Here is a 57,671-nt window from a genome sequence, read left to right as displayed (position 1 = left end):
TCGGGTAGCAGCATTTTGCGTCGAGCTATCGATGCCGTATTTTTTATGCTGTGGGTGGCGGCCGTGTTGCTCATTAAACGCCCCAAAAAAGTCTATGTGTCCACCGACCCCCCTGTGTTAGTGCCTTTTATTGTCATGCTCTACTGCAAGTTGTTTCGGGCGAGTTATGTGTATCATTTACAAGATATTCACCCTGAAGCGGCCAATGTGGTTATCCCTGTGCGGCCAATACTCTATCGCCTCTTATTGTCGATGGATGCGTTAACCATGCGTCATGCACAGTTACTGATCACCATCACGCATGAGATGGCCGACGAAATAAAACGTCGTTCGGGCACGACTGCCCCTATTCAGGTGCTATCCAACCCGTCTGTTTCGTTTGATCAAGTTGTCGTCCCACCAAACAAAGAGTTGGGCTTTACCTTTTGTGGCAATGCGGGTCGTTTACAGCGTATCCCTCTACTGATTCGTGCCATTGATCAATACGCATCAGCAGGCGGAACCTTGCCGTTCGTGTTTGCGGGGGCAGGAGTCTTTGCGGGTGAGTTACAGCAATTGGCGGATAAACATGACAATGTCACGTATAAGGGATTGGTGTCTGCCTCTGATGCGGCGCAGTTGAATGCAGAATACAGCTGGGCACTTTTACCGATTGAAGACGAAGTGACACGGTTTGCCTTTCCTAGTAAATCCTCCTCCTATGTCTTTGCGGGAGCCAATATCGTGGCGATATGTGGTGCCCATACCAGTGTTGCGTCTTGGGTGTTGGATAACCGGCTGGGTGTGGTGATTGAGCCAGATGTTGAAAAGCTCTGTTCCTTCTTCTTTGACGTTGAGCGGCATGCTGTGGATGTGTCGGTGTTTGATACTGAACGCAAGGGGCTCAAAGAAAGTCTGGGATTTGATGTGTTTGTGAAGCAACTAACCGATTTAGTCATTAACGAAGGAGAGGGCTAGGATGGCGCGGATATTACTCACAGGGTCAACGGGTTTTGTGGGCACAGCCTTGTTAGCTGCATTCAAAAACGTTACTGGAGTGCAGGTTGTGCCTGTTGTTCGTCATGCAAGCGCATCGACCCCGGAAGGCTCGATTGCAGTAGGCAATATGGATGGCACAACGGACTATTCTGCCGCGATTCAGGGTATCGATGTAGTGGTGCACGCAGCTGCTCGGGCACATATTATGCGTGATGAAGTGGCCGATCCTTTGGCTGAATATCGTAAGGTCAATGTAGAAGGCACCCTAAAACTGGCCCAAGACGCTGCAGCCGCAGGCGTTAAGCGTTTTATTTATATCAGCTCGATCAAGGTGAATGGTGAGTCGACCACAGGACACGATCCATTTTCGGCGACTCACCCGCCAGCACCGCAAGACCCGTATGGACTCTCTAAGCAAGAAGCGGAGGACGGACTGCGTCAACTGGCCGTCGATACAGGGATGGAGGTTGTGATTATTCGTCCCCCCCTAGTCTATGGACCGGGCGTTAAAGCCAATTTTTTGAGCTTGTTAAAGGTGTCAGATACGGGGTTGCCACTGCCGTTTGCGCGGATTAAAAACGTGCGCAGCCTTGTGTACGTGGGCAATCTAGTCGATTGTATCATCCGCTGCACCCAGCATCCTGCGGCTGCGAATCAAACGTTTTTGGTATCCGATGGTGAGGATGTCTCGTTACCCGAACTGGTTAAGCATATTCGCACAGCGTTGGGGCGCCCGGCTCGTTTGCTGCCTGTGCCTGTTGGTTTGTTTAAGCTAGCGGGTGCTCTGACGGGTAAGCAAAGTGTGGTAGATCGTCTAGTTGGGGATTTGCAGGTGGATACCACCAATACGCGTGAGTTGCTGGGTTGGACGCCTCCTTTTACGCTGGAGCAGGGGCTTCAAGCGACAGTGGCGGAGTATAAACAGTCGATTTTGACGAAGTGATCAAGCCGGTAAAGGAAACCTACCGTCAATCAATAAATCGGTTAGCTGAAATTGAAATATCCGTTGTGAGCGTATGGCTTTAAACGTCACTTGCGCTTGAGTGATCTCGCAAAACCAATGTTCTTGTGACTTAGGTTGCGGATCGACGAAGGCGTTTGGTGTGAATAGGGCGCAGCAGAGCTCATCCTGATTCGATCTTGCCGATCGATATTCAAATGCCTCGACCCCTGCTTGGCGCATATCGGATCCAAGTGCTTGCGTAGATGCGTAATCAGTAGGATGACAGAGAGCCTGTTTGAACTGATCAAACGGGTCGACCTGTAACTGAATTCCCTTGACGGTTTGATAGGCGACACTAAACAAACAGTGTTCGGTTCTGAGCTTTTCAGATGGCGGTTTGCCTAGCATGGATCGTAAAAAAACAAAGCGATAATAGGCGGATTCGCTAAGCGTGCTTTCAATCGATAGACCGCCGTAAAAAAGACTGGGCTCATGTGTGCGCCCAAACCGAGAACCCCATTTTAAAGGCGGATAACGAAAAGGTGTTTTCAAAAGATAGTGTAAGCGATCAAAAGCACCGTTAGGATAACTCGGCTTTGATGTTTCCAGTAGATCTTCTAGTAATGATTGCTCCTCAAGGGTATCAACCAAACTGAGAGTGGCGGCTTGCTCTTGATTCTCGACAAGCCGAAATAGAACACCTTCAATAGGCTTAATTTGACCCTCGCCCTCACACTCAGACCAGATCATTTTATACTTTACCTCGTAATGCATCCAAGCAGGTCAGAACTCGAATAAGCCCTTGTATGGTTTGGACTTGTTCCGCCGGAACCCCTCCCGTGAGCGTGTTCTGTGAGCGCATGAAATGTTTAATCCACGCAGCATCCCCTCCCGTTAAAGCAAAAAGCGCGCGTGCGACTCTGATCAGCAGGAGTGCGAGTTCACCCTGCTTTGAGTCAGGCTGTATATCTAGGTTGTGTTTTAAGCGCGTAATGCCTGTTCTGTGAAGACCAATCACGTTTCCAAGCTCTTCTTGTCTGAGCGTCAGTTGTTTAGACGCGTTAAGCAGGGCCTTAGAGAGGACGACTGATGGATTGGGTGTATCCTTTGTTTGTGCACTCATCTCTAACTCCACGTTAATCTATTTGGGATTAAGTATAGTTTAGATGTTTTTGCAACAAAAAAGTAGAAAATACTGTATTTGAATCATTTATGATTGTTTCTGCAGGGTCTTGTTCAATTGCATTGATAAAGCCTTGCGACCTGAAACCGGTTGACACCCTGCAAGAGCAAAGATATGTTGGCCAACAACACTAAAGAATAGGGAAGAGCATGACGGAGCAACTCGATTTAAGTACTTTAGAGAATGCGATTAATTCACTAAAAGAGGCGATAGCCGTCGTCAGCGATGATGTTTGGTTTAAACAGCAATCCTCAGCCGTGCAACATACCCTGATTGCAGGCGTTATTCAGAATTTTGAGTTTGTCTATGAAATCAGCGTGAAGATGTTGCGCCGTCAATTGGAACAAGACGCAGCGAGTCTCGATGAAGTCGATTCGTATAGCTTCAGAGATATGATGCGTACTGCGGGAGAGAAGGGTTTAGTTAGAAATGTTGAAGCTTGGTTTTCGTATCGGACTTTACGCAACATTACTTCACATACATACGATCATCAGAAAGCTAAAACCGTTTACCAAGCCTCCTATGCATTTGTTTTAGATGCGCAAGATTTACTGGAAAGGATAAATGAACGAAACCAATGATTCTAATATCAGTATATCCCCTAAGGAGCATGCAATCGTTCGAGACATTTTAAAGAAATATATTGCGCAATATGATGTCTGGGCGTTTGGCTCACGTGTTAAAGGTCCACACAAACCTTATTCAGATCTTGATCTTGTCGTCATGTCGAATCAGCCACTAGACATTGGTGTTTATTCGGATTTAGTAGACTCTTTTACGGAGTCTGACTTACCTTGGAAGGTTGATATTGTGGATTGGTCAACGACCAGCGATACCTTTCGTGACATTATTTTGCAAAGACGTTGTTTGATTCAAAAAGGCGATGAACCTATCTAGTAGATGACAGAGATATGCTAGAGCACACATCTCTGCAAAAACCTGACGTAGTAAGACTCAAGACTGAATGCCTGCAGTTCTTTCAAAAGCTTTCTGCTCTTGAATCTCTCCTCTTCATCATTCTGATGGCCATAATAGTATAGATGCCTGAACCTGCCATAAACAAGCTCAACTCAACAACTTGAGAGAGCAGGTCGTATACTAAATAGGTTGGAGGAGAAAGCGAGTCTTGCCGTGCTTATAAACAGTAATACTCTTCGAGGTATTCTCGTTGGCCGCCTGCTTGGCAAGATGGCATAGCTTAGATAAAGACTTTATGCTGTGAGGTTCAATGATGTGTTGGCAGCGCCGAAGCTCATTGATTGAGCACACTCTTTCGGCGCGAGACAGTAAACCATTTCTTAGGAGCAATCGCCCTTTCTCTGGAAAAACCAGAGTTATGAGCTGTTTGATTTTATCTAATTTTTCGTGAAGATGTGCTATAGCATCTTCTTCAGTCTGAACATCGTAGCGCTTCCATACAGGCTCGTGATGAGAAACTCTGTTTCGGAACTCTCTGACTACTTTTACTAAGTCTTTTGTAAGACTGAGCATAGTAGAAGCTTTTGATGTAGGCCAATCACCTCTAAACACAGATCCCAAGTGTTTTGGCCAGATCAGTTGTGGACCCATAAATTCAGGATCTAAGATGAATTCCCATTTAGAAAACTCGGTCTTAGCGATTATCTCATGATGAGTCGGTTTTGCATTCTTTATGTTATAGCGATTTTTCTTGTCTTTAATGACTTGTTTTGCCGCGTTAGAAAAGTTCGTTTCAATAGCACACACGGCGAACGGCTTTGGTTGGGCTGGAGCGAATGATTTGTAGTGTAGTCGGTTACGGGCCCACCAAAAATGTCCTATGCTTCTAACCAGTGTGGTGTCCAGGGAGAGTTCCTTAAGGTGACTTCAGCAGCCGTAAGAAGTGGATACAGAGCAGAGCAACAAAGGTAAGCTCCAATTAATTCTACATCATCAGAGTGCTGGAAGATTGGCACGTAACTGTTCAGTCGCTTATTAGTGATGAGTTCATCTACTAGGACTGGACGATAGTTTATCTTTCTTGGCATCCACTACGCCTTCCTTAAGGGTTCTTAGGTTGACTGGGCCTGTTATAAAGCATAGACTTTAGCATAAGGTTGGCGTAAGGCCCCAATGAGCGGTAGCTTAGTCTACGAGTAAGCTGCAATTTACGACCTTTCGCAAAGACCTAAAAATTTCGCCCCGGCCTAGAGCTGGGGTTTTCATTTGAAAGTGGGAGCAAATCGAAAGCTTTCAATAATCAGAATCAGACGATTGGGCTCAAGGGCGGCAGAAAGGCTTTTTGTCACCCTTTAAACCCGTTATCGGGTTTAACTCGACTTGTTACGCAACGCTTGGAGCGCCTCGTTCATTTTGAACAGGACAATTAATAACTCACACCAGACTCTGGCGGCAATGGCGCCACCAACCATGTAAAGTAGGCCCATAAAAAATTTCCCAATCGTAAAGCCCCCCCATCCCCCAAATATATACTGCAAGCTGCCGAATATAACGCCTAGCAGTAATAGCCAATATATGAGTGTGATGATCTTCGGTGTCAGCATGTTGTCGAAAAATAAGACGTTCTTCATTTGCGTTGCCTTGCATAGTGTTGGTTGATTGTTGTTGCAAACGACCACGCTTGCCTGGAAGGAGTTCCTGCTCGATCTGAGTCGTGGTCATGCCCCCCGACTTCGATACTTACGAAAATAAGTTATTGATTTGATTAGGAAGCGTCTTAACACGCTTCACTGCATCCATGCTAACTCATTGAATTTGCGTATTAAGGCGTATTAGGAGGTGAAGAATCAAATCTATCAAAACTCATTCTGATTGTAAAATTATTTAGAGTTATCCATAGGCGTGCCACGACAGAAAAATCTGAGAGTACAGCACAGAAAGCCCATGAAATGGGGGGGAGGGTCAAAATAGTGGATTAATAAGTGGGGCAAGTGTCGAAGTCGGGAAGCCTGGACGAATATCAACGATGGTGATCGAGCCTTCAGGATCAAGGGTATAGTTATCGTTTGGCTCACCTTCGTTGGCGCTAAAAATACAGTTGCCATTGGGTGAAAAGGTGACCATATCGGGTAAAGCACCGGCTCGATAGGCTGTGATAAATTTGACCGATGCATAGAGCAAGAGCGGCTTTTTTGAAAGTAGTCATCGTGTTCATCCGTTAGAGGCAAGATAGGAATAAAAAAGGCTCATTACATGAGCCTTTTATCAAATCGTTCTCGATTAAAAATCTACGCGGTAGCCGACCAAAAACTTGTCGCCACGGCTGGCATACAAAGCCTTGGTGTAATCATGGTATTCAGCATACACACGACCACGGCCCATGCGTTGTTGAACGCCCAGCGCATAGTGTCTGCCTTTCAGATCCACGGCGTTATCTGGTTTACGCTCAGTTTGACCAAACTCAGCCATTAGAGTCGTATTATCAATCACATAGCTAGCACCGATAACATACTCATTCGCTTCACCCTGAGTTCTAACAAATGAGCTACCGCCAGTTTTATCATCAAGGTGAACGTATTTGGCTTTCAAGGTAAGGCCCGAGACTTTAAAGCCAGCGGCTAAGCCCCAAGTGTTCTGATCGATACCGTAGTTTCCAACGGCATTTTTACCAGACTTAGCGTTGCCAAAGGCACCCGCGAAGTAGAGGTTGTTGGCATCATAGGCAAGGCCCAAGCTGTAACCATCAACCATGCGGTCTTTATTGCCTGATGACAGGTCATCACCTGCAAACACAGCCGAAGCAGAGGCTTGTAAGCCGTTCATTTTTGGAGACGCGTACACAAGGGTATTGCCTTGACGACGGTTAAACTGACGTGCCACCTGTGAGTGACCGCCCTGAGCACCTGAGTTGAAGTCATCCGCATACGATGTGACTAAGGCTTGGATTGGAGCGTCTTGCTTACCACCGGTCACGGTACCCCATGAACCAGTAGCACCTAACCATGCATAACGGCCAGAATCTAGAGCGCCTTTATTAACATCCAACGCTTGTTCCCAGCGGAAGACCCCTTTGGTGTCTTCAAGGCCTAGGTCGACCGTTCCACGTACACCAATACGCGTGGCATCATCATCCAAAGACATGGATTTGTTGTCTTCTTTGACCATCGCCATTCTAAATGATCCGTAAAGAGTCGCATCGGCCATGGCCACGGCTGGCACGATAAGACTGCTGGCAATTGCCATACACAGAAGTGACTTTTTCATTAAATTCCCCTATGACGCTTGTTTAAAAATAAAGTGAGTACACAAAAATCGAATCAAACTAGTATGTTGTGAAGTAAGACGTCCTGTCTGGGCTGCGATCATAGGGTGTGTTTATTGCATCTGGATGTCAGTTAAATGACATTTTCGTTCAAGTTGAAACGTAATTAACAGTTCATCAAAGTGTCATGCATTTGTCATATGTAGCTTTTAGTATCTGGTCTATACCAATACAAGAGGGCTTCACTCATGTCATTCTCAACGTTTAAAAAAACCACTCTCGCTTTAGCGACGGCTCTATGCCTGTCTTCTGTTGCCTCGGCAACTGAGTTGACAGTTTACACAGCAGTTGAATCAGACGATCTGCAAAAATACGCAGAACGTTTCAATCAAGCGCATCCAGACATCTCCATTCGTTGGGTTCGGGATTCCACTGGCGTCATGACAGCACGTCTGTTGGCTGAAAAAGATAACCCAAGAGCGGATGTGATTTGGGGATTAGCAGCTACCAGTTTGCTGTTGTTAGATGAAGAAGACTTGCTAGAGCCTTATGCACCTAAGGGTGTTGAGCAGCTTGATCCTAAGTTTGTTGATGCGAACACGCCGCCGGCTTGGGTGGGAATGGACGCATGGGTGGCCGCGATTTGCTACAACACGATCGAAGGCGAAAAGCATGGCGTGCCGATGCCAACGAGCTGGGAAGATTTGACCAAGCCTGAATACAAAGGCCATGTGGTGATGCCAAACCCAAGCTCTTCTGGCACAGGGTATTTGGATGTGTCGAGCTGGATTCAGTTGTGGGGCGAAGAAAAGGCATGGGAATTCATGGATGGTCTGCATGAAAACATCAGCCGCTACACGCATTCGGGTTCAGCGCCTTGTAATTTGGCAGGATCCGGTGAGGCAATTGTCGGTGTTTCCTTCGCATTCCGTGCAGCACGTTTGAAATCGCAAGGTGCACCCGTTGAAGTGGTCTTCCCATCTGAGGGCTTAGGCTGGGATATGGAAGCGGCTGCAATTGTGAAAGGCACGAAGAACATGGAAGCGGCAAAAACCTTGATGGATTGGGCTGTCAGCCGTGATGCAAATGAGCTTTACAACGAAGGCTATGCGGTGGTGGCAATGCCAGGTGTGGCTCAACCGATTGAGAACTACCCAGCTGATATTGTTGACCGTTTGATTGATAACGACTTTGCCTTTTCGGCCGTGAATCGTGATCGCATCCTTCAAGAGTGGCAGCGTCGTTACGATGCTAAGTCGGATGCTAAATAAGTTTAGCTAAGCAAGTAGATCCCCGTCTTCGCGGGGATAACAGCCCTCGCAAGAGGCTGAAGTTTGTTCCTAAAGGTATGTTTAGGTGCAAAACAGCAGCCCTTGTGGGGCTGTTTTTTTGTCGAGGATAGGCCTAGGTGTTAACCGCATGGTCTTGGGGATTCAATGGGTGATGTTATGAGAACAATTCAACAGCCGTCGTTGGCGGCATTGGTCGGACAGACGGCGTTTATGCCCGATTCAGATATATCTGAGTCCATTTGTTTAGAAATCGAAGGATTGAGTAAGTCGTTTGGCACATTTGTGGCTTTAAACTCTATCGACCTCACCATTAATGAAGGTGAGTTTGTCTGCTTTTTAGGGCCATCCGGCTGTGGAAAAACCACGTTATTACGTGCGATTGCTGGATTAGAGCCTCAATCGAGCGGGCGTATTGTGCAAATGGGTAAAGAAATCTCTCATTTGCCTCCGCAGCATCGTGATTTCGGCATCGTTTTTCAGTCGTATGCACTTTTCCCCAATCTCACCCTTGCTGACAATATCGCCTATGGTTTGCGCAATCAACGCCACACACGCAAGGCTATTCAGGCACGGGTGCAAGAGCTGATGTCCTTAATTGGTTTGGAGGGATCTGAGAAAAAGTATCCCGCACAATTGTCGGGTGGTCAGCAGCAGCGTGTTGCCTTGGCGAGAGCCTTGGCGACAGAGCCAGGCTTGTTATTGCTAGATGAGCCTTTGTCGGCATTGGATGCACAGGTGCGTGTGCACTTGCGTCAACAGATTAAAGCACTGCAAAAAACCTTGGGTGTAACCACGGTGATGGTGACCCATGATCAAGAAGAAGCCTTAACCATGGCCGATCGAATTGTGGTGATGAATCATGGTGTGATTGAGCAGGTTGGGACGCCAGAAGAGGTGTATCGTCATCCAAAAAGTGCATTCGTTGCACAATTTGTGGGCAATATGAATTTCTTGAGCGCAGAGGTTTGCTCACCGACGGCGGTGATGATCGGTGCTCAGCGTTATACCACTCAGCCGCATGCTCTTGAGAACAAACGCCCTGTACATCTGGCTATCCGACCCGAAGAAGTGGTGTTGACATCGTCAGGGCAGGCCGAGTCGCAACTTGAAGCACGCGTTATCCATATTGAATATTTAGGTGCTTTTTTACGTTTAACCTGTGATGTGACGAGTGCTGATATTCAGTTGCGCGTGGATATTCAGCATGCAGATGCGGTGCAGCATCAGATTCAGCTGGGCAAAGACGTACATTTGGCCTTGCCGGCAGCGAGTTGTCGTGTGTTTAGGCAGGATGGTAACTAGCATGACAACGCTAACGACTGCCCGTATGACGGGTCTTTTTGGCTTTAATCAAGAGGCCTGGATTAAACTCGGCTTGATGCTCTTAGCCTTGGCACTCATGCTGATTGGTTTAGTCTTTCCTTTGTATACCCTGTTGTTGAAAAGTGTGCAGAACTCTGCGGGTGAGTTTATTGGCTTGGCCAATTATCGACATTACTTCTCAACCCCCTCATTGGTTAATTCAATCGCGAACTCGTTTTTTATCGCCATCATGACCATGTGTTTGGTGGTGGTTTTAGCCTTCTTTTGTGCCTATGGCATCACGCGCACCTGTATGCCGGGTAAGAAGGTGTTTAAAGTTCTGACTCTATTGCCAATTTTAGCGCCGTCTTTATTACCAGCAATTAGCTTGGTGTATATCTTTGGCAATCAAGGCTATTTAAAAGGTCTGCTGGGTGGTGAGTCTGTTTACGGCCCGATAGGGATTGTGATTGGCATGTGTTTTTGGATTTTCCCACATGCCTTAATGATCTTGGTGACGGCCTTGTCCAACAGCGATGCACGTTTGTATGAAGCGGCGCGCTCCTTGAAGACCCCAGCTTGGCGCACCTTTCTGACCGTGACCTTGCCGGGTATTCGCTATGGTTTGATGTCTTGTGCGTTTGTTGTGTTTACTCTGGCCATTACGGACTTTGGGGTACCCAAAATCATAGGTGGGCAATACAACCTATTGGCGACCGACATCTATAAGCAAGTGGTTGGGCAGCAGAATTTCCAGATGGGTGCCGTGGTCAGTATGATATTGCTCTTGCCTGCGGTCTTGACCTTTATTGCAGATCGCTGGGTGCAACGTAAGCAAACCTCACAATTGTCGGCACGCGCTGTGCCGTATCAGCCAAGTCCATCTCCTGTTCGTGATTGGGTTTTTGCTGTGTTGTGTTTTTCAGTTGCGGGCATCATTTTGTTGATGATCGGAACCGCTGTCTATGCGTCTCTTATCCAGTTCTGGCCTTACAATTTGACCTATACCTTGCGTCATTATCAGTTTGATGGCTTAGGGGGCAGTGGTTGGGAGTCCTGGTTTAATTCGTTAAAAATGGCATCAGGTGTGGCGGTGATCGGTACGCTGGTTATTTTTACCGTGGCTTGGATGGTTGAAAAAACAAAAGAATTCAGTTTACTGCGTCAATGGGTGCACTTGTTTGCGATCTTGCCGATGGCGGTACCGGGAATGGTGCTCGGCTTGGCGTATATTTTCTTCTTCAACCATCCGAATAACCCCTTAAATATACTCTATGGCACTTTGGCGATTCTGATTTTGAATACGCTGGTGCACTTTTATACCGTGTGTCATTTGACCTCGATGACGGCCTTAAAACAGCTTGATCCCGAGTTTGAAGCGGTGGGAGCTTCGTTGAAGGTTCCGTTTTGGCGCACCTATCTGCGTGTCACCCTGCCCACCTCTTTACCGGCTGTGTTGGATATTTCCGTGTACTTGTTTGTGAATGCAATGACGACCGTATCGGCGGTGATTTTCCTCTACGGGCCAGACACGCGCTTGGCATCTGTCGCAGTGTTGCATTTGGATGAGGCGGGTTATTTTGCCAGTGCGGCAGCGATGTCGGTGCTGATTTTGTTGACTTCGATAGTCGTCAAAATTCTGCATGCCATGTGCACACATCTAATACTTAAACGTTCGCAGATTTGGCGTCAGCGTTGATTTTAATCTCGACTCTATCCGTAGATTGGATGAAATAATGAAACAAGAACCTTACTTATTAACGCCAGGTCCACTCACGACATCGGCCAGTGTCAAAGAAGCCATGCTGCGTGACTGGGGCTCATGGGACAGTGATTTTAACGAAATCACGAAAGAGGTGTGTCAACGCCTGCTGATGATTGCGAATGCAAAGGCATCTCATGTGTGCGTTCCGATTCAGGGCAGTGGTACGTTTGCGGTAGAGGCCGTGTTTGCTACATTGCTTGAGAGCACCAGTAAAACCCTAGTGTTGATGAATGGCGCCTATGGACAACGTGCCGCGAAGATTTTACAGCGCATGGGCCATGCCTACGTTACTTTGGATAAGGGCGATTATTTACCGCCGCTGCCTCATGAGGTTGAGGGGCTGTTAATCGATGATCCTGCCATAACACATGTGGTATTGATTCATTGTGAAACCAGTTCAGGCATTCTCAATCCATTGGAGGGTATCGCTCAGGTCGTTGCAGAGCAGGGGCGACAGTTCATTGTGGATTCGATGAGTGCCTTTGGTGCCTTGCCTGTGGATGCAACTCAACTACCTTTCACGGCCTTGGTGTCTTCCGCCAATAAGTGCCTTGAAGGGGTGCCTGGATTTGGTTTTGCGCTGATCGATAAACAGGCTTTGTCCGGCTGTGAAGCTCGATCACCGTCTGTGTCTTTGGACTTGTATGACCAGTGGCAGTACATGGAAAAAACAGGCCAATGGCGCTTTACACCTCCGACACACGTAGTGGCAGCCTTTCATCAGGCGCTTAACGAATATTCAGAAGAGGGTGGGCAGGCCGCACGCTTGGCGCGTTATACCCGCAACCGTGATCGATTGGTGTCGGGTATGCGTGCGCTGGGCTTTGCCACACTTTTAGACGATGAGTGGTTGTCACCCATTATTACCACCTTTATTGCTCCCACCGATCCTGCATTTCGCTTTGTCGATTTCTATCAACTGATTAAAGCGCAAGGATTTTTGATTTATCCCGGTAAATTGACCGAGGTCGATAGCTTTCGCATTGGCTGCATCGGTCAGTTATTTGAAGCTGAAATGGATCAAGTGCTCCTGGCCGTTGCCAGTGCGTGCCAAACCATGGGTGTGAAACTCGATACGCCGCATCCATCACCGAAAACTGAATAAAGGAGAGGTTCGATGTACCGATATAAACGACGTTATACGGGTCCTGTGCAGGCAGTGATTATGGATTTGGCGGGCACTTGCGTGGATTTTGGTTCTTTAGCACCGATTCAAGCCTTTCAGGCCTTGTTTGCTGAAGAAGGTGTGCCGATTTCAGTCGCAGAAGCGCGGGCTCCAATGGGGAAAGAAAAGCGTGAGCATATAGAAGCCCTATTGGCCATGCCGCGTATTGCGCAAGAATGGCTGGCAGTAAAAGGGTCTAAGGCCTCCGATGCTGATGTTGATCGACTTTACTATGCCTTCGTTGTGCATCAAATCGCCGCCATTGCCGACAATCATCAGCTTATATCCGGCATTGATTTGGTGATGGAGTACTGCGATGAAATGGGCATTTTGATTGGCGTTAATACAGGCTATAGCCGCGAGATGATTCAAGGTTTGTTACCTGCGATGGCTGAACAAGGCTTTACACCGGACTCGGTCGTCTGTGCCAGTGATGTTCCGGCTGGGCGTCCATATCCTTGGATGTGCTTAACCAATGCGCAAGCGTTGGAAGTCAGTTGCGTTCAAGCCTGTGTCAAGGTTGACGATACGGCTGTGGGGATTGAAGAGGGTCTAAATGCAGGGATGTGGACCGTTGCAGTGGCCGTATCCGGCAATCAAACAGGGTATTCCGAGGCACAGTGGCTGGCGCTGAGTGAAGAGGAACGGGATGTGCAAGCGATTGTTGCCCATCAAGCGCTGGCATCCTCAGGAGCACACTATGTCATTGATTCGATTGCTGAACTACCTGAGGTGTTAGACGATATCACCCTGCGTTTAGCGAATGAAGAGCGTCCTTGAATAGTCTTGCACTGACATTGGTATTGGTTTCAGCCTGTTTGCATGCAGGCTGGAATTTGTTGGGGAAAAAGCAACAACCGTCACTGGCGCTGTTTACCTTGATGATGTTGGCTGGGGGCATTGTCTTTAGCCCTTGGTTGCTGATCTATAGGGATTGGCTTGCCTTACCACTAGAGTTTTGGGGAATATGGTTGCTGTCGGGTGCCTTTCAGGGCATCTACATGGCTGGGTTAGCTTGGGCTTATGCGCGGGGAGACGTGAGTGTACTTTACCCCTTAGTGCGTGGCTTGCCTGTAATTATAGTGCCTTGGGTGGGACTTTGGTTAGGAGGCTATCTCTACTTATCGGCTCAGGATGGGTTGGGGATGTTTCTTATTTTCGCGGCCTGTGTCTTGCTGCCTTTACGTCGGCTCAATGATTTTCATTGGCGCTTTTATATGACGCCCGCGCTGGGTTTTATGTTGTTGGCCGTATTGGGTACGGTAGGGTATTCCTGGGTTGATAAGCAGGCCATCGATCTGATGCGGCAAGAAGGGATGACGGCCTTTTCAGCGGGAATGGTGTTTATGGTCTTACAGGCTTGGTCTGCTTTTTTTTGGATGCTGCCGAGTTGCTTTATGTTAACGAGTGAACGTAAAGCCTTGCGCCAACAGTGGACAAGCAATAAGCGTGTTTGCATGATGGCAGGCGCTATGGTGCTGGCCACGTATGGTTTGGTGCTAGTAGCGATGGGGCATACGCAAGATGTGAGTTATGTTGTGGCCCTGCGTCAAGCATCGATTCCTATTGGTGCCTTGTTGGCAGTGGTTTGGTTAAAAGAGGTTTTGCCCCCCCTTAAATGGATAGCATTAAGCGTGATGATGCTGGGCTTGGTTTTAGTCGCGTTACCTTAATATCGAGAAGCAATAATGATCGAAAAAATAGCCGTATTTGATTTAGACCACACGTTAATTAAAGGCGACTCGTCTGCGCTTTGGGCAGAGTATTTGCACGAGTTGGGTTGGATCACAAGCCCTGATTTCAAACATCAACATCAGCAAATGATGGAAACTTATGCGAATGGCAATCTGGATATGTGTGCCTATTTAGCACTAAATTTGTCACCCTTAATGGGTCGTGAGTATGAAAGGGTGTATACCGAAGCAGAACGTTTCGTATCCGAGCGTATTCTCCCCCTGATTTACCCTGATGCTGTGCATTTGATTCACCAACTGCGACAGCAAGGAGAGCATTTGCTAATGATCTCGGCGAGTGAAGTATTTTTGGTCGAACCTGTAGCAAACGCCTTAGGGTTTGACGGTGTGATTGGCATAGACGTTGAGCATCATGAGGGCAAAATCACGGGTAACCCTTTATTACCTTTGAGTTATCAGGAGGGCAAGATCCATCATTATCATGCCTACTTAGAGCGCTTCAATACCTCTGAGTCACAGGTGATAAGCCGTTTTTATTCCGACTCTCATAATGATATTCCGTTATTAGAAAAGGTTCAGTTTCCGGTGGCGGTTAATCCTAATGATGCACTATTGCAGGTGGCGCAAGAGCAGCAGTGGCCGATTTTGAATTGGAGTTGATCTAGGTTTTAACGTTTTTGTCATAAAAAAGTACCAAAACTGAAACACTTGTTTATTAGTCTTTCGCCACTGTCAATGAACTCAGCGGAGAAACGCGATGAAGGATACAAAAAGCACGATCTTGAGCATCGATAATCACGAGGGTGACGAGCCATTAAGCAATCACTCCGATAATGCATCTTTTCAGAGCATTATCGAAAAGCGCATGTCACGTCGTACCCTGATGAAAGGTAGCTTAGGCACGGCGCTGATGGGCTTTTTTGCAACGACGGCGTACTCACCGTTAGCAGCCGCAGGAAGCAATAAACACTCTCCTTTAATTGGTTTTGAAGCCATTAATGTCAGCGCCGCCGATACGGTCACCCTGCCGAAAGGATACAAGCACCAGGTCATTTTGCCTTGGGGGCACCCGATTTCAGGTCATCAGCCTGCGTTCGATCCCTTAACCAACTCGGGTGAAGATCAAGCTCATCAAATGGGCAGCCACCACGATGGTATGCATTTCTTCCCAATCGAGGGCAAAGACCCGTACCAAGGCAGTTCTGAAGACGGCCTATTGGTGATGAACCATGAGTACGTTGAGCCGCGCTTTATGCATGCTTCGGCTCAAGGGCAAGAGTTGTCTCGCTCTGCTGTTCCAGTGCAAGCCGATGGCAAACGTTCTGCTGATGAAGTGCTCAAAGAGATACACGGCCATGGCGTCAGTATCGTCCGCATTAAAAAGCAGAGCAATGGTGAGTGGGCAATTGAAGCGGATGCGCGCAACCGCCGTGTTCATGGTTTAACTGAAATGGAAATCAGCGGCCCTGTGCGTGGCACGGATTTCGTGAAAACAAAATTCAGCCCTGAAGGAACGAAAACACGCGGCACATTGAACAACTGTGCACACGGTGTCACACCTTGGAATACCTATTTAGCAGCAGAAGAAAACTGGGCCGGTTATTTTATTAACCATAGTGAGCAGCCTCGCGAACAAACGCGTTATGGTGTCACGAAAGAAGGCTCGGGTCGTTACGGTTGGGAGCTGGCGGATTCAGGTGCCGATGAATTTGTTCGTTATGATGTGACTCCGAAGGGCGCGTCTGCAACAGAAGACTATCGTAATGAAGCCAATGCCTTTGGCTGGATGGTTGAGATTGATCCATTTAACCCAGAGGTTGCGCCGATTAAACGCACGCATCTTGGTCGTTTTGCACATGAAGGGGTTGTGTTTCAGCCAGCGGTTGAAGGTGAGCCAATTGTTTGCTACTCCGGTGACGATGCGCGTTTTGAGTACATTTACAAATACGTCAGCGCTCAGCCTTACAACAAAGAAACAGCGGGCGGTCATTTGTTAGACAATGGCACCTTGTACGTTGCACGCTTCAATGAAGATGGCTCAGGTGACTGGTTGCCCTTGGTGTTTGGTATGGGGCCCTTGACGCCAGCCAATGGCTTTAATAGCCAAGCCGATGTTCTTGTCAACACGCGCTTAGCAGCCGATACAGTGGGCGCGACTAAAATGGATCGCCCTGAATGGGGTGCAGTGGACCCGAAGACCAAAGACGTCTACTTTACACTGACAAATAACAGCCGCCGTACTGAAACGGATGCGGCGAATCCGCGAGCGGAAAACGATTGGGGACAAATTATTCGTTGGGCTGAAGCCGATGGTCAGGTGAGTGCTAAGTCGTTTGCTTGGGATTTGTTTGTCTTGGCCGGGCCTGAATCCGACTCTGATTTTGCGGGTGCTGGTTTGGATGGTGGCAGCATTTTCAATAGCCCGGATGGCTTGTGGTTTGATGCTGACTCACGTTTGTGGATTCAAACCGACATGAGCGAAAGCATTGTGAATACTGGAAAATGGGAGCAGTTCGGCAATAATATGATGTTAGCCGCCGATCCGGTGAATAAGGTCATCCGTCGTTTCTTGGCAGGTCCTATCGGACAAGAAATCACGGGTGTTGTAACGACACCAGATCAAAAAACCATGTTCGTAAATGTACAGCATCCAGGCGCAACAACGTCTCCAGAAGACTTTGCCAAGGGCTCGTTGGTCAGTCATTGGCCGCATGATGGTGCATTGTATCCACGCTCAGCGACCCTTGTGATTACTCGTGAGGACGATGGCATCATTGGTGCTTAAGTCTCTACATTAATAGCCTACAGGCTTTTTTAAAAAGCCCTGCTCTTAGTTATTTGGACTAATGCAGGGCTTTTTATTTTTAAAAGATAAATCTAACATTGGAATAAAGCTTATTCTCTGTATATTATCTAATTTAAGTTAACTACACGCTTGAAGGTTTTGTTTTGTCTTTAACTCCTCACCTGCTAGATCGGTTGGCATCGCTGACATCAATTCGTGATCTTGAGTTGCTTGAATTCAGCATGCTGAAAACGGTTCACGAGCTTTTCCGTCCCGAGCAAGTCATGATGCTCAAGTACGATTCGGATGGTGAGGTTCGCTTTACACTGCGTTATGGCCATAACGGTAATTACGATAGCCAAACACTGCGTAAAAAGTTGATTGACGAGCCTGAGGTTCTCAGTGCTTTGCATATCTCACGACGCTTAAAAACCACCTATCACTCTAAAAAAGCCAATGGCAATCATATTTCCATTTATCCAGTATTGGATCTACAACTCTTAAGTGTGGCGTTGGTGGTTGAGTCGCGGCGTGTGAGTTCTCAGAATGATTCGCGTGTGATTCATGCCTTATTGCAGATATATCGCAACTTTTGTCAATTAATTGAAGATTCGCAGCGTGACCAGTTGACGGGCTTGCTTAACCGCAAAACCTTCGATGATAGCATTCAGCGAGTCATTGGTATGTCGAGTGATCGATTTCCATCCTATGGGGACGATGATCGCCGTGCCAGTGTAGAGGGTGAGCCTGTTTATTCACTGGGTCTGATCGATATTGATAACTTTAAACAAATCAATGATACGCTTGGTCATATTTATGGTGATGAAGTGCTGTTGTTGATGTCGCAAATTATGCGACATACCTTTCGTGAGAGCGATTTGATTTTCCGTTTTGGTGGTGAAGAGTTTGTGGTCATTACCGAAACGGATTCAACAGAAACCGCTATGGTGGCATTTGAGCGTTTTAGGGTCGCGATTGACGAATATGCATTCCCGCAGGTAAACCGTGTGACGGTGAGTATCGGCGTCGTTGAAGTTAACTCTATGGATGTGGTGCATACCTTGCTTGATCGCGCAGATAAAGCCTTGTACTACGCGAAAAATCACGGGAAAAATCGAGTTTGCTCCTATAAAGCCTTGCTTGACCTTGGCGCTGTAAAAGAACCGATGTATTCCAGTGGTGATATAGAGCTTTTTTGACAAATTAGCTTTGGTAATCTAAAAGCCTTGTGTTGGTTTTGAATAATTTCTTGATGCGTCTCAACATGATCCTGCTTTTTGCATGATATAAATTTGTAGTATGAGCATCTATCTTTTTTCAATCGTAAATAAGTGTTTGAGGTTGTATATGGGTAAGTCAATACTGACGGTTGATGACTCAGCCTCCATTCGACAAATGGTGAGTTTTACACTGAAGGCTGCTGGATATTCAGTCACCGAAGCGTCGGATGGATTGCAAGGGTTAGATAAAGCAAAAACGGGTCATTATGATTTGATTTTGACTGACCAAAACATGCCCAATATGGATGGCTTAACGCTGATCCGTCAATTACGAACCCTGCCAGCTTACCGTACAGTGCCTATTTTAGTGTTGACTACAGAAGCCGGTGACACGATGAAAATGCAGGGCAAAGCGGCAGGTGCGACAGGCTGGTTGGTTAAACCCTTCGATCCGCAAAAATTGATTGATGTTGTTAAACGAGTGATCGGCTAACGATTTGTTTTCCTTGCAGGGTGATGTCTCACATGCAGTATTAGGGAGTCTAGGATGAGCATCGATCTGAGTCAGTTCCATCAAGTGTTTATTGATGAAGCCTATGAGCATCTCGACGCTATGGAGCAGTTGCTTTTAGCCATCGATATTGAACAACCCAATCTTGATGACTTAAATGCAATCTTTCGTGCCGCACACTCTATTAAAGGGGGCAGTGGTACGTTTGGTTTCTCAAACATTGCGGATCTAACCCATGCCTTGGAGAGTCTATTAGACAAGCTTCGTAAAGAAACCCTGTCTATTACGCATGAGATGGTCAGCGCCTTCTTATCCTGTGGTGATCTTCTAAAGCTGATGCTTGAAGCGCATCAAGAGGGTGTCGACCTAGACGAGCAACGTATTACAGATATGAAGAGACTGTTGCTCAGTTTAGGGGAGGAGTCTTCTGCCCCAGAATCTCCCGTTATTCATACCAACACTCAATCGCCAGTTATCACCTATCGGATACGCCTTCATCCTGATTCGGATATTTTCTCAGGGCCCGCCTCTTTCGAAGCGCTGGTGGCTGATTTATCACGTTTAGGCACATTGACCTTGATCGCGGAGCAAGGGGCTGGGTGTTATGAATGGACTTTAACTGGATCTGTTGTTTTGCAAGATCTGCAGGATACCTTTGCGTATATCTGTCAAGATAATGAAGTCACCATCACCGAGGAGGTCGCCTCTGCAGTGGAGGAGGATGAAGGGTTTGGTTTCTTTACGGATCTTCCTGAGCCATCGGTCGCGCCGGATTCTGATTTTGGTTTTTTTGTTGATGAAAGCGAATTGCCAGCATCGCAAGCTTTGGACGATTCCGGTTTTGGATTTTTTGTCGAGGAGGCAGATCTGCCAGCTGTTAAATTGGCCCAGCAAGAAGCCGAACAGGGGTTTGGGTTCTTTGTGTCTGAATCTGATCTGCCGCATCCTGTGACGCCCTCGAATGAAACACGCACAAAAGAGTCGACGACTCCAGCTCAAACTCCCGTTTCGGCCCCTAAAAAAATGACAAAAGCGGATGCGAACAAAGCGCATGCCGAGACCTCCATTCGAGTGGGGGTGGAAAAGGTGGATCAGCTCATTAATCTGGTGGGCGAACTGGTAATTACGCGCTCAATGTTGGCTCAATCGGTGAGTGAACTCGACCCCGTGCACTTCGAAACGATTCATAAGGGCTTGGTCAATTTAGAGCGTAATTCGCGTGATCTTCAAGAAGCGGTGATGTCGATTCGCATGCTGCCGATCAACTTTGTGTTTGGACGCTTTCCTCGCGTGGTGCGAGATTTGACACAAAAAATGAGCAAAAAAGTGCGCTTAAAACTCGTCGGTGAAGAGACCGAGTTGGATAAGGGCCTAATTGAAAAATTAGCGGACCCCTTAACGCACCTCTTGCGCAACAGCATTGATCATGGCATCGAAATCCCCGAAGTTCGTAGAGCCGCAGGTAAGCCAGAAGAAGGGACTATTACGCTAAGTGCGAGTCATCAGGGTGGCAGTATACTGGTGCAAATTACCGACGATGGTGCAGGCTTAGACCGCGAAAAACTCATCGCTAAAGCCCGTGAGAAGGGACTGCCTTTGTCCGACAATCCTACCGATAAAGAGGTTTGGCAGTTAATTTTTGCCCCTGGTTTCTCTACGGCAAAAGAAGTGACGGATGTATCGGGTCGTGGTGTGGGTATGGATGTTGTCCAACGAAACATTGCTGAAATGAAAGGGCAGGTTGAGATTGAATCCGCCCAAGGGGTGGGAACCACCATAGGGTTACGTTTACCACTGACCCTGGCCATTCTCGATGGGATGATCTTACGTGTAGGTGATGAAGTTTTTGTCTTGCCCCTGACTCGCATACTAGAGTCCTTTCAACCGGATTCATCACAAATGAAATCGGTTGCCGGGCAAGGACGCGTTGTACAGATGCGCGGTGAATACCTCCCGCTGGTTGAGTTGCATAAACTGTTGGGTATTCAGCCACAATACACACGTCCTGAAGAGGGCATATTGGTTCTGGTAGAAACCACGCAAGACAAGGTCGCTCTGTTTGTCGATGAATTGATCGCTCAACAGCAAGTTGTAATTAAAAGTTTAGAAACCCATTTTCGCAAGGTCGATGGGTTATCAGGAGCAACAATTATGGGGGATGGACGTGTGGCGTTGATTCTGGATATTGATCGGCTCGCACGTATGCACAGCACCACCCCAGTAACAATGAATTGAGGCCTATCCATATGATAGATGCAGCACTTGCACAACATAATCAAGCTAAACGAGAGTTTTTGACCTTTACGCTTGGCGAAGAAGAGTACGCCATTGATATTCTGACAGTGCAGGAAATTCGTGGCTACAATGCCGTGACACGTATCGCCAATACACCCGATTACATTAAAGGTGTGATTAATATGCGTGGCGTGATTGTCCCTGTTGTCGACATGCGCCTGAAATTTCACCTAGGCAATGCCACCTATGATGAATTTACCGTCATGATTATTCTTAACCTTGGCCAACGAGTGGTGGGGATGGTGGTGGATGCTGTGTCTGACGTGGTGGCGTTAAGTGCCGACGATATTCGACCCGCACCGGATTTTGGTGCCACCTTTGATACACAGTACTTGCTGGGCCTAGCATCTGTTGCAGAGCGTATGGCGATTGTTGTTGATATTGAAAAGCTGATGTCGAGTCAGGACATGGGTCTTGTTGATCAATTGAGTTCTGAGGCCGTCTAATCAGGCGTGAGGGAGAGCGATACATGAAAGCGTTTAACAACCTGAAAACGAGCCTGAAAATAGGCTTGATGACCTTAGTTATGTTGATTGCCCTAGGCTTTGCCAGTTATGAAGCCTATCAGGGATTTACCGGGTGGTCTAAATATGCGCAATTGATGCGAGACAACCGTATTCCATCCATGGTGTCATTGATGACCATGAACGCCGAGCGTATGACCATACGTGCACAAACCATTGAAGTGCTAACACAAACAGATGGATGGCGTGAGAAGTCGTTGTTACAGAGCATTGCAAATCAACGCCAAGCCTCTTGGTCTGTTATTGACCAGCACTGGGAGCGTCTTGCCAGCATTCCACGTGTCACGGAACGCGGGCAAGCCATTTATGACCAATTGGCTGCAGAGTACCAAAGCTGGCGAGAAATTTACGTTGAACTGGATGCGTTGATCGCAAGCATGATTGAAACGAACGAGGAGTTTCGTTTTCAACGCTTGATGGCCGATTACCGTCGAACTGTGTCAACCATGGTACCTAAATCGGATGCGATGGGACAAAGCTTTGAGCTTTTGGTGACGAACAATACCACTCGTGCCACAGCTGATGCTGAGCATGCTGTCGAAACAGCTGAGCATGAGTTACAGTCACTAGCTATTAGTAGTGCTGTTGCCTTGGCTGTGATATTGCTTCTCGCACTTTTAATACTGGCCAGCATTGTAAAACCACTACGTGCCTTGGTTGCGCACTTTCGTGCGATTGGCGAGGGCAACTTAAGTCAGGTAATTGAAGAGACTCGTCAGGACGAAGTTGGTTCAGCTTTGCAAGCACTGGCGGTGATGCAACGAAAATTGAATGCTGATATTCAAGAAACCCGCCGCGTCAGTAACATCAACCTGCGTATTAAAAATGCCCTTGATAGTGTATCGGCCAATGTGATGGTCGCGGATGCTGATTTTAATATTATCTATATGAATCCTGCAGTTCTGGACATGTTCAAAACCGCTGAAAAACAGATTCGTATCGATTTGCCAAATTTTGATTCCAATAATTTGTTGGGCAATAGCATTGACCTTTTCCATAAGAATCCTGCTCACCAACGCCACTTACTGACTGCGCTTCAAACGAAACATGATGCCACTGTCCGCATCGGTGGTCGTACATTCGACCTAACAGCAAATCCAATCGTGAATCAAGAAGGCGAGCGTTTGGGCTCAGTGGTTGAGTGGAAAGATAGAACCCTCGAAGTGGCGGTGGAAGAAAAAATATCGCGCTTAGTTGAAAAAGCGGTTGAGGGGGATTTTAGTACACGAATCGATACAGCTGATTTATCTGGATTCTTTAGCCGACTGGGTGACGGTGTCAACCGGCTGATGTCGGTCACTGATCGAGGTTTGCGAGAAGTCATGAGGGTGCTAGAACATCTGTCGAAAGGTGAGCTAACTGAACGTGTGACAGGTGACTATCAAGGGAGCTTTGGTGATTTACAATCGAGCACCAATGCAACCGTTGAGCAATTGACCAACCTGGTGATTGAGATTAAACAGTCGGTCGAGGCCATTAATACAGCTGCCCAAGAAATATCTGCTGGCAATACAGATTTATCGCAACGTACAGAAGAACAAGCATCCAGCTTAGAAGAAACAGCATCAAGTTTAGAGGAGCTGACGTCAACCGTTCGCCAGAATGCGGATAATGCGCGCCAAGCCAATCAATTGGCACAAAGTGCATCCCAAGTCGCAGAGAGCGGTGGTGAAAAAGCTCGCCGCGTGGTGAAAACCATGGAGGCCATTAGTGAAAGTTCCAATAAGATAGCTGATATCACGACCTTAATTGACGGCATTGCTTTTCAAACGAATATTCTTGCACTGAATGCAGCGGTTGAAGCCGCGCGAGCCGGTGAGCAAGGTCGAGGCTTTGCCGTTGTCGCCGGTGAGGTACGCTCTCTAGCCCAACGCTCGGCAGCAGCGGCAAAAGAAATTAAAGAATTGATTAATCGCTCAGTTGATATCGTGCACGAAGGCAGTGATTTAGTCAGCGAAACAGGCAAAACGATTGAAGAAATAGTGGTGTCGGTTAAACGCGTGACCGATTTGATGGGCGAAATATCAGCAGCATCGGAAGAGCAAAGCCAAGGGATTGAGCAGGTTAATCAAGCGGTTACTCAAATGGATGATGTAACACAGCAAAATGCGGCACTGGTAGAGCAAGCCGCTGCATCAGCCGAGTCATTAGAAGAGCAAGCATCGGCTCTCGCCATGTCTGTCTCCACTTTCAAACTCAATGAAGAACTGGTTGCACCAGGTTCAGTTAATCGCCAGAGTACGCAGCCTGCGTTAAGTGCTCGACAACCTTCAATGCCTAAACGAGTAAAACAGCCGACTAAACAGCCGACTTACCCACCCATTAAACGTCAGGCAGAGGATGAGTGGGAAGAGTTTTAAACGAGGTCTAAGCCCGTCAGCCGATCAAAAGGTTGGCTGACGGAATATGCTGGCAGAGTGAGGTTGAAATTGATTGATCGAGAGTTTGTGTTCAATCCAGAGGATTTTGAGCGGATTCGTCTACTCATTCGTTCGCGTGTCGGTATCGCCTTATCCGATAAAAAACGAGACCTTGTCTACAGCCGAATAGCTCGCCGTTTAAGAAGTCTAGGCCTTCGTACCTTTTCTGATTATTTGGACTATTTGGCTCAAGAACAAGATGAAATGCAGGACTTTATTAATGCGCTTACAACCAATCTAACCTCTTTTTTTCGAGAAGCGCATCATTTCGATTTCTTGGCAGATCAGATGCGGCAAGTTAACGCTCTAGGGCAAATGCGTCGTTTCACCATTTGGTCCAGTGCTTGCTCAACGGGTGAAGAGGCCTACTCGATTGCCATGACGGCGATCGAGACCTTTGGTAGTTGGACTCCACCCGTCAAAATTCTAGCAACAGATGTCGATACCCATGTATTGGCACAAGCGCGACAGGGCGTCTATGGTCTAGAGCGTATTGAAAAAATGGATGTGCAGCGTTTGAAAGCCTTTTTCTTGAAGGGCAAAGGCGATCGCCAAGGATCCGTCAAAATTCGGCCTGAGGTTCAAGCTTTGGTCAGCTTTCAGCAGCTGAATTTGTTGGCCCCTAGTTGGCACTTGCGGGGGCCTTTTGATGCTATCTTTTGCCGTAATGTCATGATTTACTTTGATAAGCCCACTCAATATAGTGTCTTAGAAAAATTCCATCCGTTGCTAAATGAGTCGGGACTGTTGTATGCCGGGCATTCAGAAAGCTTTCAACATGCGGCGAACTTATTTAAGTCTAAGGGTAAAACGATTTATCAACCTGTCCGATTAGCGTCGAATAATAAGGTAAGGCGATGACCGCGCAAGATGACAACGCCAAGTCTGGCATCAGCCCAGAGGTTTATTACGACCCTTATTTTGAACAGCAAGCCGTGAAGGTTCTGCCAGGGGAGTTTTTTGTCACTGGCAAGGACATGATAATTGTTTCTGTTGTTGGGTCTTGTGTTTGTGTATGTATTCGGGATCGTCTTAAAGAAACGGGTGGCATGTGTCATTTTATTGTGCCTGACCGCTTTTTAGACACAGCAGAATCTTCAGTCGATGCCATACATTGCGCAGGTCATGCGATGGAGATGCTGACAAATCAGTTGATTAAAATGGGCAGTCAACGAAGAGATTTGGTTGCAAAGGTGTTTGGAGCATCGAGTTGGATGAAAACAGCAGACACTAAGCCGCTATGTGAAATGAATGCCAAATTCGTGATGCACTATTTACAGCAGGAACAAATTGAAGTCGCAAGCCAAGATCTTTTGCAGCCCTATCCCAGTAAACTCTATTTTTTTCCCCGAACGGGTAAGGTGTTAGTGAAGCGGCTTCACAAGCTAAACAACACAACCCTTTTGGACCGAGAGTCAGATTACCTTGATCGTTTAGTGGATATGGATTTATCAGGCCCGATGGAGCTATTTAGCTAATGGCGATATTAGAAACTAAAATAAAAGTATTGGTCGTTGATGATTCTGCACTGATTCGACAATTGCTAACAGAAATTATTAACAGCTATGCGGATCTGACGGTTGTGGCAACCGCCCCAGATCCGTTAGTGGCGAGAGAGTTGATTAAGCTACACAATCCGGATGTCCTCACGTTGGATGTTGAAATGCCAAAGATGGATGGTTTGGATTTTCTGGAGCGCTTAATGCGACTGCGACCCATGCCCGTCTTGATGGTGTCATCCTTAACTGAGCAAGGGTCCGATGTAACTTTAAGGGCCTTAGAATTAGGTGCAGTTGATTTTATCGCTAAACCAAAATTAGATATTGTCTCAGGCTTAAAAAGCTATGCAGATCTTATTGCTGACAAGCTACGCATGTGTGCAAAAGCCAATATCCGAGGCTTTGCTCAAACAGCGAGCTTACCGCTACAACGCTTATCCTTACCCCTAAACTCCACTGAAAAAATCATTTTTGTTGGCGCGTCTACCGGTGGTACCGAGGCAATTAAGGCACTGCTAACGCCTCTGCCCCCAGATATGCCTGCTATTATGATTACACAACACATGCCAGAACATTTCACGCGTACCTTTGCTGAACGTTTAAATACACTGTGTCAGTTGCGTGTTATGGAGGCTGAACACCGTCAGAGAGTGCTGCCGGGTCATGTATACATCGCACCGGGTAATGCACATTTAGAAGTCGTCAGAAGTGGTGCCAATTATTTAACATCACTCAGTGACGCTCCTTTAGTCAATCGTCATCGGCCTTCGGTCGATGTGCTCTTCTCATCTGCGGCTAAAGTAGTTGGTGGCAATGCCATTGGCGTCATACTGACAGGCATGGGAAAAGATGGTGCCATCGGCATGAAAGCGATGAAAGACAGCGGAGCGGTGACGTTTGCGCAAGATGAAAAAAGCTGTGTGGTCTTTGGTATGCCGAAAGAAGCCATCGCCGCAGGCGCGGTAAATCAGGTATTACCGTTAAATGCGCTTCCAGAAAAGCTCATTGAGTCTGTTGGCCAACGTATTAATCGAGTTTAAAAGGAAGATGTTATGAGTGTACGGTTTTTTATAGTATGGCTAACCGCATTGGGTATGGGGGCATTCGTGTCGATGTGGGTCTACCCCGTGCTTGGCGTGCTAATAGCGCTTGTGGTTGTCTCGCTCAATGTTTTTTTTCCTCAGAAGCAAGTCAACCTTGCAGTCGTTAACCCTGCTAGTCTCGATGATGACCAGGAGGTAGTCGATAGCCTTCAGGAAATGGGTGAATGCATTGAGCAAGTGGTAACGGAGAGTGTAAACGATCTTGATGCGCTGCATAAAATGGAAAAAGATGCACTGGATACACTGGCCCAATCATTTGTGAGTTTGAAAGGGCAGATCGAAAAGCAGCAGTCATTGGTATCTGGGTTGTTGATTAGTGGCAGTGGCTCGTCAAAACACTCTGGGCAATCACACATGAGTGATTTTGCTAAAAGTACTCTCGATACGATGAACCATTTCGTCGAAATTACTGTAAAAATGAGTGAAGATTCGATGGAAATGCTTAACCGTGTTTCAGCGCTTTCCGATGGGATGCCTGCTCTGTTGCAGACGCTTAATGACATTGACACCATTGCCAAACAAACCAATTTGTTAGCATTGAATGCGGCCATTGAGGCGGCACGTGCGGGTGATAGTGGTCGAGGCTTTTCGGTCGTCGCAGATGAGGTTCGAGCATTATCAAATCGGTCGGCGACCTTTAGTAAGAGTATTCAAGATCATTTGAATCAGATGAATGCCGATATCATCACTCTTGTTGAGGATGTTCGCAAAATAGCGTCTAAGGATATGACATTCATTATGGAGTCGAAACAAGAGGTGCAGCAGGCTATTGATCGATTGTTGGATAAGGCCCATGAGGATGAGAGGGTTACGCAAGATATGGATGTGATCGCTCAAGACCTAATGGCTGCAGTCTTTAATGCTATGCGTGCTATGCAGTTTCAAGACATGAGTAGCCAGACTATCCAGCATACGATCGAAGAGCAGAGGCATTTGCTCTTTTTGACAGCGGCACTTAAGAATGACAAAAAGAATCTTGATGATACTGCATTGGATAAGAGCCTTCGCGCCTTCAAAGATGAACGACGTCGACGTAAGTCGAACCCCGTCTCTGCAAGCTCAATGAAAAGTGGCGACATTGATTTGTTTTAAAAGCAAACCTGTCCTCTAAAAGGTATTTAAATGGCTTTAACGGGTTTTGAGCATTGTGCAACTAATGAGTATTTTGATCGTCAGTTTGGATTGTCTGCGGTTAAAGTGTTACCTGGTGAATATTATGTTACCAATGGCTCAACGTTAATCGTGACGGTACTTGGCTCCTGTGTATCAGTCTGTTTGCGTGATAAAGACTTGGGAATAGGAGGCCTCAATCATTTTTTGCTCCCACAAGACAATACGGCCTATGACAATAGGCTGATTGCTCCCTCAGGACGCTACGGTGTGTATGCGATGGAGCTATTGATCAATCACTTACTAAAGCTCGGTGCTCGTAAGAATCGTTTAGAAGCCAAGGTATTTGGCGGTGGACGTGTGCTCAAGCATATGACGCTTATGAATGTTGGTGATCGAAATGTTCGATTTGTTCTGGAGCATTTAGCCAGTGAGTCCATTCCCGTGGTTGCTCAGGATGTGTTGGATACCTACCCCAGGAAGGTGTATTTTTTTCCAAAAACAGGGAAAGTTATGCTAAAGAAAATTCGTTCCTTGCATAACACAACGATTCTGGAACGAGAAAAAGCCTACCTGCAGGCCATTGCAACTCAACCCATCTCTGGTGCTGTTGATCTGTTTTAATCAATCAACCAATTGAACAGGCGGGTGAGTTAAATACAAACCACTTTGTTCCTGCCAGTGTTTTTGGCTTGATAGAGTGCTTGATCGACTCTCTCTAACATCCGCTCCGGTACATCAAACGCCTGTTGTATAGTGATACCAAAGGATGCCGTGATTGAGCTGATAATACTATTTGAGGCTTTGTGTTTAACACGTATGGCCTGAATTTTGTGACGAATGCGTTCAGCCAGTGCAAGTGCATTTTCTTGGCTATGCTCGTAGACCAGAATAACGAATTCCTCACCTCCAAACCTCACACCATCTGCACTTTCTTGGCATTCCTCTTTGATGATTTGGCCTAAACATTGTAGAACCTTATCACCTAGCATATGCCCATAGGTGTCATTGAGCTTTTTGAAATGGTCAATATCCAACATGATCAATGCTAAAAGTGGCTTGGGAGTCGAATTGCAAACACGTATCAGCGTTTCATCAAAAAAGCGACGGTTATAAAGATGTGTTAATGCATCGGTATAAGCATCATGACGCGTTGCATTTAACTCTTCTTGCAAGCGTTTAATTTCTTTTTGAGCATCGCTAATACGCTGTTGAAAATGACTGGTAGCCTCCGATACTTTTACAGTATGGTTGTAGAGTGATTGGGCAATGGTTTCGAGAACGGGGGCTTCATCGGCTTCATGTAAGGCTTGTAAGCTTTCTTGCAAAAGCTGTGTGAAATCATTGGTGGATTCGACGGCCAGTTCTGCCGAATGATTGAGCCCTGTTGCAACTGAAATCAGTGCGGCTTGTAGCTTCTCTGTTTCCCCTAACTCTTGGCTGATCAAGTGGCTGCGAAACAGTTTTGTTTCAAGCCCCGCTGGGCAGGTACCGTATTTCTTGATCGTTTGATCTAAATCTTGGTTGAGTCGGGGAAGTTTATGTGTAACATAGGTATACCAAAGTGCATAGTTGAGTGGATGCGGCGGTATTTTGTATTTAACCATTAGGGGGACGGCCTGCCTTAGATATTCGGCGGCTTGTTGTGAATTGTCAGAATACTGCATAGCCCTTCTCAACATCGAGGTTTAAATACATTAATAATCAGATAATAGCATTAATCGACGAGCACGCTACAATAAGTTTTTAGGGATGTTAAATTGCTTCAATCAAAGTTTGGAAGAGACCAGTGAGCGAGTTGTTGATAGAAGCATCGTTTTGCTTTGATCCTAGAGAGCTGGAAACACCCATTTGGGTTTTTGATCAGCAGAGAGCACACATCGTTTGGGCGAACACTGCAGCTCTTAATCTTTGGAATGAAAAAAGTCTAGGCGCGTTACGGCGGTTCACCTACAAGGACCACTCGCGCGCTTTGCTGTCTACGTATGGCGAAAAGCACCCGCGTTATGAGTCCTGGGTGTTCTATGCTAACAATGAACCTGTTAATGTGAATTGTCATTGCAAGCACATCACGTTAAAAAATGGCCAATTGGCTGAGTTGGTTGAAGTCTACGCATTAAATGAAGTGCCTAGCGATCAAATGCTAACGGTTTTCGATGATCAAGGCGTTGTACTGTCTCGGAACAAGCAAGCTGAGCGTGCGCATGCGGGAAAAAATCGTCTCTCAGACTACTTTCTGAGCAGTGCGCAGGGTGAGAGCTTATACACCCAGTTAAAGGCGTCAGGAGCGGATATCAAAGCGCTAGATCTTCAGGTATCTAATCAAGTATGGCATCAAGTTGGGTTTAAACTCTCTTTCGATACGAAAACGCGACAAACCGTTTTTTTGATGCATGAAAGGGACATTACTCGCCAAAAAAGCCATCAAATACAGTTAGAGCATGCTGTCTATTATGATGCAATAACGGGCTTACCCAATCGCTATCTTCTAACGGGGCAACTGGAACTTGCCTTGCAGTCTCGCCAAAAAGATAAGCTTTTGGCGATTGTGTATCTTGATTTAGATCGCTTTAAAACGATTAACGATGAATATGGGATAGACGATGGCAATCAGTTGCTGATTGAAACCTCGCTACGTCTGAAAAAGTCCTTAAGAACCGGCGATATTTTAGCGCGTTTAGGTGGAGATGAGTTTGTTATTGTTTTAACGAATGTCGGCAGTATGGAAGAATGTCGCATGGTGTTAGAGCGTTTGTTGTCTGCTATCCGTAAACCGATTAACCTGTCCGGACATGAGCTCAATATCACCGCAAGCTTGGGTGTCACCGTTTACCCAGATGATTCAGCCGATGCGGATCGTTTAATACGTCATGCGGATCAGGCGATGTACCGGGCTAAAGCGATGGGCAAGGATTGCTATTATATTTTTGATACGCTAGAAAGCCAGCAGAATGATTCGCAAATGGAGTATTTGGCGCGCATCGAGCAGGCCATTGATCAGGACGAAATGGAGCTGTACTACCAGCCTAAAATTAATATGCGCACCGGAAAAGTCTTAGGTGCAGAAGCCCTCATCCGCTGGAACCATCCTGAACATGGCGTGTTGGCTCCTGGCGCCTTCTTGCCAGTGATTGAAAACACCCCTGTGATCCTGAAATTGGATCATTGGGTGCTAGAAGCTGCATTCAAACAACTGTCTTTTTGGAAATCAAAAAACGTTGCGCTGACGTTGAGTGTTAATATTGCAGCGCTTGACTTGCAGCAGGATGATTTCTTCGAGCGTTTTCAAACTTTGTTGACTCATTATTCCGATGTTGATGTTCGTCTATTGGAATTAGAGGTTCTCGAAACAGCGGCGTTGGAGGACATAGAAAAGGTTTCTCAGGTGATGGAAAAGATTACCCGATTGGGTGTTCAATTTTCGTTAGATGACTTCGGAACAGGCTATTCATCCTTAAGTTACTTACGTCGCTTACCTGCAGCAGCACTTAAAATTGACCAAAGCTTTGTCCGCGATATGTTATGGGATGTGGGCGATACAACACTGGTGCAAGGTGTGATCAGTTTAGCCACAGCCTTCCAGCGCAGTGTGATTGCCGAGGGGGTTGAGTCGGAGGAGCATGGTGAACTACTGCTCCGTTTGGGCTGTGACATAGGGCAGGGCTATGGAATTTCACGTCCAATACCCGCGTCAGTCTTTGAAGAATGGCGGTGCTCTTGGAGTTCATTCCCGAGTTGGAATGCCTGTCAAAATTTTCCAGTTAACCGTGATAACTTAGCATTAATCTATGCCGAAGTGGAGTTCAGAGGTTGGCTACGTGAGGTGCACAAATATGTCAGGGGCACGGTGTCGGAGCCACCTGCATTTTATTTTGCAGAGCATCCCGATCACTGGGTAAGGAAAGGTCATTTGCAGCAGGTGTGTCAACAACCTGAGTTTATGAATATAGAACCTTTGTACGCTCGCATTGAGCAGGTCAGTCACGAACTTTTCTATGGTGCTGTCTCAACAGAGGAAGAAGCGCGTACTCGTGTGCTTCAGCACCTTGAGTTACTGAGCCAAGAGTTAATTGATCAATTACGTACGCTGTACGTGATTACGAATTGCCAGTGGTAACCTGTGTGTTTAGCGCGGAGGCAAGCGTATTCAAGCTGCTGAGATCAAAGTGTTTACATGCAGGGTAGTCGGAGCTGATGCCCAGAACATAGCCTTCGGGATGAATGACCGTGACTCCCGCGCCTTGCCCATTAAGAGACTCAGCGGCTCTTGAGTGACAATTCATCGTGGTGTCGCATTCAAAATGCAGTGCGTTGCTACGCAGGCTGATGCGTTGTCCATGGTGCAGGTTTCGATGCCCATGCACAAGTGCGGTGATGCCTGCCTGATCCAGCGCCTGAGCCCCAGACGGGGTGAGCGCTGGGTCTAACGAACGGTATTTTGTTCGTATCATATTGCCCAATGCACCAAAGTATAGGTGTAAAGGATCCCCATCCAGTGCCGTCTGATAGACTTGATTCAGTTGTTTGCACGAGTGCTGCGCTAAAAAATTGGCCATCTCATCATCACAGCCTGCATGTAAAAATAAAAAACTACCCACTTGGTAGGCTAATTGTTGCTGTTTGAAAAACCAAAAGAACTCACCCTCTGGCAATAAAAATGCGTCCTTCCAGAGATGAATGGCCGTATAAATATCGCGAAAGCTCAATTGAGCGTCTTTGGCATAGCGCTTGAACGCATCCGCTCGATACGAAAGTCGCTCCAGTTCCCGAGCAATTTGTTGTTCGGTCATAAAGTGTCCAGTCGCTTTTTTGAACAGCTCGGAAGTTGTTGCGTTCGGCAGCAAGCGTTCTAGACAGCTGGCTTCATCGGGTATGGACTGCCACAAGTCTGCAGATGGTCTGTATTCGTTGAGTAATTCCTGAAAAAAGGGAATGACTTTACGCCCTAAACGGATTAGCAAGTAACGGCTTGCGGGGTGTGAGTCTAGCAGACTGCGCATTGCGAGCAGCATACGCAGGTCATGATTGCCAGCTAAAAGCGTCAGTTTTAGGTTTTGATCGAGTAGGCTTTTAAGCAGGCGAAGCACGCCTAAATTGGACGGCCCTTTGTCAAAGCAGTCACCACCTATGACAATTTCAAACGAATCTGATGGCAGGGTTAGTCGTGGGTCGCTGCCTGCATTGTCTGGGTGAGTCATCAGGCCGCTTGTGATTAAAGAGGCGGTAAAGGCGGTGGGGTCAGCATGTAAATCGGTAAAAAAGAAGACGGGATTTTTTGGCCAGCTCCAGCGCGCAGGATCTGATAATTGTTGCAGACGACTTTGTGTTGCAGACGCATTAATGATTTGCCAGTGAAGACCCTGTGCTTTTGGATCTAACCAAGGTTCGATATGCGTTGGTAGGTTCCAATCAAGATTATGGCGTGCGTACCGGATCTGATCTGCAGATGAAAGCCACGGTAGCATATCACACTCTCAATTCTTGAATTGCGTACTCGGCATAGATCGCAGCAACATCTATTCCACATCCCATTTTAGCCCCCTTGAAACCACCCAATGTTGACACCTCAAATACGACAGGGCCCTCAGGCGTCATGGCAATATCAACGGTTGCAAAGTCTAGATTAAATGCAGATTGAGCGCGTTCAGCAATACTTAGTGTCTGGGAGTCCGGCGTATAAGGTGCATAATGTCCACCGCTGTGAATGGTCGTATTCCAAGTGTGTTTGGCGGCAATCCGAGCATAGGAACCGATGAACTGACCTTTAAGAAAAATCAGGGCCATGTCTTGCCCACCTAACTCGACTTTTTTCTGCACATACAAAATCGGGTGGCGGGCCTTGTAGCGGTTCAGCTCAAGGAGGAGCTCCTCTTTCGACTGTTGCGCAGATAGAATTTGCATGCCTCTCGCTTTCGTCGAAAATAAAGGCTTGATGACTGCGCTTCCCCACTCGAGTGTTTTCGACAGCGCACTATCAACAGACTCTGTAATTAAGGTTTGAGGCATGGGGATTTGATGGTTACGCAGGGTTACCGAGCAGGTTAATCTATCTAATAGACGAATTAAGCTGTTTGCACTACTAAATACCCGAACACCACAGGCTTCGGCAACCCGCAGCAGTTCCAAGCGCTCAATGCTAACATGGCCAAAATCAGAGCCTATCTTCTTAATGATAATGCCATCTAATTTACATAAGTTATGGCCAGAGTAGGTGACGCAGCCTTGGATCAGGTCAAGTTCTAGCTTTGCCAGCTCAATCACTAACCTAAAACCTGTTCGTTTTTCAACTTCATCTGCTAGGACTTCGGTCGACCATTTACCAGGGATGCCGACTACTCCGATTTTAAGACTACCCATGGAGCACATCCTTGAAAGGTAAACGGTACTGATTGAGTGGTGCACTATCGTGTTGAACGATATGGTTTAGCAGGATAATGCCTTTATCAAACAAGTAGTTTGCGTGGGCCTCATCAAGAATAAAACGAGTTGACGTGATTAGACTACGAGCAAGGCCTAGCGCCATTCGAATTTCAAACGTCGGATCTTTTTGCTCCTGAGCAAACTGCTGTGCAATTGTAAACATAGCCGACGCGGTCTCATTCACACGAGATTTTGAAGCCTCATCAAATAAGGGCAAACGTAAGGCGGAGACAATAAAAACGGTGACATCTTGAACATAATCCATGTGTCTCGATCGATGCAGGTCGATAAATCGAATTTGTTTATTTTCATCTTCGTACAAAATATTATCCAGATTAAAATCTCCATGAATATAGACGGAGAAGGGGCAAGACACTTGGTTGTCTATCTGTTCCGCTTTTGAGAGGAGAGTTTTAAGGCTAAAAGGCGTCTGCGCCTTGATCTGCTCGTTAAATCTTGGATGGATGTTCAAAATGGCAGGTAAGCGTTTTTTTAATTGCTGAACAAACAGAGGAAAGGCTTTGTCCTTTCGACGTGTGGATACCCAGATGCGTGGTAACATCTGATGCATTTTTTGCAATCCGCGCTTAAGCTCTTCTGCACTGTCCTGCAGGAGCATTTGCTCTAAGGTTTTGCCGGGTAAGTGCTCAATGATCAGTGCACCTGAGCTGCCTTGATGGTGGTGAGACAAAATTTGGGGGGCAATGCCCGGAAAAATCGTATTCCAGCGCTGTAATCCCTTGCGTTCTTCTTGAACTTTGCGTAACTCACCTTCTTTGAGTACACCAATAAAATGATCATCTTCTTCGTTGGTGATGGCCGAAATGGCGCTGCCAGAACGTGTTTCTGCGATGGTTTCAAGAGATAAACTGTCCCAGGCTTGATGCCCAAGCGTGGAAACCATGGCTTGTAAGGATAGAAATTGCTTCATGTTCATGGGTTGCCCCAAGAGCACAGCGATCAGAGACTCGCTAATATTCACTAAGGATTCACCCATATCTAAAAGATAACGAGCGAGAAATAAACTGCTAATTAAAGACTCAGTCTGTTTCTTTCTTTTTAACGCCTTAAGATGGGCATCCAGTGTCTTTTTGTAGAAGCGAGAGAGCTTCTGTCGGACTTGTCCGATACGTAAGGCATCTTGAGTATCATTGGAGCCTAAAATACCTTCGACTTGCTTAAGGGCAGCCTCAATCCGCTCCAGTTGTTTAGGGTATTTGTGTTTAGTTAGCATTTTATTGGTATTGAGCTGTTGTAGCTCGCGGGCTGCATCTCGACAGAGGCTGGCGATGCGCTCTAATTCATCGGCGATGTCGCCTGCTGCCTTCAAGGATTGTGCATCCAGTGACTGCTTTTCTTGGAAGGCCTTCAGGCAGCGTGCATGAACACGCTGCTTTAAGTTGTAACTATGCCCGCTGCGTTCTGTAATCGACCTAACCAGAGCCGTCGATGGGTTGTCGACGAGGCTCATCAGGTTTTGCAATTGAGTACGAACCTCGGCCAGTAAAAAAACAAGCTGAGTTTTTACTTCGCTCGGCAGCGCCAGATTCATAACTTTATCTCAAGATTGAACATAGCGTTAATCATAACGATAGAGGCAACAGATCGCTAGCCATGGCAAAGAAGTGTTGATTATTTATAGTGCAATCGCCAGACGTGTTCCTTGATCGATTGCACGCTTTGCATCCAGCTCATTGGCTTTATCTGCACCTCCAATTAAATGGATGGGTTTGGCTAGTTGTTCAGCCAAAGAACGATTGGGGTCTTGGCCAGCACAAATGACAATGTGATCGACCTCAAGACATGTGGGCTCGCCTTTGACGGTAAGATGCAGTCCCTGATCATCAATGCGTTGATATTCACAGGCATTAAGCATTTTGACGCCTCGCTTACTGAGACCTGCTCTGTGTGCCCATCCCGTTGTTTTGCCCAGTTGGGCACCGACCTTAGAGGCTTTTCGCTGCAGTAAAAAGACATCACGAGCGGCTGGATGAAAAACGGGTGTCACCTTTTCCACAGAGCCTCTTGCTTCCATGGACATGTCGACGCCCCATTCTTTCATGTATTGGGGGATATTAAGGCTGCTGGACTCGCCCTGGTGTATGAGGTACTCCGCTAGATCAAAGCCTATGCCGCCTGCACCAATAATGGCGACCCTTTGGCCAACCTTCGCACCTTGCATGACATCGAGATAGCTGAGGACGTTTGGATGATCAATGCCTTCAATATCAGGTGTACGCGGCTGTATCCCTGTTGCTAGAATGACCTCATCAAAGTCAGATTCGTTGAGCATGCTTGCACTAACGGGGGTGTTGAGTCGAAGCTCTACAGAGGTGAGCTCAATTTGGCGTTTAAAGTAACGCAGTGTTTCATAAAACTCTTCTTTGCCGGGTATACGTTTTGCGATATTGAATTGGCCACCTATCTCGGGAGCTGCATCAAATAGCGTTACAGAGTGACCACGTTTGGCCGCAGTGATAGAAAACGCTAAGCCTGCAGGTCCTGCACCAATCACCGCTAACTTTTTAGGTGTGAGCGTAGGTGTAATAATGATTTCAGTCTCATGGCAGGCTCTGGGATTGACTAAGCAGCTTGTCAGTTTGCCTGCAAAGATATGATCGAGACAGGCCTGGTTGCAACCTATGCACGTATTGATCTCATCGGCTCTGCCTTCAGCGGCTTTGTTGATAAACTCAGGGTCTGCAAGAAAGGGGCGGGCCATGGAGACCATATCAGCATCACCTCTTGCCAGGACTGCTTCGGCCACATCGGGCATATTAATTCGATTAGAAGTAATGACCGGAATAGATAAAGATTTGCGAATCTGTGCAGTTGCCCAAGTAAAGGCGGCACGCGGAACCTTTGTTGCAATGGTTGGAATGCGTGCTTCGTGCCACCCAATGCCTGTGTTAATCAACGTTGCACCTGCTTTTTCTACAGCTTGTCCTAGCTCAACGATTTCATCGTGACTGCTACCGCCTTCAACGAGATCCAACATGGATAGACGATAGATGATAATAAATTGATTGCCCACGGCTTGACGAACACGCCGAACAATTTCGATCGGGAAACGAATGCGCTGGTGATAGCTGCCACCCCAGTCATCGTCACGTTGATTGGTGCGTTGGGCAATGAACTGGTTGATCAGATAGCCTTCTGAACCCATAATTTCCACACCATCGTAACCAGCGGCTTGTGCCAGTAACGCACACTGTTCAAAATCTTCTATTTGCTTTTCTACCTCTTCGGGGGTTAAGGCTTTGGGTGTGAATGGATTAATGGGTGCTTGAAGGGCAGAAGGTGCGACCAGTTTTGGGCTATACGCATAGCGTCCTGTGTGCAGTATCTGCATGCATATTTTGCCCCCTTCTTGGTGAACGGCTTGCGTAATGATGCGGTGCTTCTCAACATCATCCGGATTTGAAAGCTGTGCTGACCCACTGTGGACGACGCCTTCACTATTTGGCGCAATGCCGCCGGTGACAATCAGGCCAACGCCACCACGGACTCGTTCGGCATAAAAGGCAGCCATGCGCTCAAATCCTTGTGGGGCCTCTTCTAGACCTAGATGCATTGAGCCCATTAATACACGGTTTTTTAGTTGAGTGAAACCAAGATCAAGCGGACTGAATAAATGCGGATAGAGAGCGTGAGTCATGACGAGTTTCCTGTTATTGATATTATCTGGACAGTGTCAAGATAGAGGTGTATTTTGACAGTGTCAAGATTAAGGATGCATTTTCGATGACGAGTAATCAAAAACAGCACTATCATCATGGTGATTTGTATAAATCTTTATTGGATGCTGCAACAGAGTTGCTTCGTGAAGGCGGTGTAGAGGCTTTATCAATGCGTAAGCTAGCCGATCGAGTTGGTGTGTCGCGTATGGCTCCTTATCATCATTTTAAAGACAAGAATGATTTGCTTTGCGCGATAGCCGAACAAGGGTTTCGCTTACAAGAAGGCTGTTTATCTGAATGCGAAGTGTTGCCAACGGCAACAGCACTGGAGGCTTATGTTTTGACCTATATTCGCTTTTCTCAAGAACATGTCGAGACCTATGACTTGATGTTTGGGCGAGATATCTGGAAAACAGGAGCACCAACGGAATCTTTAAAGCAGGTCTCAAAAGTCACGTTCAAGCGTTGGGTTGACTGGATTGAGCGGCTGCAAAGAGAGCGGGTGTTAAGCACTGACGATTCTGCTCTTAGGGTGGCTCAGTCAAGTTGGGCGGGTTTGCACGGTTTGTGTCGTCTTTTTAATGATGGTATTTATTTGAATCCAGAGGATTTAGAGTCAATTGCTCGTACCCTGGTAAACTCTTGGTTGGAGACCACAAGCATAAAGCGTTAGTTCATCTAAGGTTCAGTGAAGAACTCTTAATATGCTTATAATTCTTTAGGTATCAATTTCTTAAATCAAAAACCGTCTCAAAAGCGCTTTGAAACGGATTAATGACGCTTACGTTGTATTAAACAGTCGAGGGTTTTATACTGCTTAGGAACTTGGTCGGTAGTGCTGAGAGGTGTTGTGAAGCTGGACTCCAACGCGAAGCAAGTGTTACGCAACAAATGTAACACTTTGTTTTTATCATTCATTGATGATGTCGTCGATCATTTTTTTGCGAGTGTACCTGCACATCTAAAAGAAGCCGGTCTTGAAGCGGATTCTCTTCGTGAATCGTCTTATTTTATTAAGCTTGCCAATGACTTTGATATTCTCAAACCTAATATCTCCAAAAAATTCAAAACACTTTTGCATGAACGCATTCAATCTGATTCAACACATACCCCCTCATTTTTAGGCAGCTCAGATACTGCGGTATTAGAGCTTGTTGATGAAACGGAGTTTGATGACTGGCTCAAGATCGCAACCGTCAGTGAAGCGCTAGAAGCCAAATACTCTCAGTCTATGTTGGATTTTGAGGCCAGATATGGCGTTGTTTTAAATCTAACACTTGATCGTAACAACAATCCGTTTGGTCCTCGTTTGGTGTGTCGTTCCTTCCAAGATGCGATTAAGGATGAAGACTTTAATAATCCGATACGCGCTATTTTGTACACGGCCTTAGGGCACTCCTTAGAACAAGACTACCCGGTTTTTTTACAGCACTTAGCCACTGTATTAGAGGATGTCACACCACGTGTAGAGATTAAAAAGCCAACAGAGCGGCCTGCCGAATTGGATTTGCCGAAGCCGACTGTTCAGCCAAGATCTGAGTCAAGAGTTGCCGAGCCAAATGCGCCTTATTCGACAAAACGAAATGAAGCCAGTCGATCCAATGCCGAGTCCAGTTTTGCGCAAATTTTAGAGTTATTGGATCAAGAGTCATCCCCTTTACCGGCTTCAGCCGTGGGTCGATCAAGTCAAGCGTCAGCAATTGATAATTCCATCAGGGTGTTGTCGCGCTTGACGGCGGTCTTGAATAACACACGTCAGACGCTGGTCAGTCGGGAAGGACAAGCTGCAAACAAGCGAGCCAAGCCAATTGCTCACGCAGCGGGTCAGGCGGCGCCAATGGAAGAAATCTTGGCGGGCATAGAAAGCATGTCGGCAGGCCACCTGACTCGAAGTCAGTCTGTCGCGCAATCGCCAGCAGAGCAGTTGCAGACCTATTTGTCGGTGAACGCTGGTCAGGCTCGATCTATCCCTGCGCATCAAGCCGAAGTGCTCAATGGCGCTGCTCGTTTATTTACGCGTGCACGATCCGAGCATGATGAGGCATCCGATATTGACAGTCTGCTTAAACGTTTAGAGCGTCCGTTGTTAAAGCTCATGTTGAAAGATCTCGATTTTTTGATGAGTGATGTGCATCCTGCGCGCGATGTCGTAAACCTCATTGACCAGTTTGCGATGGCTGCAGATTCAAAAGGGCACTTTTTTGATGCAAAACTACGCCGTTTCCTAGCGATTCAAGTGGATTTAGTTGACCGAGAGTTTTCTAAAGACCCCGAAGTCTTCAGTAGAGTTAGAGACAAGCTTCAAAAAATTATTCAACCGATTCGTAAGGCTCGCCGCAATCGTGTGTTTCGTACACAGCAGCGTTACGAATCGCAGAACGTATTACGCAATGCCAGAGAGCGTGTCGATGCGTTTTTAGAGACACGCTTAGGAGGTGAGCGAGTCCCTGTTCTCATTATTCGTTTATTAGAATTGGGATGGCGGCAATATCTCGTACTTTTGCAACTGCATATGGATGCAGATAAGCGAAAACAAGCCATTAGCGTGTTTGACTTGATGTTAAGACGTTTGATGCAGGAGTCCGTCTCAGAGACGTTTTCGGCCATGGAGCTCGCCGAAGATATCACACAAGGATTGATAAGTGTTGGTGCTGATGCTCATGAAATAAAACCCTTACGTTTATCTTTGTTAGCGGCCTTAACTCAACCCGAAGGCGTTGTTGATTATGTGGAGGTTCCACGCCGAGCGGTACCAGACCTGAGTGAAAGCAAACTTGGTATTACAAAACACTTAGATGTTGGCCATTGGTGGTTGTTTTTAAAGGATGGACGTTGGGTACCGATGCAGTTGATTTGGCAGGCGCGCTCAGGTGGTCTACTCGGGTTTGTTGATCGCTCTGCATCTGAACAGCAGTCATTAACGCTAGAGGAGTTGTCTGAACGTGTTGCGCAAGAAACGGCAAAGGAAAATGAAAAGCAGTCATTGCCACTGCTTGAACGTTCTGAATATGCTTTATTTGATGAGTCTTATCGAGATTTAATTCATCAAGCATTGCATGATCCAGCAACGGGCTTGGCGAACCGCAAGGCATTATTCAGAAAAATGAATGCAGCAGCCGCAGATGCCAGTGCATTAGGTCATTCGTGTTTGTGTCAAATTGAGTTTGATCAAACGAGAGTTGTATACAGTAATTGTGGAATGGATGCTGGAGATCGTTTATTAAAAGATTTAGCCAGTAAAATTGAAGAAGTGCTTTTGTCCTCTCAACAGGTTTCTGTAGTGAACAGTGATACGTTCATCCTGCTGCTTCCTGATGTGGTCGAAGCACAGGGAAGAGAGATTGCTGCGCAGATAGTGACACGCTTGTCCGACTATAGATTCGAACATGATCGAGAAATATACAGTATTGGCTTAAATATTGGGTTGGTTGAATATACCCCATCCCTAATGAGTGTCGATGCCATTCTGCGTCAAGCCGACTCCGCCTGTTTGGCGGCAAAGTCAGAAGGCCGCAATCGCTTCCGAGTGTATGAATCTTACGATGCTCAATTACAAGCACAAGAGGCGCTTAAAGAGTGGGCTGGACGAATCGATCGTATTATTGAAAGTAACGGCTTGTACTTGCGTTGTCAGAAAGTGGCTCCTGTCGATGAGGCATCTGAACTCTTACCTTATTATGAGGTTCTACTGGGAATCCGGGATAATGGCGCCCATGTGGTGTCATTTAGTGAAGAAGCAAAAGTTGAAAATATTCAACCCGCTGACTTCTTCCCAGCCGTTGAACGCTGGAAACGGTCACATGAAATTGATCTATGGGTCTTGGCTCAAGTGTTTGATTGGATACGTCAGAATAGACATTACTTTGATCAAATAGGTGGGTTTGCAATTAATCTATCTGCACAGTCGCTTAGCAATGCCGCTGTGTTAGAGTATTTGCGTCAGCAGTTGAGTAATCATGATCTACCCATGAATAAGATTACCTTTGAGATTACCGAAACCGCTGCCATTGACAGCTATGCGAAAGCACGCGAGTTTATGGCACAAGTCGGTAGCTTTGGTTGTCAATTTTCGTTGGATGATTTTGGTACAGGTTTTGCGTCTTATTCACACCTTAAGAATCTTAAGGCTCACTCTTTGAAAATCGATGGTAGCTTTGTGAAGGATATCGCAGATAATCCAGCGGATTACGCTATGGTTAAATCAATGAATGAGATAGGCCATTTTCTGGGCATGAAAACAGTCGCTGAATTTGTTGAGTCGCCAGCTATTCTTGAGAAATTGAAAGAAATTGGTGTGGATTATGCTCAGGGATATGCTGTTCATAAGCCGATCCCTGTCACTGAGCTATTGAAGGAAGAGTTTAACGTATCTATCCCTAATCTTCAGGTGGTTAAGGCGTTTAGTTAGCGACTGCCTGCCAAATTAGCCGGAAAGCTAAAACGGTTAGAATTAGGTTGAAAATCAATCCAAATCGTTTGTTTGATAGTGTTTTGAGCACTTTAAGTCCGAACCATGTGCCAATTGCCCCGCTGATAATCATTAATAACATCAGACCTAACCATTCGTTGAAAACGAACCCGGCTGCGCCAAATACTAAGGCTTTCGGCAGGTGTTGAACGCTCATGCAGGCTGCAAAATTCGCAACGGTTAAAAAGCGATCTCCATTTTGCTGTTGCTTTACAAATGCGGCAACAAGAGGGCCGGTGGCTCCAGCAAACATGCTAATAAATGTGGTGATCACCCCTGCGATAAATGTCCCTACACGGCCTAAGCCAACGGGTGGGATTTTGGGTCCCCAACATAAAAATAGGATAAAACCAGCAATACTCAACTGCAGCGCCGACAGCGGAAGTTGGACAAGAAATTGGCTAGCGAGCAACGCTCCTAGCATCGCACCGGGTGTAAATGTGGCAAGCAGCTTCCAATCAATATGTTGCAGGGTCATCACCGCGCGATTGAAGTTTGATCCCAGTTGAACCATACCGTGCACAGGAATCACGGCGGCGGGTGGCATTGCAATAGCCATAATGGCGAGCAGTAAAACACCGCCCCCGACACCGATACTGGCCGTGATCGCCGATGTGAATCCGGCGGCAATCACTAAAAAGACGCCCATCCAAGGGGCGATTTCAGCAGGGAGCAGCCATTCCATTTACAAAGCTTCCAAGCGAGCAAAACCGGCGACCAACCATTTACTCCCTTCGTCGTCAAAATTCACTTGAATTCGGGCTTTTGGCCCAGATCCTTCGTAGTTAACGATGAGTCCCTCACCAAACTTAGGGTGTAAAACGCGTTGTCCTAAGCTGAAGCTTAATCCTGAAACACTGGTTTGTGCTAAACTAGGTGACTGAAAAAGTGAGCTTTTATTTGAATTCTGACTGCTGCTGAAGGGGCGTCGAACATTCGCGTTCAAGCGAACCTCTTCAAGTAATTCGTCTGGAATTTCTTTGATAAAGCGAGACGGTCGATTGTATTTTTCTTGTCCATGCAGGCGGCGTGATTCTGCAAGAGTGAGGTAGAGCTTTTGCATGGCTCGGGTAATGCCGACATAGCACAGTCGGCGTTCTTCTTCTAAGCGCCCAGGCTCTTCCGCTGACATGCTGTGAGGAAACAAACCCTCTTCCATGCCCGTTAAAAAAACAAGAGGAAATTCCAGTCCTTTTGCAGAGTGGAGTGTCATTAGTTGAACGCCATCGGCATGAGTATCGGCTTGTGCTTCGCCCGCATCCAGCGCGGCTTGATCAAGAAATGCAGACAGCACATTCGCGTTCTCATCGCTGTTTTCACGCTCCCACTGCCCCGAAAACTGCCGGGCAGCGGTGACCAGCTCATCTAAGTTTTCAATGCGAGATTGGCCTTTTTCGCCTTTTTCCTTCTCATGATGCTCAATTAGGCCAGATGTTTTAATGACATGGTCGGTTTGCTCGTGCAGTTCCAGTCCTTCAGTTTCTGTACCCATTTGGTTCACTAGGTTAAGAAATACCTGTAATGCGTTACTGGCCCTTGCTGGCAGAACCTTAAGCTCAACGATTTCATTGGCCGCGCGCCACATGGCAATGTTTTCTTGGCGAGCCCGTTCACGAATGAGTTCAATTGTCCGTGTGCCAATTCCGCGAGTGGGCACGTTGATGACTCGCTCCATCGCGGTGTCATCTTCGCGGTTGGCGATCAAGCGTAGGTAGGCCAGTGCATTTTTTATCTCCAGGCGATCATAAAAACGTTGTCCGCCATAGATACGATAGGGCACCGCGCTACGAATGAGAGCCTCTTCTAAAACTCGGGATTGAGCATTGGAGCGATAGAGAATGGCGCTTTCATCACGTCGGTTTCCTTGCTCGATCCATTTTTCAATTTGGTCGACAATGAAGCGTGCTTCATCTTGCTCGTTGAAGGCACTGTAGACCGATACAGCTTCACCTTCGCGCCCTTCAGTCCAGAGCTTTTTCCCTAAGCGCCCGGTGTTGTTCTGAATGACGGCATTTGCTGTTTGTAGAATTCGATTGGTAGAGCGGTAGTTCTGTTCAAGGCGGACGGTTTCCGTCTCAGGAAAGTGATCTGAGAGTGTTTGAATGTTTTCAATCCGCGCCCCACGCCAGCCATAAATAGACTGGTCGTCATCGCCCACTGCCATGAGTTTTTGTTCGCCTTGGCAAAGCAGTCTTAACCAGCCATATTGAATGGCATTGGTGTCTTGAAACTCATCGACCAAAACATAGCGAAATCTCTCTCGATAATGCGCAAGGAGAGAAGGGGATTTGTCTCTTAGTAGCTCGAGTGAGCGCAGCAATAGCTCGCCAAAATCGATCATGCCTCCGCGCTCGCAAGCGACCTCGTAGGCGCTATATAGGTCGATCATGGTTTGTTGGAAAGGATCGGCTGTTCGATCAAGATGTTGACTGCGCAGTCCCTCATCCTTTTGTGCGTTAATAAACCATTGCACTTGGCGCGGTGGCCAACGTGTGTCGTCTAGGTTCATTTCTTTGCACAGGCGCTTAACAAGTCGAAGTTGGTCGTCACTGTCCATGATTTGAAAGTTGTCTTTCAAGCCAGCTTCTTTCCAATGAGCCCGCAGCATGCGATGCGCAAGCCCGTGGAAGGTGCCAACCCACATGCCATGTGAGTTGATCTTAAGTAACTCTTCAATACGGCCACGCATTTCTCGTGCCGCCTTGTTGGTAAAGGTAACCGCCATAATTGAAAATGGCGATAGACCTTCTGTTTCAACAAGCCATGCAATACGGTGAACCAGAACTCGAGTCTTGCCTGAGCCTGCTCCAGCAAGGACCAAAAGGTTTTTGACAGGGGCAGTTACCGCTTGACGCTGAGCATCGTTCAGCGAATCAATAATATGAGTGACGTCCATTAGCCTTCAACATTGAGTAAATTGATAAGTTATCGCAACACGGCCGGGGTTTTAATCCTCGACAGTAGAATCTGCTTATATTGATTGGGGTCTTTTAGTTTCATGGCACCACCTTGACGAGACGCCTGGGCTATCCCTAACCAAGGAATCAGTCTAGAAAGCCAAAAACGCATGGCGGCTGTTCGTGTCAGCACTGGCCAAGCCGCCGCTTCATCATCCGTAAAGGCACGAATGCTGGCGTAGCCTTGCAATAAAGCTTTCTCTCGAATAGGGTCTAGCGTGCTGTCTGCATTGCAACACCAATCATTTGCGACAATTGCTAAATCATAGAGTTGATAGGCGGTTGCGGCATTGTACATATCCAGAATAGCCACGAGCGCATCGTCTTTGAAAAGAGCGTTGTCATGAAACAAATCCCCATGAATAACTCCCATAGGAAGATTCAGATTTGCCTCTCTGAGTCGATCAAAGGCGCGGACTTCTTGTTTCAAAAGCGCACTGTCTTCGGCATCCAGAAGGGGTGCAATTGCTTCGCTTTCACGACGCCACCAAAAAACACCACGATGTGCTTGGCGCGTTAAATAGAAATCTGCGCCAGCTTCATGAAATTTGGCTAGGGCTTCTCCAATTTGAAAGCAGTGATCTGCTTTCAGTTGTGCTGCGGGTACATCCGCACCAAAGAAACGCGGTTGGAGTAATGCAGGCTTTCCTTTGAGTTGCTTGAGTGCAATGCCATTTTGATCTTTGATCGCATAGGGCACTGCGATATTCTTTGCCGCCAACCATTGGCCTAGTTCGACAAAGAAGGGCATTTCCTCAAGCGAAAGCTCCTCAAAAATAGTGAGTACGTATTCATTTGTGATATCGCCTTTGTTGAGCGTCACAAAGTAATTGGTGTTTTCAATCCCACCCTCAATGCCTTGATAGCTTGCGAGTGTGCCAAGATTGAAATCAGTGAGAAGAAGGCTAAGTTCTTCGGTCGTAATTGAAGTATAAACAGCCACTGTGTATTTCCTACCAGGTGAAAATAACCCATTTGGGGATTAATACAGTGGATTCTCCAACACGAATCAAATCACCCCCTTCTCCTTTAGGGACGAGGTAGTAAGTCGGCCCGACAGCTGGTATCACTTTGATCTCTTTCAAAACACCGTTTACGCGATATTCGAAGAAAGTCGCTTCGCCATCGTTACGAATGACGATTTGTTCCTCTTCCTCGAAGCTGTTTTGGGCTTGGAGAGACCCGAGTGTTAAGCAGCTTAATAAGGCAAGGAGTAAGAGTTTTTTGCCCATTTTGTATTTCCCATCAGTTTCAGCGTGTAATTTGATATGATTGTGAACCTTGATACGATTCACGGCAACCAGCAAAGCGGAATTACCCATGAGTGAACAGCACCCACCTATTATTCTAGTCGACGGCTCGTCGTATTTATACCGCGCATTTTTTGCATCTCAGCAGGCCGATTTGCGCACGCGAGATGGTTTTCCGACCGGTGCTGTGCGGGTAGTTACGTCGATGTTACGGAGCTTGTTAAAACTCTACCCGAACAGTCCGATCACGGTTGTATTCGATGCCAAGGGTAAAACATTCCGCGACGATATTTATACAGAGTATAAAGCGAATCGACCTTCAATGCCTGATGATTTGCGACTGCAAGTGGAGCCTATTTATCAAATTATACGTGCGATGGGCATTGAAGTATTGGTTGAGGATGGGGTCGAAGCCGATGATGTCATTGGAACCTTGGCATGCGAAGCCTCACGGCAAAAGCGTCCAGTATTAATCTCGACGGGTGATAAAGACATGGCTCAGTTAGTAAATGAGTATGTCACCCTAATTAATACGATGAATGACACTGTATTGGATGTTGAGGGCGTTAAACAAAAGTTTGGTGTGGATCCTGAATTAATTATTGATTTGTTGGCACTGCAGGGCGATAAGGTTGATAACATTCCAGGTGTTCCAGGCGTCGGAGAAAAAACAGCGTTGGCACTGTTGCAAGGTGTTGGTGGTATCAATGCATTGTATGAAAATCTAGATAAAATAGCCGATTTGGGTTTTCGGGGCTCAAAAACCATGGCTGCCAAGCTCGCGGAGCATAAAGACGCGGCCGAGTTATCTTACCTACTGGCCACGATAAAAACAGACGTGCCACTGCATATCAAACTTGAAGATATTCCATGTCCGGCACCTGATGTGTCGACTTTATTAGATCTATTCAAGCAGTTTGAATTTAAAAACTGGATCTCGGAACTCGAGACAGCCGCTCAAGGTGAGGGCCCGCATTCGGTGGCATCTGATCAAAGTGCCTTCCCTGCAGCGATAGAAACTCAATATGAGACGCTGTTGACCTGGGAGCAGTTTGAAAGCTGGCTATTACGCCTACAAGGTGCGGATGTCTTCGCTTTGGACACCGAAACCACCAGCTTGAACTATATGGAAGCCGAGTTAGTCGGCCTATCCTTCGCTGTCAAAGCCGGTGAGGCAGTCTACTTGCCCTTAGCGCATGATTATGTTGGTGCGCCTGCGCAGTTAGATCGTGCTAAGGTCTTAGAAGCACTTAAGCCCTTGTTCGAAGATTCTACAAAGGCAAAAATAGGTCAGCATATTAAGTACGATATGAATGTCCTGGCGCGTTATGGTATTGAGTTACGTGGTGTTGTATCCGATACCATGCTTGAATCCTATATCCTTAACTCCATCGCAGGTCGTCATGATATGGACAGTCTTGCTGACCGGTATTTAGGCGTAAAAACCACCTCATTTGAGGATATCGCTGGGAAAGGTAAGCATCAGTTGACGTTCAATCAAATCGATATGGACATAGCGACCCCTTATGCTGCAGAAGATGCCGATATCACCCTGCGTTTGCATCAGTCGTTAGAGCAGCAGCTAATAAATACTGAATCTCGTTTACTGGATGTGTTGCGGGATATAGAGGTTCCTTTGATTCCTGTCCTTGCCCAGATTGAGCGTCAAGGCGCAAAGGTGGATGCGACACTTTTAGCAAAGCAGAGCCAAGAGCTTGAAATTAGGTTGCATGAATTAGAGCAGCAGGCCTATGCTTTGGCGGGGGAAACCTTCAATTTAGGCTCGCCTAAACAGTTGCAGGTCATTCTCTATGAGAAGCAGGGTATTCCTGTGACAAAGAAAACGCCAAAAGGGGCACCCTCAACAGCTGAAGAGGTGTTGCAGGAATTGGCGTTAGATTATCCCTTGCCGAAGGTGATTATTGAACATAGAGGCTTGAGTAAGCTCAAGTCAACCTATACGGATAAATTGCCCGTGATGATAAATCCACGCACAGGAAGGATACACACTTCGTATCATCAGGCTGTAACCGCAACGGGGCGTTTATCCTCCTCAGACCCCAACTTACAAAACATTCCCGTGAGAACGCAGGAAGGGCGGCGGATTCGTCAAGCCTTTGTAGCCCCTGAGGGCTATAAAATTCTAGCAGCTGATTATTCTCAAATCGAACTCAGAATTATGGCGCACTTGTCAGATGATGAAGGTTTGCTTAGTGCTTTTGCTAAGGGAGAGGACATACACAAGGCTACGGCGGCTGAGGTGTTTTCTGTTCCTCTGGACCAAGTATCAGCGGATCAGAGGCGCAGTGCGAAAGCGATTAACTTCGGATTAATTTATGGTATGTCGGCGTTTGGTCTTGCCAAGCAATTGGGCGTTGGACGAAATGAAGCGCAGCGTTACATCGATCACTACTTTGCGATGTATCCAGGTGTGCAGCGTTATATGCAGAATACCCGTACTCAAGCGAGTGAAAAAGGGTATGTCGAAACCTTGTTTGGCCGCCGACTGTATTTACCTGAAATCAATGCCAAAAACGCAATGCGTCGCCAAGCGGCTGAGCGAACTGCGATTAATGCGCCCATGCAGGGAACCGCAGCGGATATTATCAAACGAGCGATGATCGAGGTTCATGCCTGGTTAGCAAGTACGGGCCTGGATGCGAAAATGATTATGCAGGTTCACGATGAATTGGTATTCGAAGTGAAGACGGATGCAGTGCCTGAACTGACTTCGCAGATTCAACGTCTGATGGAAGGTGCGGCTCAACTCAATGTGCCGTTATTAGTTGAAGTCGGAGTAGGGGATAATTGGGAAGAGGCTCACTAAAAGATGACCGTCACATACACATAGATGGAACTTTGTCATAATGGATGGTTCTAAAATATGGGCCTTCTATCAAATGAAAAGTGCCAAATAGAGAAAGATGGCCCCTTAACGTAGTCTACGCATGCCCTCAGATCTGTTTTTCCCTTCGGATCTGAGGGCTTCTTTAAAATCTGGTCAAGACGGATCGTTTGAGAGGTCTTGATCATCTGCAGACAAGAGTAATTCTGTGAGTCTTGCTCTGAGTTCATCAACACCTTGGTGTTTCAATGCCGAAAATGTTTGTAATGAGACCTTATCGCCTAAGCGTTTTTGTAATTGAGACTTAAGTTTAAGCAGAGTGCTCTGAGCAGGCCCTCTCGTTAACTTATCAGACTTGGTTAACAAAACATGCAAGGGCATACCTGTCCTTTCGCACCAACCCACCATCATTTCATCAAACTCTTTCATGGGATGACGTATGTCCATCACCAGCACAACACCTTTTAATGCCTCTCTATGTTGAAGATATGCATCGAGGTGTTTTTGCCAATGTGTCTTCATGGCGATTGGTACTTTAGCATAACCATAACCGGGTAGGTCGACGATTCGATACCCTGGGATGTTAAGGTTGAAGAAGTTGATCAGCTGTGTTCTTCCAGGGGTTTTTGACGTGCGCGCTAATTTCCCATTTTGTGTTAATGAATTGATTGCACTGGACTTTCCGGCGTTTGAACGACCTGCAAAGGCAACTTCAGCGAGGCTGTCATCAGGGCATTGATTGAGTTTATCAGCGCTGACACAGAAGGTTGCGCTGTTAAAATGTAGTATTTGATGAGCATCGGACATTCGTTTATCACTATGGTAGGATCGTCACACAGAACAAAGGCGTTCCAGTTTGTGAGGATATTAGTTTATAATACGACCAATTTTACCTGCGAACTGAGTTAAGCTCTAGTCAGAGTAGGCAAACATTTATAAGGTTAGTGGCGATAAATCCAATCAAAGCTAGCTTAACGATAATTTACTAGCAAGAGTCCGGGTCAAGTCAATGAACAAATTACTGATCAGCTTACTGATAAGCGTTGGAATCACCGGTGTTGCGCATGCCGCTGGTGGTAATGCAACTGCAGGTGCATCTAAAGTAGCCGTGTGTGCGGCTTGCCATGGTGCTGATGGCAACAGCCCAATGGGTGCATTCCCAAGTCTCGCTGGGCAAAACTCGCGTTATCTGCTTAAGCAAATGCAAGATCAGTTGAGTGGAGCTCGAGTGATTCCGGAAATGACAGGTTTATTAAATAACCTGTCAGATCAAGACTTGCGTGATATCGCTGCTTTTTATGCTAACCAACGCACGACAATTGGCCAGGCAGATGCCGAGCTTGTTGAGGAAGGTCGTAGAATTTATGAGGGTGGTATCGCTGACAAAGGCGTGTCTGCATGTATCGCATGTCATATGCCAAACGGACAGGGTAACAATCCAGCTCGTTTCCCTGCGTTGAGTGGTCAACATCCTGAATATACTTTATTGCAATTGCAAAAGTTTGCGTCGGAAGATCGTGCAAATGATCCAAATCGCATGATGAGAGATATTGCAGTCAAAATGACTGAATCTGAGATGCGTGCTGTATCACAATACATTCGTGGTTTGTATTAATTAGTATTCATTCGAGATTCATGAAGGGTAGCTTAGGCTACCCTTTTTATTGCCTTTAGCGTTATGCGTTTGTCTTTAAGAGATAAACGAACTTTTATGAGGCGCCTGTGTCGAACTGACAAATCATGTTTTAACTTGGAAGAGAGATTAGAATGTTTAAAAAGTTACTGTTAGGTGCAACCTTTGCATTGATGTCTGTTATGGCCACTGCTCAAGAGTCTCAGTTTCGTGCGGGGGAGCATTACATAGAGTTGCCTTTTGCAGTGTCTACACGCAATTCTGAGAAGGTAGAGGTCGTGGCTGTTTTCGGATACTCATGCCCACATTGCGCAAACTTAGAGCCAGTTCTTCAATCTTGGGCAGCGCAACAAGGCGATGATGTGGATTTCCAGCATTTGCCAGTTGTTTTTTCTCGTAATTGGGAACCCCTTGCAAGAGCGTATTATGTTGCCGATTTAAGTGGCAAGGTGTCAGAAACGCATTTGCCTATGTTTGATGCTGTGCATGTTGAAAAACGTCAATTTAGAAATCCAAATGATTTTGCCGCTTTTTACCAAAACTACGGCATAGATCCAGACGAGTTTAAGAAACTATATGAGTCTTTTGCTGTGGATATGCGTTTGAAGCAGGGACAAGCTCGTGTTCGTGGATACGAAATTACCGGAGTACCTGCAATGGTTGTGAATGGTAAATATCGCATCACTGGACAGACGGCAGGCAGTAATCAGCAAATGTTAAATGTCGTTAATTACCTTATAGAAAAGGAGAAAAATGCTCAGTAATCTAGTGATTACCAAATAAAAGTGCCGAATAATTTCGTTAGCTGCTTGCGAATTCTCCCACTCTTCGGCACTTCTAGTTTATAGTTAGCTTATCTCATCGTGTAGTTTGGCTCGAGGTAAGCTAAGTGCAATCAGAAACTGACGAATGGCGCAAAAAATATAAAGATACCGCGCGCGAATTGGAAGAAATGGAGAAGCGGCATGAGCAGCATTTTTCGCATCTGAACCAAATCATCACTTCCATGAGCATTGCCTTACAGGGGCAAGACCCTAAACTTGATCAAGTGCTATCTTTGTTAGGTAAACAATTATCAACAAATAGCTATGGCTCTCTTCGCGATATCTCCCGTCATTTAGAAAAATGCTCGCGTGAGCTGGACACTCAAAAAGTTAATTTGAGCCGTCAGATTAAACTGTCTCTCCAAGAATGGCTCAAGCAGATCAAAACGCTGGATGTAAAAAAAGCGGAGAGTTCTGCAATTGTCGAAATATCACGTGAATTGTCCATAGCAACTGAAGACATGTATTCCTTTGGAACTGTATTAAAGCAGCTGATTCAGTTGCAGGCGCAAGTTATAGTTCATGAAAATGCGCAAAGTCATTCGCATGCGTCTTCGGATGATTCAAGTGCAATTAAGCAGCAATTGATTGAGCTTGTGCAAGCGCTAAGAGTTCCTGAACAATACTCAGCTGCATCAGAAGAGTTAATTCTCAGGTTAAAGAATGCCCATGAGTTTTATGAAATCGCTCAGGTGATCGAAGCGCTAGTTGAATTGATTCGAAGAGTGTTCCCCAGTGTTACAGATGACTTTGAAGACTATTTAATTAGTTTAAACTCACAATTAGGCTACATTCAGACCTTCTTGTATGAAAGCCGTAATGAAGAAAGTCATGCCGTTTTAGAACATCAAGCACTAGATAAAACAGTCAGAGATGATGTGAGTCTAATCCAGCAAGAAGTGCATAAATCGACGGATATTAATGACCTAAAGCAATCGGTAACTCTGCAATTGGCAAACATCATTAAAACCATGGATACTTACCGAGAGTCTGAAGAAACTCGTGAGTCTCGGTTGCAGCATCGTTATACTCGTCTTTTAGAAAAAGTCAAACAGATGGAGATGGAGACGCAAGATGTTAAGTCTCGAATAGAGGATGAACGCCTGAAGGCGAGAACAGACCCTCTGACAGGCTTGCCTAATCGCATTGGCTATGCTGAGCATCTTGCCAATGAGTTTGAACGCTGGAACCGATATGGGACAACTTTCACCCTGTGCATTGTTGATCTGGATTATTTTAAGAGAATCAATGATGATTATGGCCATTTAGCAGGCGATAAGGTGTTGAGGCTAGTGGCAAAAACACTGCGAAGCAATTTGCGCACACATGATTTTATATCACGATTTGGTGGCGAAGAGTTTATTATTATTTTTCATGCTGCAACTAAGGATGTTGCATGTCAAGTCGCTGAAAAATTGCGTAAAGCGATTGAAAAAAGCCCGTTTAACTTCCAAGGAAAACCTGTTCATGTCACCGCTTCCTTAGGGTTAAGTGAAGTTCAAAAAGGTGATGTGGCCGATAGTGTGTTTAGCCGAGCCGATGAAATGCTCTATAAAGCGAAATCATTGGGCCGGAATCAAGTTGCAGTGGATTAGTGCTGCTTATCTTTCGTTTTGCTACAGGACTTTATTGAGTGCGCCCTGTTTATCGAAGTTTGAAAATATGGTGGGTGATTGCCCGCTATCGTTTAGATACGTTTTTTGTTAGTCAAAAACTACCCTTGCCGTTGCGAATATTGCTTTGGGTGCTCCCTTGGCGTTATTTGATTCCTGCGAAAGGTTCGAGTGCTGTGCGCTTGCGACTTGCTTTAGAGGCCTTAGGGCCCGTGTTTATCAAATTTGGTCAAATGTTATCTACCCGCAGAGACTTGTTGGCGGATGACGTCGCCTTAGAGTTGGCGCGTTTACAAGACAGAGTGCCGCCATTTTCAGGCTCACAAGCGCAACTTATTATAGAGGAGTCATTAGGGCAGCCTGTAGCCCAGCTATTTGCTGTTTTTGAGCAAGAACCTATGGCATCGGCATCTGTTGCACAAGTTCATAGTGCCACTTTAAAAAATGGTAAAGCAGTTGTTGTTAAAGTGATTAGGCCTGGGATTGGTAAAGTGATCCAACAGGATATCTCTCTTCTTTACACCCTTGCGTGGTTGGTCTGTAAGTTGTGGAAAGAGGGACGGCGGCTCAGACCGCTTGAGGTGGTTGAGGAGTATGAACAAACGATCTTTGATGAGTTAGACCTCAGAAAAGAAGCTGCGAATGGCTCGCAGTTGCGTCGAAATTTTGATGGTTCTTCAATTCTATATGTGCCTGAAATTTACTGGGATTATACGCGTCGTAACGTGCTTGTCATGGAGCGAATTTATGGTATTCCAGTTGCAAATATGGATCAGTTGCGTGCACAGAATACGAATATGGAAAAGTTAGCTGAGAGAGGCGTTGAGATTTTCTTTACGCAGGTTTTTCGCGATAGCTTTTTTCATGCGGATATGCATCCAGGAAACATTTTTGTCTCTATGGATAACCCTGAAGATCCACAATATATCGCGATTGATTTTGGTATCATAGGCTCGCTCAGTGAGGAGGATCAAAGTTATTTGGCGCGTAATATATTGGCCTTTTTTCGAAGAGATTATCGTCAAGTGGCCCAGTTGCATATCGACTCAGGTTGGGTGCCTGGCAATACAAACGTCCACGCTTTTGAAACGGCCATTCGCAGCGTTTGCGAGCCTATATTCGAAAAGCCTCTGAAAGAAATATCCTTTGGCCTAGTTCTATTAGGACTTTTCCAAACGGCGAGACGCTTCAATATGGAGGTTCAGCCTCAGTTAGTGTTGTTGCAAAAGACGTTACTCAACATAGAAGGGTTAGGGCGGCAGCTGTATCCAGACTTAGACTTATGGAAGACGGCAAAACCTTTCTTAGAGAACTGGATGAAAGAGCGTATGGGTCCTAAAGCTGTGTTTGATGCGGTCAAGGAGCAGGCACCAGAATGGTTAGAGAAATTTCCTCAGGTTCCACAGTTGCTCTTCGATGTTCTGCAAAGCGCAAAGCGTAATAAAGATGACTTGGTGCAAATTGAGACCAAAATGCGACAAGATGCAGAATTGAAGACCCAATCATCTCGTCGTTATATGCTGCTCGGTGTAACATTTTTCACCTTAGCACTGGTTACGATAAGTCCTAACCTTAGCTACGAATCGATTCCTGTCGAGGGGTGGGTGTTATTGAGTCTTGGTTGGTTGAGTATTTGGAAGGCCTGATACTTATTGTGTTTTAACTATGCTCCGAGCGAGTCGCGTAAACTTAAGTGTGAATAGTATGTCTGATGAATGGTTGGATACGATAAAATGGGATTCTCAGGGGTTGCTTCCGGCGATTGCTCAAGACAGCGAGACGGGGCGCGTGCTCATGTTTGCTTGGATGAATCGAGAGTCCTTACGCTTAACGATAGAAGAAGGCCGAGCTGTCTACTGGTCGCGATCACGCAATCAATTATGGCGAAAAGGCGAAGAGTCGGGTAACGTGCAAGAGCTCAAAGCAATCGAGTTAGACTGTGATGGGGATGTTGTCTTATTGCATGTGAAACAGTTGGGGAATGTTGCCTGTCATACGGGCCGGAATAGTTGTTTCTATCGTCGCTTAAATGAGGCAAATGAATGGGTCACCGTCGAAGGTGTGCTTAAGTCACCTGAAGATATGTATAAGAGATAAAAGAATGAGTGATATTTTAGATCAGCTGAGCGTGGTTTTAGAAGAGCGAAAGCAAGCGGGAGCTGAGAGCTCATATGTAGCCTCTTTGCATGCAAAAGGCTTGAACAAGATTTTAGAAAAAGTGGGTGAAGAGGCATTCGAAACGGTTTTGGCTGCAAAAGACGCGGAAATCACAAAAAATAATCAAGCATTAATTTGTGAAACCGCTGACCTTTGGTTTCATTCTTTGGTAATGTTGTCTCATCTCGGTGAGGATCATAGGTCTGTGTTGGCAGAGCTTGCTAGACGTTTTGATGTATCTGGTCTTGAAGAAAAAGCATCGCGCATCAAAAAATAAACCTCGTAACTTTAATTGAAAACCTGTCAGATTAGGTGTTGGAGAGTAAATATGGGCTTTGGTGGAATTAGTATTTGGCAACTCGTCATTGTTTTAGGCATTGTTATTCTGCTATTTGGAACGAAAAAACTGCGTGGTCTAGGTGGCGATATTGGCAGCGCTGTAAAAGGATTCAAAAAAGCGATGAATGATGAAGAAACAAAAGAAACCACTGAGTCGGCTGATAAGAAGAAAATCACCAATGAAGATGCTCAGTTTTCTGAACAAGCGTCGACTGATGATAAAAAAGATAAAACAACTGACTCTTCATCTAAGTAAAAAAGTAGCCTAAACAATGTTTGATATCGGTTTTGCCGAAATATTAATTGTGAGTATTGTCGCACTTTTGGTGCTTGGCCCTGAAAAGCTGCCAACGGCTGTGCGCACCTGTGGGCTCTGGCTTGGTCGGATTAAGCGCTCTGTGAGCGCTATTCAGAGTGAAATAAGTGAAGAGTTAAGAGTTGAAGAGCTGAGGCGAACAACAGCGATTAGCAAAGAGCAGCTCGAAAAAGAGCTTAAAGAAATGCGTCAGCCCTTCAATGCTGCATCTCAAGATGTAAGTAAAACAGTAGAGGAGGCTGCTAAGGCTGTGGATAAGCCAGATGTAGCGTCTAATCTTCAAGACAACGAAAGTAATAAGCCATGAGTACCGAAGATAAAGATCAAGAACAGCCGCTCATTTCGCATTTAGTGGAGTTGAGGCAGCGCCTCATGCGTTCAGTTCTCGCGGTTCTATTGATTTTCTTGGCGTTATTTTATTTCGCCAATGACCTATACCTTTTTGTGTCAGCACCCTTAACAGCGTTGCTGCCGGAGGGTACGAGTATGATTGCCACTGATGTTACCTCGCCTTTCTTCGCGCCATTTAAATTGACAATGGTGGTTTCGTTGGGGTTAGCGATGCCTTATATATTGCATCAGGCGTGGTCGTTTATTGCACCTGGTCTTTATAACAATGAGAAGAAATTAGCGATTCCTTTATTGTTGTCAAGCATTGTCTTGTTCTATGCGGGGATTGCTTTTGCATACTTTGTTGTATTTCCAATAATTTTTGGATTTTTCACAAGTGTCGGTCCTGATAATGTTGAAATCATGACGGACATTAGTAGTTATCTTAATTTTGTTTTGAAGTTGTTTTTTGCATTTGGAATTACGTTTGAGATACCTATAGCAACTCTCTTGCTTATACGTTCTGGTGCTGTATCTGCTGACAATCTTGCCAGTAAGAGAGCTTATGTAATTGTAGTGTGTTTCATTTTTGGAATGCTGCTGACACCGCCTGACATCATTTCGCAAAGCCTCTTGGCGATACCTATGTGGCTTCTCTTTGAACTAGGCTTGTTTATGTCTAGATTGTTGTTCAAGCCCGTCGTTGACGATGAAAGTCTTTAAAACGCTCGTCCGTAGTGTCTGTGACTAACAAAAGGCGTTTTAGATCATCTTTTTTAATATTTCTTAAAAAAGAGTTGACCTAGGTCCTAAACCTATTTAATATTCGCGCCTTGCTTGAGAGACAAGGCCTTCCGGGGCAGAGTCACT

51 protein-coding genes (1 of these 51 running past the window's edge) are annotated in these 57,671 nt (G+C 46.2%); 35 read left to right on the top strand and 16 right to left on the bottom strand.

Annotated elements, in window-relative coordinates; translation table 11 throughout:
- Nucleotides 1-957, top strand: partial view of a glycosyltransferase family protein gene (locus tag DN062_RS16315; protein ID WP_112160364.1) — the 3' portion only. The gene continues 213 nt to the left of window position 1, outside the view; 957 of the gene's 1,170 nt are visible here — the last part of the coding sequence; the start codon falls outside the window, past its left edge; its stop codon occupies nucleotides 955-957.
- Between the two features lies 1 nt (nucleotide 958).
- Nucleotides 959-1,921, top strand: a complete 963-nt coding sequence (locus DN062_RS16310; RefSeq protein WP_112160363.1) for a UDP-glucose 4-epimerase family protein — start codon at nucleotides 959-961, stop codon at nucleotides 1,919-1,921.
- On the opposite strand, the gene DN062_RS16305 is transcribed toward DN062_RS16310, so the two are convergent.
- Nucleotides 1,922-2,671 (bottom strand): RES family NAD+ phosphorylase, encoded by a 750-nt coding sequence (locus DN062_RS16305; RefSeq protein WP_112160362.1) that lies wholly within the window; start codon nucleotides 2,669-2,671, stop codon nucleotides 1,922-1,924. It abuts the gene before it with no gap.
- Between the two features lies 1 nt (nucleotide 2,672).
- Entirely contained in the window at nucleotides 2,673-3,044 is a 372-nt protein-coding gene (locus DN062_RS16300) for an MbcA/ParS/Xre antitoxin family protein (RefSeq protein ID WP_112160361.1), read from the bottom strand.
- Between the two features lie 209 nt (nucleotides 3,045-3,253).
- Here DN062_RS16300 and DN062_RS16295 point away from each other — a divergent pair, with 209 nt between their 5' ends.
- Nucleotides 3,254-3,685, top strand: a complete 432-nt coding sequence (locus tag DN062_RS16295) for a nucleotidyltransferase substrate binding protein (RefSeq protein ID WP_112160360.1) — start codon at nucleotides 3,254-3,256, stop codon at nucleotides 3,683-3,685.
- A complete protein-coding gene (locus DN062_RS16290) occupies nucleotides 3,669-4,001 on the top strand; it encodes a nucleotidyltransferase family protein (protein WP_112160359.1) in 333 nt (110 codons plus the stop codon). Before DN062_RS16295 ends, DN062_RS16290 begins: the two co-directional genes overlap by 17 nt.
- Before the next feature lie 201 nt (nucleotides 4,002-4,202).
- On the opposite strand, the gene DN062_RS16285 is transcribed toward DN062_RS16290, so the two are convergent.
- The 4 genes from DN062_RS16285 to DN062_RS16270 all read right to left on the bottom strand — a co-directional run bounded on the left by DN062_RS16285 (nucleotide 4,203) and on the right by DN062_RS16270 (nucleotide 7,286).
- Complete coding sequence (locus DN062_RS16285; protein WP_205126759.1) at nucleotides 4,203-4,829, bottom strand: hypothetical protein; 627 nt, start codon at nucleotides 4,827-4,829, stop codon at nucleotides 4,203-4,205.
- A gap of 563 nt (nucleotides 4,830-5,392) precedes the next feature.
- A complete protein-coding gene (locus tag DN062_RS19240; protein WP_420811681.1) occupies nucleotides 5,393-5,626 on the bottom strand; it encodes a DUF4282 domain-containing protein in 234 nt (77 codons plus the stop codon).
- Between the two features lie 358 nt (nucleotides 5,627-5,984).
- Nucleotides 5,985-6,203 carry a choice-of-anchor I domain-containing protein gene (locus DN062_RS16275; RefSeq protein WP_112160357.1) on the bottom strand — a complete coding sequence of 73 codons (219 nt, stop codon included), beginning with the start codon at nucleotides 6,201-6,203 and terminating at the stop codon, nucleotides 5,985-5,987.
- A 99-nt stretch (nucleotides 6,204-6,302) separates the two neighbouring features.
- The gene (locus DN062_RS16270) at nucleotides 6,303-7,286 is read right to left on the bottom strand and encodes a porin (protein ID WP_112160356.1); all 984 of its coding nucleotides are present in this window, start codon (nucleotides 7,284-7,286) and stop codon (nucleotides 6,303-6,305) included.
- Nucleotides 7,287-7,532: 246 nt separating this feature from the next.
- Here DN062_RS16270 and DN062_RS16265 point away from each other — a divergent pair, with 246 nt between their 5' ends.
- The 18 genes from DN062_RS16265 (at nucleotide 7,533) to cheD (ending at nucleotide 28,593) form a co-directional block, all read left to right on the top strand.
- Complete coding sequence (locus DN062_RS16265) at nucleotides 7,533-8,555, top strand: putative 2-aminoethylphosphonate ABC transporter substrate-binding protein (RefSeq protein WP_112160355.1); 1,023 nt, start codon at nucleotides 7,533-7,535, stop codon at nucleotides 8,553-8,555.
- A 231-nt stretch (nucleotides 8,556-8,786) separates the two neighbouring features.
- The gene (locus DN062_RS16260; RefSeq protein ID WP_112160383.1) at nucleotides 8,787-9,878 is read left to right on the top strand and encodes a putative 2-aminoethylphosphonate ABC transporter ATP-binding protein; all 1,092 of its coding nucleotides are present in this window, start codon (nucleotides 8,787-8,789) and stop codon (nucleotides 9,876-9,878) included.
- 1 nt (nucleotide 9,879) lies between these two features.
- Nucleotides 9,880-11,577, top strand: a complete 1,698-nt coding sequence (locus tag DN062_RS16255; RefSeq protein ID WP_239995818.1) for a putative 2-aminoethylphosphonate ABC transporter permease subunit — start codon at nucleotides 9,880-9,882, stop codon at nucleotides 11,575-11,577.
- Nucleotides 11,578-11,614: 37 nt separating this feature from the next.
- Nucleotides 11,615-12,748: a 2-aminoethylphosphonate--pyruvate transaminase gene (locus DN062_RS16250; RefSeq protein WP_112160353.1), complete on the top strand. Its 1,134-nt coding sequence runs from the start codon at nucleotides 11,615-11,617 to the stop codon at nucleotides 12,746-12,748.
- Nucleotides 12,749-12,760: 12 nt separating this feature from the next.
- On the top strand, nucleotides 12,761-13,588 hold the full coding sequence (gene phnX / locus DN062_RS16245; RefSeq protein ID WP_112160352.1) for a phosphonoacetaldehyde hydrolase: 828 nt from the start codon (nucleotides 12,761-12,763) through the stop codon (nucleotides 13,586-13,588).
- Entirely contained in the window at nucleotides 13,585-14,481 is an 897-nt protein-coding gene (locus tag DN062_RS16240; RefSeq protein WP_112160351.1) for an EamA family transporter, read from the top strand. Before phnX ends, DN062_RS16240 begins: the two co-directional genes overlap by 4 nt.
- A gap of 15 nt (nucleotides 14,482-14,496) precedes the next feature.
- Entirely contained in the window at nucleotides 14,497-15,162 is a 666-nt protein-coding gene (locus tag DN062_RS16235; RefSeq protein ID WP_112160350.1) for an HAD family hydrolase, read from the top strand.
- 97 nt (nucleotides 15,163-15,259) lie between these two features.
- Entirely contained in the window at nucleotides 15,260-17,287 is a 2,028-nt protein-coding gene (locus DN062_RS16230) for a PhoX family protein (protein WP_112160349.1), read from the top strand.
- A 164-nt stretch (nucleotides 17,288-17,451) separates the two neighbouring features.
- Nucleotides 17,452-18,486 carry a GGDEF domain-containing protein gene (locus DN062_RS16225; RefSeq protein WP_112160348.1) on the top strand — a complete coding sequence of 345 codons (1,035 nt, stop codon included), beginning with the start codon at nucleotides 17,452-17,454 and terminating at the stop codon, nucleotides 18,484-18,486.
- Nucleotides 18,487-18,634: 148 nt separating this feature from the next.
- Entirely contained in the window at nucleotides 18,635-19,000 is a 366-nt protein-coding gene (locus DN062_RS16220) for a response regulator (RefSeq protein ID WP_112160347.1), read from the top strand.
- Nucleotides 19,001-19,054: 54 nt separating this feature from the next.
- Nucleotides 19,055-21,253 (top strand): chemotaxis protein CheW, encoded by a 2,199-nt coding sequence (locus DN062_RS16215; protein WP_112160346.1) that lies wholly within the window; start codon nucleotides 19,055-19,057, stop codon nucleotides 21,251-21,253.
- An 11-nt stretch (nucleotides 21,254-21,264) separates the two neighbouring features.
- Complete coding sequence (locus DN062_RS16210) at nucleotides 21,265-21,759, top strand: chemotaxis protein CheW (protein ID WP_112160345.1); 495 nt, start codon at nucleotides 21,265-21,267, stop codon at nucleotides 21,757-21,759.
- A 23-nt stretch (nucleotides 21,760-21,782) separates the two neighbouring features.
- Complete coding sequence (locus DN062_RS19110; RefSeq protein ID WP_205126758.1) at nucleotides 21,783-24,197, top strand: methyl-accepting chemotaxis protein; 2,415 nt, start codon at nucleotides 21,783-21,785, stop codon at nucleotides 24,195-24,197.
- A gap of 63 nt (nucleotides 24,198-24,260) precedes the next feature.
- Nucleotides 24,261-25,118 (top strand): CheR family methyltransferase, encoded by an 858-nt coding sequence (locus DN062_RS16200; RefSeq protein ID WP_239995817.1) that lies wholly within the window; start codon nucleotides 24,261-24,263, stop codon nucleotides 25,116-25,118.
- Nucleotides 25,115-25,735 carry a chemoreceptor glutamine deamidase CheD gene (locus tag DN062_RS16195; RefSeq protein ID WP_112160344.1) on the top strand — a complete coding sequence of 207 codons (621 nt, stop codon included), beginning with the start codon at nucleotides 25,115-25,117 and terminating at the stop codon, nucleotides 25,733-25,735. The genes DN062_RS16200 and DN062_RS16195 overlap by 4 nt, the downstream gene beginning before the upstream one ends.
- A complete protein-coding gene (locus tag DN062_RS16190; RefSeq protein WP_112160343.1) occupies nucleotides 25,735-26,796 on the top strand; it encodes a protein-glutamate methylesterase/protein-glutamine glutaminase in 1,062 nt (353 codons plus the stop codon). The genes DN062_RS16195 and DN062_RS16190 overlap by 1 nt, the downstream gene beginning before the upstream one ends.
- Before the next feature lie 12 nt (nucleotides 26,797-26,808).
- Nucleotides 26,809-27,951, top strand: coding sequence for a methyl-accepting chemotaxis protein (locus DN062_RS19105; RefSeq protein WP_112160342.1), 1,143 nt, complete (start codon nucleotides 26,809-26,811; stop codon nucleotides 27,949-27,951).
- 30 nt (nucleotides 27,952-27,981) lie between these two features.
- Complete coding sequence (gene cheD, locus DN062_RS16180) at nucleotides 27,982-28,593, top strand: chemoreceptor glutamine deamidase CheD (protein WP_112160341.1); 612 nt, start codon at nucleotides 27,982-27,984, stop codon at nucleotides 28,591-28,593.
- A gap of 29 nt (nucleotides 28,594-28,622) precedes the next feature.
- Here the strand turns inward: cheD and DN062_RS16175 are convergent, their stop codons facing one another.
- Nucleotides 28,623-29,636: a GGDEF domain-containing protein gene (locus tag DN062_RS16175; protein WP_112160340.1), complete on the bottom strand. Its 1,014-nt coding sequence runs from the start codon at nucleotides 29,634-29,636 to the stop codon at nucleotides 28,623-28,625.
- A gap of 122 nt (nucleotides 29,637-29,758) precedes the next feature.
- Here DN062_RS16175 and DN062_RS16170 point away from each other — a divergent pair, with 122 nt between their 5' ends.
- On the top strand, nucleotides 29,759-32,086 hold the full coding sequence (locus tag DN062_RS16170; RefSeq protein ID WP_112160339.1) for a putative bifunctional diguanylate cyclase/phosphodiesterase: 2,328 nt from the start codon (nucleotides 29,759-29,761) through the stop codon (nucleotides 32,084-32,086).
- Here the strand turns inward: DN062_RS16170 and DN062_RS16165 are convergent.
- The 4 genes from DN062_RS16165 to DN062_RS16150 all read right to left on the bottom strand — a co-directional run bounded on the left by DN062_RS16165 (nucleotide 32,067) and on the right by DN062_RS16150 (nucleotide 38,047).
- On the bottom strand, nucleotides 32,067-33,434 hold the full coding sequence (locus tag DN062_RS16165) for a metallophosphoesterase (protein ID WP_112160338.1): 1,368 nt from the start codon (nucleotides 33,432-33,434) through the stop codon (nucleotides 32,067-32,069). The genes DN062_RS16170 and DN062_RS16165 overlap by 20 nt on opposite strands.
- Nucleotide 33,435: 1 nt before the next feature.
- Nucleotides 33,436-34,326 carry a GAK system ATP-grasp enzyme gene (locus DN062_RS16160; RefSeq protein WP_112160337.1) on the bottom strand — a complete coding sequence of 297 codons (891 nt, stop codon included), beginning with the start codon at nucleotides 34,324-34,326 and terminating at the stop codon, nucleotides 33,436-33,438.
- On the bottom strand, nucleotides 34,319-35,941 hold the full coding sequence (locus DN062_RS16155; RefSeq protein WP_112160336.1) for a PhoU domain-containing protein: 1,623 nt from the start codon (nucleotides 35,939-35,941) through the stop codon (nucleotides 34,319-34,321). The genes DN062_RS16160 and DN062_RS16155 overlap by 8 nt, the downstream gene beginning before the upstream one ends.
- 84 nt (nucleotides 35,942-36,025) lie before the next feature.
- Nucleotides 36,026-38,047, bottom strand: a complete 2,022-nt coding sequence (locus DN062_RS16150; protein ID WP_112160335.1) for an NADPH-dependent 2,4-dienoyl-CoA reductase — start codon at nucleotides 38,045-38,047, stop codon at nucleotides 36,026-36,028.
- Nucleotides 38,048-38,133: 86 nt separating this feature from the next.
- Between DN062_RS16150 and DN062_RS16145 the strand changes: the two genes are divergently transcribed.
- The gene (locus DN062_RS16145) at nucleotides 38,134-38,742 is read left to right on the top strand and encodes a TetR/AcrR family transcriptional regulator (protein WP_112160334.1); all 609 of its coding nucleotides are present in this window, start codon (nucleotides 38,134-38,136) and stop codon (nucleotides 38,740-38,742) included.
- Between the two features lie 177 nt (nucleotides 38,743-38,919).
- The gene (locus DN062_RS16140) at nucleotides 38,920-42,477 is read left to right on the top strand and encodes a DUF1631 family protein (RefSeq protein ID WP_133256773.1); all 3,558 of its coding nucleotides are present in this window, start codon (nucleotides 38,920-38,922) and stop codon (nucleotides 42,475-42,477) included.
- Here DN062_RS16140 and DN062_RS16135 read toward each other — a convergent pair.
- From DN062_RS16135 to DN062_RS16120, 4 genes are read right to left on the bottom strand one after another with little or no spacing between them, the layout of a single operon-like run.
- Nucleotides 42,470-43,222: a sulfite exporter TauE/SafE family protein gene (locus DN062_RS16135; RefSeq protein WP_112160332.1), complete on the bottom strand. Its 753-nt coding sequence runs from the start codon at nucleotides 43,220-43,222 to the stop codon at nucleotides 42,470-42,472. The genes DN062_RS16140 and DN062_RS16135 overlap by 8 nt on opposite strands.
- Complete coding sequence (uvrD, locus tag DN062_RS16130; RefSeq protein ID WP_112160331.1) at nucleotides 43,223-45,433, bottom strand: DNA helicase II; 2,211 nt, start codon at nucleotides 45,431-45,433, stop codon at nucleotides 43,223-43,225. It lies immediately after the preceding gene.
- A 29-nt stretch (nucleotides 45,434-45,462) separates the two neighbouring features.
- The gene (locus DN062_RS16125) at nucleotides 45,463-46,437 is read right to left on the bottom strand and encodes a homoserine kinase (RefSeq protein ID WP_112160330.1); all 975 of its coding nucleotides are present in this window, start codon (nucleotides 46,435-46,437) and stop codon (nucleotides 45,463-45,465) included.
- Nucleotides 46,438-46,447: 10 nt separating this feature from the next.
- On the bottom strand, nucleotides 46,448-46,816 hold the full coding sequence (locus DN062_RS16120; protein WP_239995816.1) for a DUF2782 domain-containing protein: 369 nt from the start codon (nucleotides 46,814-46,816) through the stop codon (nucleotides 46,448-46,450).
- On the opposite strand from DN062_RS16120, the gene polA reads away from it, so the two are divergent.
- Nucleotides 46,815-49,571 (top strand): DNA polymerase I, encoded by a 2,757-nt coding sequence (gene polA / locus DN062_RS16115; protein ID WP_112160329.1) that lies wholly within the window; start codon nucleotides 46,815-46,817, stop codon nucleotides 49,569-49,571. The two genes, DN062_RS16120 and polA, sit on opposite strands and share 2 nt — an antisense overlap.
- A 174-nt stretch (nucleotides 49,572-49,745) precedes the next feature.
- Here polA and yihA read toward each other — a convergent pair whose 3' ends face one another.
- A complete protein-coding gene (yihA, locus tag DN062_RS16110; protein ID WP_112160328.1) occupies nucleotides 49,746-50,396 on the bottom strand; it encodes a ribosome biogenesis GTP-binding protein YihA/YsxC in 651 nt (216 codons plus the stop codon).
- A gap of 202 nt (nucleotides 50,397-50,598) precedes the next feature.
- Here yihA and DN062_RS16105 point away from each other — a divergent pair, with 202 nt between their 5' ends.
- The 9 genes from DN062_RS16105 to tatC all read left to right on the top strand — a co-directional run bounded on the left by DN062_RS16105 (nucleotide 50,599) and on the right by tatC (nucleotide 57,524).
- The gene (locus tag DN062_RS16105; protein ID WP_112160327.1) at nucleotides 50,599-51,204 is read left to right on the top strand and encodes a c-type cytochrome; all 606 of its coding nucleotides are present in this window, start codon (nucleotides 50,599-50,601) and stop codon (nucleotides 51,202-51,204) included.
- Nucleotides 51,205-51,356: 152 nt separating this feature from the next.
- Complete coding sequence (locus tag DN062_RS16100; protein WP_112160326.1) at nucleotides 51,357-51,986, top strand: thiol:disulfide interchange protein DsbA/DsbL; 630 nt, start codon at nucleotides 51,357-51,359, stop codon at nucleotides 51,984-51,986.
- Nucleotides 51,987-52,111: 125 nt separating this feature from the next.
- The gene (locus DN062_RS16095; protein WP_112160325.1) at nucleotides 52,112-53,641 is read left to right on the top strand and encodes a GGDEF domain-containing protein; all 1,530 of its coding nucleotides are present in this window, start codon (nucleotides 52,112-52,114) and stop codon (nucleotides 53,639-53,641) included.
- A 38-nt stretch (nucleotides 53,642-53,679) separates the two neighbouring features.
- On the top strand, nucleotides 53,680-55,305 hold the full coding sequence (ubiB, locus tag DN062_RS16090) for a ubiquinone biosynthesis regulatory protein kinase UbiB (protein ID WP_112160324.1): 1,626 nt from the start codon (nucleotides 53,680-53,682) through the stop codon (nucleotides 55,303-55,305).
- Nucleotides 55,306-55,363: 58 nt separating this feature from the next.
- Nucleotides 55,364-55,756, top strand: coding sequence for a phosphoribosyl-AMP cyclohydrolase (gene hisI, locus DN062_RS16085; protein WP_112160323.1), 393 nt, complete (start codon nucleotides 55,364-55,366; stop codon nucleotides 55,754-55,756).
- A 4-nt stretch (nucleotides 55,757-55,760) separates the two neighbouring features.
- Nucleotides 55,761-56,093: a phosphoribosyl-ATP diphosphatase gene (locus DN062_RS16080; RefSeq protein ID WP_112160322.1), complete on the top strand. Its 333-nt coding sequence runs from the start codon at nucleotides 55,761-55,763 to the stop codon at nucleotides 56,091-56,093.
- A gap of 51 nt (nucleotides 56,094-56,144) precedes the next feature.
- Entirely contained in the window at nucleotides 56,145-56,411 is a 267-nt protein-coding gene (gene tatA / locus DN062_RS16075; RefSeq protein ID WP_112160321.1) for a twin-arginine translocase TatA/TatE family subunit, read from the top strand.
- A 16-nt stretch (nucleotides 56,412-56,427) separates the two neighbouring features.
- Complete coding sequence (gene tatB, locus DN062_RS16070; RefSeq protein ID WP_112160320.1) at nucleotides 56,428-56,778, top strand: Sec-independent protein translocase protein TatB; 351 nt, start codon at nucleotides 56,428-56,430, stop codon at nucleotides 56,776-56,778.
- Complete coding sequence (gene tatC, locus DN062_RS16065; protein ID WP_112160319.1) at nucleotides 56,775-57,524, top strand: twin-arginine translocase subunit TatC; 750 nt, start codon at nucleotides 56,775-56,777, stop codon at nucleotides 57,522-57,524. The genes tatB and tatC overlap by 4 nt, the downstream gene beginning before the upstream one ends.
- Nucleotides 57,525-57,671 lie beyond the last annotated feature (147 nt).

Origin of the sequence: Nitrincola tibetensis, from assembly GCF_003284585.1 — a bacterium.
Classification (GTDB): domain Bacteria; phylum Pseudomonadota; class Gammaproteobacteria; order Pseudomonadales; family Balneatricaceae; genus Nitrincola; species Nitrincola tibetensis.
This window is presented reverse-complemented; position numbering and strand designations above follow the sequence as displayed.

Bases quoted from the DNA above. Each gene is read 5' to 3' on its own strand.
- DN062_RS16310 (WP_112160363.1), top strand. From the start codon at position 959: ATGGCGCGGATATTACTCACAGGGTCAACGGGTTTTGTGGGCACAGCC.
- DN062_RS16305 (WP_112160362.1), bottom strand. From the start codon at position 2,671: ATGATCTGGTCTGAGTGTGAGGGCGAGGGTCAAATTAAGCCTATTGAA.
- DN062_RS16300 (WP_112160361.1), bottom strand. From the start codon at position 3,044: ATGAGTGCACAAACAAAGGATACACCCAATCCATCAGTCGTCCTCTCT.
- DN062_RS16295 (WP_112160360.1), top strand. From the start codon at position 3,254: ATGACGGAGCAACTCGATTTAAGTACTTTAGAGAATGCGATTAATTCA.
- DN062_RS16290 (WP_112160359.1), top strand. From the start codon at position 3,669: ATGAACGAAACCAATGATTCTAATATCAGTATATCCCCTAAGGAGCAT.
- DN062_RS19240 (WP_420811681.1), bottom strand. From the start codon at position 5,626: ATGCTGACACCGAAGATCATCACACTCATATATTGGCTATTACTGCTA.
- DN062_RS16270 (WP_112160356.1), bottom strand. From the start codon at position 7,286: ATGAAAAAGTCACTTCTGTGTATGGCAATTGCCAGCAGTCTTATCGTG.
- DN062_RS16265 (WP_112160355.1), top strand. From the start codon at position 7,533: ATGTCATTCTCAACGTTTAAAAAAACCACTCTCGCTTTAGCGACGGCT.
- DN062_RS16260 (WP_112160383.1), top strand. From the start codon at position 8,787: ATGCCCGATTCAGATATATCTGAGTCCATTTGTTTAGAAATCGAAGGA.
- DN062_RS16255 (WP_239995818.1), top strand. From the start codon at position 9,880: ATGACAACGCTAACGACTGCCCGTATGACGGGTCTTTTTGGCTTTAAT.
- DN062_RS16250 (WP_112160353.1), top strand. From the start codon at position 11,615: ATGAAACAAGAACCTTACTTATTAACGCCAGGTCCACTCACGACATCG.
- phnX (WP_112160352.1), top strand. From the start codon at position 12,761: ATGTACCGATATAAACGACGTTATACGGGTCCTGTGCAGGCAGTGATT.
- DN062_RS16235 (WP_112160350.1), top strand. From the start codon at position 14,497: ATGATCGAAAAAATAGCCGTATTTGATTTAGACCACACGTTAATTAAA.
- DN062_RS16230 (WP_112160349.1), top strand. From the start codon at position 15,260: ATGAAGGATACAAAAAGCACGATCTTGAGCATCGATAATCACGAGGGT.
- DN062_RS16220 (WP_112160347.1), top strand. From the start codon at position 18,635: ATGGGTAAGTCAATACTGACGGTTGATGACTCAGCCTCCATTCGACAA.
- DN062_RS16215 (WP_112160346.1), top strand. From the start codon at position 19,055: ATGAGCATCGATCTGAGTCAGTTCCATCAAGTGTTTATTGATGAAGCC.
- DN062_RS16210 (WP_112160345.1), top strand. From the start codon at position 21,265: ATGATAGATGCAGCACTTGCACAACATAATCAAGCTAAACGAGAGTTT.
- DN062_RS19110 (WP_205126758.1), top strand. From the start codon at position 21,783: ATGAAAGCGTTTAACAACCTGAAAACGAGCCTGAAAATAGGCTTGATG.
- DN062_RS16195 (WP_112160344.1), top strand. From the start codon at position 25,115: ATGACCGCGCAAGATGACAACGCCAAGTCTGGCATCAGCCCAGAGGTT.
- DN062_RS16190 (WP_112160343.1), top strand. From the start codon at position 25,735: ATGGCGATATTAGAAACTAAAATAAAAGTATTGGTCGTTGATGATTCT.
- DN062_RS19105 (WP_112160342.1), top strand. From the start codon at position 26,809: ATGAGTGTACGGTTTTTTATAGTATGGCTAACCGCATTGGGTATGGGG.
- cheD (WP_112160341.1), top strand. From the start codon at position 27,982: ATGGCTTTAACGGGTTTTGAGCATTGTGCAACTAATGAGTATTTTGAT.
- DN062_RS16175 (WP_112160340.1), bottom strand. From the start codon at position 29,636: ATGCAGTATTCTGACAATTCACAACAAGCCGCCGAATATCTAAGGCAG.
- DN062_RS16165 (WP_112160338.1), bottom strand. From the start codon at position 33,434: ATGCTACCGTGGCTTTCATCTGCAGATCAGATCCGGTACGCACGCCAT.
- DN062_RS16160 (WP_112160337.1), bottom strand. From the start codon at position 34,326: ATGGGTAGTCTTAAAATCGGAGTAGTCGGCATCCCTGGTAAATGGTCG.
- DN062_RS16155 (WP_112160336.1), bottom strand. From the start codon at position 35,941: ATGAATCTGGCGCTGCCGAGCGAAGTAAAAACTCAGCTTGTTTTTTTA.
- DN062_RS16150 (WP_112160335.1), bottom strand. From the start codon at position 38,047: ATGACTCACGCTCTCTATCCGCATTTATTCAGTCCGCTTGATCTTGGT.
- DN062_RS16145 (WP_112160334.1), top strand. From the start codon at position 38,134: ATGACGAGTAATCAAAAACAGCACTATCATCATGGTGATTTGTATAAA.
- DN062_RS16135 (WP_112160332.1), bottom strand. From the start codon at position 43,222: ATGGAATGGCTGCTCCCTGCTGAAATCGCCCCTTGGATGGGCGTCTTT.
- uvrD (WP_112160331.1), bottom strand. From the start codon at position 45,433: ATGGACGTCACTCATATTATTGATTCGCTGAACGATGCTCAGCGTCAA.
- polA (WP_112160329.1), top strand. From the start codon at position 46,815: ATGAGTGAACAGCACCCACCTATTATTCTAGTCGACGGCTCGTCGTAT.
- DN062_RS16120 (WP_239995816.1), bottom strand. From the start codon at position 46,816: ATGGGTAATTCCGCTTTGCTGGTTGCCGTGAATCGTATCAAGGTTCAC.
- yihA (WP_112160328.1), bottom strand. From the start codon at position 50,396: ATGTCCGATGCTCATCAAATACTACATTTTAACAGCGCAACCTTCTGT.
- DN062_RS16105 (WP_112160327.1), top strand. From the start codon at position 50,599: ATGAACAAATTACTGATCAGCTTACTGATAAGCGTTGGAATCACCGGT.
- DN062_RS16100 (WP_112160326.1), top strand. From the start codon at position 51,357: ATGTTTAAAAAGTTACTGTTAGGTGCAACCTTTGCATTGATGTCTGTT.
- hisI (WP_112160323.1), top strand. From the start codon at position 55,364: ATGTCTGATGAATGGTTGGATACGATAAAATGGGATTCTCAGGGGTTG.
- DN062_RS16080 (WP_112160322.1), top strand. From the start codon at position 55,761: ATGAGTGATATTTTAGATCAGCTGAGCGTGGTTTTAGAAGAGCGAAAG.
- tatA (WP_112160321.1), top strand. From the start codon at position 56,145: ATGGGCTTTGGTGGAATTAGTATTTGGCAACTCGTCATTGTTTTAGGC.
- tatB (WP_112160320.1), top strand. From the start codon at position 56,428: ATGTTTGATATCGGTTTTGCCGAAATATTAATTGTGAGTATTGTCGCA.
- tatC (WP_112160319.1), top strand. From the start codon at position 56,775: ATGAGTACCGAAGATAAAGATCAAGAACAGCCGCTCATTTCGCATTTA.